General features: G+C 63.0%; 48 protein-coding genes (2 of these 48 only partly in view). 30 read left to right on the forward strand and 18 right to left on the reverse strand.

What is annotated here, in order from left to right; all coding sequences use genetic code 11:
- Positions 1-3,047: the 3' portion of an indolepyruvate ferredoxin oxidoreductase family protein gene (locus LQK84_RS05925; protein WP_230827760.1), read on the forward strand. Its footprint begins 454 nt before the window's first position; the window shows 3,047 of its 3,501 coding nt (coding positions 455-3,501); its start codon lies off the left edge, out of view; its stop codon occupies positions 3,045-3,047.
- Complete coding sequence (locus LQK84_RS05930) at positions 3,040-4,017, forward strand: nucleoside hydrolase (protein WP_230827761.1); 978 nt, start codon at positions 3,040-3,042, stop codon at positions 4,015-4,017. Before LQK84_RS05925 ends, LQK84_RS05930 begins: the two co-directional genes overlap by 8 nt.
- A gap of 81 nt (positions 4,018-4,098) precedes the next feature.
- Here the strand turns inward: LQK84_RS05930 and LQK84_RS05935 are convergent, their stop codons facing one another.
- Together LQK84_RS05935 and LQK84_RS05940 are read right to left on the reverse strand one after the other, a co-directional pair.
- A complete protein-coding gene (locus LQK84_RS05935) occupies positions 4,099-4,920 on the reverse strand; it encodes an enoyl-CoA hydratase/isomerase family protein (protein ID WP_230827762.1) in 822 nt (273 codons plus the stop codon).
- A gap of 36 nt (positions 4,921-4,956) precedes the next feature.
- Positions 4,957-6,075 carry a carbohydrate kinase gene (locus LQK84_RS05940; protein ID WP_230827763.1) on the reverse strand — a complete coding sequence of 373 codons (1,119 nt, stop codon included), beginning with the start codon at positions 6,073-6,075 and terminating at the stop codon, positions 4,957-4,959.
- A 135-nt stretch (positions 6,076-6,210) separates the two neighbouring features.
- On the opposite strand from LQK84_RS05940, the gene LQK84_RS05945 reads away from it, so the two are divergent.
- The 5 genes from LQK84_RS05945 (at position 6,211) to LQK84_RS05965 (ending at position 11,042) form a co-directional block, all read left to right on the forward strand.
- On the forward strand, positions 6,211-7,155 hold the full coding sequence (locus tag LQK84_RS05945; RefSeq protein WP_230827854.1) for an isopenicillin N synthase family dioxygenase: 945 nt from the start codon (positions 6,211-6,213) through the stop codon (positions 7,153-7,155).
- Between the two features lie 57 nt (positions 7,156-7,212).
- Positions 7,213-8,250, forward strand: coding sequence for an ABC transporter substrate-binding protein (locus LQK84_RS05950; RefSeq protein ID WP_230827764.1), 1,038 nt, complete (start codon positions 7,213-7,215; stop codon positions 8,248-8,250).
- A gap of 90 nt (positions 8,251-8,340) precedes the next feature.
- Positions 8,341-9,399 (forward strand): ABC transporter ATP-binding protein, encoded by a 1,059-nt coding sequence (locus LQK84_RS05955; protein ID WP_230827765.1) that lies wholly within the window; start codon positions 8,341-8,343, stop codon positions 9,397-9,399.
- Entirely contained in the window at positions 9,396-10,256 is an 861-nt protein-coding gene (locus LQK84_RS05960) for an ABC transporter permease (RefSeq protein ID WP_230827766.1), read from the forward strand. The genes LQK84_RS05955 and LQK84_RS05960 overlap by 4 nt, the downstream gene beginning before the upstream one ends.
- Positions 10,257-10,259: 3 nt before the next feature.
- Entirely contained in the window at positions 10,260-11,042 is a 783-nt protein-coding gene (locus LQK84_RS05965; RefSeq protein ID WP_230827767.1) for an ABC transporter permease, read from the forward strand.
- Positions 11,043-11,128: 86 nt separating this feature from the next.
- Here LQK84_RS05965 and LQK84_RS05970 read toward each other — a convergent pair whose 3' ends face one another.
- Complete coding sequence (locus LQK84_RS05970; protein ID WP_230827768.1) at positions 11,129-12,463, reverse strand: dicarboxylate/amino acid:cation symporter; 1,335 nt, start codon at positions 12,461-12,463, stop codon at positions 11,129-11,131.
- Positions 12,464-12,702: 239 nt separating this feature from the next.
- Between LQK84_RS05970 and LQK84_RS05975 the strand changes: the two genes are divergently transcribed.
- Both LQK84_RS05975 and LQK84_RS05980 read left to right on the forward strand, forming a co-directional pair.
- Entirely contained in the window at positions 12,703-14,571 is a 1,869-nt protein-coding gene (locus LQK84_RS05975) for a sensor histidine kinase (RefSeq protein WP_230827769.1), read from the forward strand.
- Positions 14,568-15,935: a sigma-54-dependent transcriptional regulator gene (locus tag LQK84_RS05980; RefSeq protein WP_230827770.1), complete on the forward strand. Its 1,368-nt coding sequence runs from the start codon at positions 14,568-14,570 to the stop codon at positions 15,933-15,935. The genes LQK84_RS05975 and LQK84_RS05980 overlap by 4 nt, the downstream gene beginning before the upstream one ends.
- A gap of 102 nt (positions 15,936-16,037) precedes the next feature.
- On the opposite strand, the gene LQK84_RS05985 is transcribed toward LQK84_RS05980, so the two are convergent.
- On the reverse strand, positions 16,038-16,361 hold the full coding sequence (locus LQK84_RS05985) for a hypothetical protein (protein ID WP_230827771.1): 324 nt from the start codon (positions 16,359-16,361) through the stop codon (positions 16,038-16,040).
- A 306-nt stretch (positions 16,362-16,667) separates the two neighbouring features.
- Between LQK84_RS05985 and asnB the strand changes: the two genes are divergently transcribed.
- Genes asnB through nadE form a run of 4 tightly spaced genes read left to right on the forward strand, consistent with a single transcriptional unit; the run spans position 16,668 to position 21,480 of the window.
- Complete coding sequence (gene asnB, locus LQK84_RS05990; RefSeq protein ID WP_230827772.1) at positions 16,668-18,623, forward strand: asparagine synthase (glutamine-hydrolyzing); 1,956 nt, start codon at positions 16,668-16,670, stop codon at positions 18,621-18,623.
- A gap of 20 nt (positions 18,624-18,643) precedes the next feature.
- Positions 18,644-18,910 (forward strand): acyl carrier protein, encoded by a 267-nt coding sequence (locus tag LQK84_RS05995; RefSeq protein ID WP_230827773.1) that lies wholly within the window; start codon positions 18,644-18,646, stop codon positions 18,908-18,910.
- 12 nt (positions 18,911-18,922) lie between these two features.
- Positions 18,923-20,464: a class I adenylate-forming enzyme family protein gene (locus LQK84_RS06000; RefSeq protein ID WP_230827774.1), complete on the forward strand. Its 1,542-nt coding sequence runs from the start codon at positions 18,923-18,925 to the stop codon at positions 20,462-20,464.
- The gene (nadE, locus tag LQK84_RS06005; protein WP_230827775.1) at positions 20,461-21,480 is read left to right on the forward strand and encodes an NAD(+) synthase; all 1,020 of its coding nucleotides are present in this window, start codon (positions 20,461-20,463) and stop codon (positions 21,478-21,480) included. The genes LQK84_RS06000 and nadE overlap by 4 nt, the downstream gene beginning before the upstream one ends.
- Before the next feature lie 132 nt (positions 21,481-21,612).
- Here nadE and LQK84_RS06010 read toward each other — a convergent pair whose 3' ends face one another.
- From LQK84_RS06010 to LQK84_RS06020, 3 genes are all read right to left on the reverse strand, one after another.
- Positions 21,613-22,710, reverse strand: coding sequence for a hypothetical protein (locus LQK84_RS06010; protein WP_230827776.1), 1,098 nt, complete (start codon positions 22,708-22,710; stop codon positions 21,613-21,615).
- Entirely contained in the window at positions 22,707-23,393 is a 687-nt protein-coding gene (locus LQK84_RS06015) for a N5-glutamine methyltransferase family protein (protein WP_230827777.1), read from the reverse strand. The genes LQK84_RS06010 and LQK84_RS06015 overlap by 4 nt, the downstream gene beginning before the upstream one ends.
- A 91-nt stretch (positions 23,394-23,484) precedes the next feature.
- Positions 23,485-24,435 (reverse strand): LysR family transcriptional regulator, encoded by a 951-nt coding sequence (locus LQK84_RS06020; RefSeq protein WP_230827778.1) that lies wholly within the window; start codon positions 24,433-24,435, stop codon positions 23,485-23,487.
- Positions 24,436-24,528: 93 nt separating this feature from the next.
- On the opposite strand from LQK84_RS06020, the gene LQK84_RS06025 reads away from it, so the two are divergent.
- The 3 genes from LQK84_RS06025 to LQK84_RS06035 are packed head-to-tail and all read left to right on the forward strand — an operon-like array spanning position 24,529 to position 27,384.
- Positions 24,529-25,392: a dioxygenase family protein gene (locus LQK84_RS06025; protein ID WP_230827779.1), complete on the forward strand. Its 864-nt coding sequence runs from the start codon at positions 24,529-24,531 to the stop codon at positions 25,390-25,392.
- Complete coding sequence (locus LQK84_RS06030; RefSeq protein ID WP_230827780.1) at positions 25,389-26,450, forward strand: maleylacetate reductase; 1,062 nt, start codon at positions 25,389-25,391, stop codon at positions 26,448-26,450. Before LQK84_RS06025 ends, LQK84_RS06030 begins: the two co-directional genes overlap by 4 nt.
- 52 nt (positions 26,451-26,502) lie before the next feature.
- Entirely contained in the window at positions 26,503-27,384 is an 882-nt protein-coding gene (locus LQK84_RS06035; RefSeq protein WP_230827781.1) for an intradiol ring-cleavage dioxygenase, read from the forward strand.
- A 262-nt stretch (positions 27,385-27,646) separates the two neighbouring features.
- On the opposite strand, the gene nadC is transcribed toward LQK84_RS06035, so the two are convergent.
- The 4 genes from nadC to LQK84_RS06055 form a co-directional block, all read right to left on the reverse strand.
- Positions 27,647-28,495, reverse strand: coding sequence for a carboxylating nicotinate-nucleotide diphosphorylase (gene nadC, locus LQK84_RS06040; RefSeq protein WP_230827782.1), 849 nt, complete (start codon positions 28,493-28,495; stop codon positions 27,647-27,649).
- 11 nt (positions 28,496-28,506) lie between these two features.
- Positions 28,507-30,048, reverse strand: a complete 1,542-nt coding sequence (locus LQK84_RS06045; protein ID WP_230827783.1) for an L-aspartate oxidase — start codon at positions 30,046-30,048, stop codon at positions 28,507-28,509.
- Positions 30,045-31,016, reverse strand: a complete 972-nt coding sequence (gene nadA, locus LQK84_RS06050; RefSeq protein ID WP_230827784.1) for a quinolinate synthase NadA — start codon at positions 31,014-31,016, stop codon at positions 30,045-30,047. The genes LQK84_RS06045 and nadA overlap by 4 nt, the downstream gene beginning before the upstream one ends.
- Positions 31,017-31,082: 66 nt before the next feature.
- Positions 31,083-31,985: an NUDIX hydrolase gene (locus tag LQK84_RS06055; protein ID WP_230827785.1), complete on the reverse strand. Its 903-nt coding sequence runs from the start codon at positions 31,983-31,985 to the stop codon at positions 31,083-31,085.
- Between the two features lie 386 nt (positions 31,986-32,371).
- On the opposite strand from LQK84_RS06055, the gene LQK84_RS06060 reads away from it, so the two are divergent.
- The 6 genes from LQK84_RS06060 to LQK84_RS06085 all read left to right on the forward strand — a co-directional run bounded on the left by LQK84_RS06060 (position 32,372) and on the right by LQK84_RS06085 (position 40,313).
- A complete protein-coding gene (locus LQK84_RS06060) occupies positions 32,372-33,487 on the forward strand; it encodes a substrate-binding domain-containing protein (protein WP_230827786.1) in 1,116 nt (371 codons plus the stop codon).
- 67 nt (positions 33,488-33,554) lie between these two features.
- Positions 33,555-34,559: an ABC transporter permease gene (locus LQK84_RS06065; protein WP_230827787.1), complete on the forward strand. Its 1,005-nt coding sequence runs from the start codon at positions 33,555-33,557 to the stop codon at positions 34,557-34,559.
- Positions 34,560-34,561: 2 nt separating this feature from the next.
- Positions 34,562-37,057 carry an ATP-binding cassette domain-containing protein gene (locus LQK84_RS06070; RefSeq protein WP_230827788.1) on the forward strand — a complete coding sequence of 832 codons (2,496 nt, stop codon included), beginning with the start codon at positions 34,562-34,564 and terminating at the stop codon, positions 37,055-37,057.
- 17 nt (positions 37,058-37,074) lie between these two features.
- Positions 37,075-38,463, forward strand: coding sequence for an amidohydrolase family protein (locus tag LQK84_RS06075; protein WP_230827789.1), 1,389 nt, complete (start codon positions 37,075-37,077; stop codon positions 38,461-38,463).
- A gap of 10 nt (positions 38,464-38,473) precedes the next feature.
- Positions 38,474-39,547, forward strand: a complete 1,074-nt coding sequence (locus LQK84_RS06080) for a CobW family GTP-binding protein (RefSeq protein ID WP_230827790.1) — start codon at positions 38,474-38,476, stop codon at positions 39,545-39,547.
- A gap of 22 nt (positions 39,548-39,569) precedes the next feature.
- On the forward strand, positions 39,570-40,313 hold the full coding sequence (locus tag LQK84_RS06085; protein WP_230827791.1) for an SDR family NAD(P)-dependent oxidoreductase: 744 nt from the start codon (positions 39,570-39,572) through the stop codon (positions 40,311-40,313).
- Positions 40,314-40,431: 118 nt separating this feature from the next.
- Here LQK84_RS06085 and LQK84_RS06090 read toward each other — a convergent pair whose 3' ends face one another.
- Positions 40,432-42,147 (reverse strand): extracellular solute-binding protein, encoded by a 1,716-nt coding sequence (locus LQK84_RS06090; RefSeq protein ID WP_230827792.1) that lies wholly within the window; start codon positions 42,145-42,147, stop codon positions 40,432-40,434.
- A gap of 27 nt (positions 42,148-42,174) precedes the next feature.
- Complete coding sequence (locus LQK84_RS06095) at positions 42,175-43,107, reverse strand: NAD(P)-dependent oxidoreductase (RefSeq protein ID WP_230827793.1); 933 nt, start codon at positions 43,105-43,107, stop codon at positions 42,175-42,177.
- A 182-nt stretch (positions 43,108-43,289) separates the two neighbouring features.
- Between LQK84_RS06095 and LQK84_RS06100 the strand changes: the two genes are divergently transcribed.
- Complete coding sequence (locus LQK84_RS06100; protein ID WP_230827794.1) at positions 43,290-43,577, forward strand: YciI family protein; 288 nt, start codon at positions 43,290-43,292, stop codon at positions 43,575-43,577.
- 63 nt (positions 43,578-43,640) lie between these two features.
- Here the strand turns inward: LQK84_RS06100 and LQK84_RS06105 are convergent, their stop codons facing one another.
- The 3 genes from LQK84_RS06105 to LQK84_RS06115 all read right to left on the reverse strand — a co-directional run bounded on the left by LQK84_RS06105 (position 43,641) and on the right by LQK84_RS06115 (position 47,095).
- Positions 43,641-43,934 carry a DUF2934 domain-containing protein gene (locus LQK84_RS06105; RefSeq protein WP_230827795.1) on the reverse strand — a complete coding sequence of 98 codons (294 nt, stop codon included), beginning with the start codon at positions 43,932-43,934 and terminating at the stop codon, positions 43,641-43,643.
- 262 nt (positions 43,935-44,196) lie between these two features.
- On the reverse strand, positions 44,197-46,260 hold the full coding sequence (gene glgX, locus LQK84_RS06110) for a glycogen debranching protein GlgX (RefSeq protein ID WP_230827796.1): 2,064 nt from the start codon (positions 46,258-46,260) through the stop codon (positions 44,197-44,199).
- A gap of 145 nt (positions 46,261-46,405) precedes the next feature.
- On the reverse strand, positions 46,406-47,095 hold the full coding sequence (locus tag LQK84_RS06115) for a FadR/GntR family transcriptional regulator (protein WP_230827797.1): 690 nt from the start codon (positions 47,093-47,095) through the stop codon (positions 46,406-46,408).
- A gap of 295 nt (positions 47,096-47,390) precedes the next feature.
- On the opposite strand from LQK84_RS06115, the gene LQK84_RS06120 reads away from it, so the two are divergent.
- From LQK84_RS06120 to LQK84_RS06150, 7 genes are all read left to right on the forward strand, one after another.
- The gene (locus tag LQK84_RS06120) at positions 47,391-48,215 is read left to right on the forward strand and encodes an amidohydrolase family protein (RefSeq protein ID WP_230827798.1); all 825 of its coding nucleotides are present in this window, start codon (positions 47,391-47,393) and stop codon (positions 48,213-48,215) included.
- A 34-nt stretch (positions 48,216-48,249) separates the two neighbouring features.
- Entirely contained in the window at positions 48,250-49,392 is a 1,143-nt protein-coding gene (locus tag LQK84_RS06125) for a mannitol dehydrogenase family protein (protein WP_230827799.1), read from the forward strand.
- Positions 49,393-49,402: 10 nt separating this feature from the next.
- Positions 49,403-50,422: a zinc-binding alcohol dehydrogenase family protein gene (locus LQK84_RS06130; protein WP_230827800.1), complete on the forward strand. Its 1,020-nt coding sequence runs from the start codon at positions 49,403-49,405 to the stop codon at positions 50,420-50,422.
- A gap of 185 nt (positions 50,423-50,607) precedes the next feature.
- Positions 50,608-51,561, forward strand: coding sequence for a 1-phosphofructokinase family hexose kinase (locus tag LQK84_RS06135; protein WP_230827801.1), 954 nt, complete (start codon positions 50,608-50,610; stop codon positions 51,559-51,561).
- A gap of 88 nt (positions 51,562-51,649) precedes the next feature.
- Positions 51,650-53,065, forward strand: a complete 1,416-nt coding sequence (locus LQK84_RS06140; RefSeq protein WP_230827802.1) for a pyridoxal phosphate-dependent decarboxylase family protein — start codon at positions 51,650-51,652, stop codon at positions 53,063-53,065.
- A 107-nt stretch (positions 53,066-53,172) separates the two neighbouring features.
- Complete coding sequence (gene hpaI / locus LQK84_RS06145; RefSeq protein ID WP_230827803.1) at positions 53,173-53,979, forward strand: 4-hydroxy-2-oxoheptanedioate aldolase; 807 nt, start codon at positions 53,173-53,175, stop codon at positions 53,977-53,979.
- Between the two features lie 143 nt (positions 53,980-54,122).
- Positions 54,123-55,319 carry an HPP family protein gene (locus LQK84_RS06150; RefSeq protein ID WP_230827804.1) on the forward strand — a complete coding sequence of 399 codons (1,197 nt, stop codon included), beginning with the start codon at positions 54,123-54,125 and terminating at the stop codon, positions 55,317-55,319.
- A gap of 9 nt (positions 55,320-55,328) precedes the next feature.
- Here LQK84_RS06150 and LQK84_RS06155 read toward each other — a convergent pair whose 3' ends face one another.
- Positions 55,329-56,960 (reverse strand): flavin-containing monooxygenase, encoded by a 1,632-nt coding sequence (locus LQK84_RS06155; RefSeq protein WP_230827805.1) that lies wholly within the window; start codon positions 56,958-56,960, stop codon positions 55,329-55,331.
- 439 nt (positions 56,961-57,399) lie between these two features.
- A protein-coding gene (gene paaG, locus LQK84_RS06160) for a 2-(1,2-epoxy-1,2-dihydrophenyl)acetyl-CoA isomerase PaaG (RefSeq protein ID WP_230827806.1) crosses the window boundary here: on the reverse strand, positions 57,400-57,671 show its final stretch. The gene runs 517 nt beyond the window's last position; 272 of the gene's 789 nt are visible here — the last part of the coding sequence; its start codon lies off the right edge, out of view — the gene reads right to left on this strand; its stop codon occupies positions 57,400-57,402.

Genomic DNA, 57,671 nt, shown 5'->3' on the forward strand with positions numbered 1-57,671 from the left:
TGCTTGTTGGCGATGATCACGGCGCGGCGTCTTCGACACTGCCGCATCAGAGCGAACACAATCTGATTTCCGCCATGGTGCCCATGCTCTCGCCGGCGGGCGTCGCGGAATATATCGACTATGGCCTCCTTGGCTGGGCGATGAGCCGCCATTCCGGTGCCTGGATCGGCTTCAAGTGCCAGACGGAAATCGTCGAATGCACGGCCTCGGTCGCAATCGGACCCGACCGGCCGATCATCCGGCTTCCGGATGACGGCGTCGGTGCGGGCGAGTTCGCGCTGCGTTGGCCTGATGGGCCGCATGCCATGGAGCTTCGGCTGGAGCGCAAGCTCGATGCGGTGAAGGCTTTCGCACGGGCAAATGCGCTTGACCGTCGCCTTGGGGCAGGCGGCAAGGGACGGCTCGGCATCGTTGCAAGCGGCAAGGCCTGGCTCGACCTGCTCGGCGCCCTATCTCTTCTGGATCTGGGCGAGCGGGAGCTGGAAAGCCTTGGCATAGGCCTCTACAAGGTCGGGCTTGTCTGGCCGATCGAGCCGGAGGGCATTTCATCTTTTGCTGCGAGCTTTGACGAAATCCTTGTCGTTGAGGAGAAGCGCCCGATCATTGAAGAGCAGTTGAAGTCGCTGCTCTTCAACATGCCTGCAGATCGGCGGCCGCGTGTGTTCGGCAAGGCCGCTGCCGAGGGGCAGGTTCTGCTGCCGGCGTCCGGCGAGATTTCGACGATGAGTGTTGCGCGCGCCATCCTGTCCCGGATCGGCAGCGAGGGGCCGCTTGGTTCTGCCGCCGCCAGGGTCGATGGGCTCGGTCTCACAGCGCCGGAAGAGCCGGTTGCGCTCAAGCGGGATCCTTATTTCTGTTCCGGCTGTCCGCACAGCATCTCGACGCGCATCCCGGATGGCAGCCGGGCCACGACGGGCATTGGCTGCCATATGATGATCGTCGGCGTCGAGGATCGCAACACCACCACCTTCACACAGATGGGTGGCGAAGGTGGGGCCTGGATCGGCCTTTCTCCCTTTACCGATGAGAAGCACATTTTCGTCAACATGGGCGACGGGACGTATTTCCATTCCGGCCTTCTGGCGATCCGCGCTGGGATCGCGGCCAAGGTCAACGCGACCTACAAGATCCTGTTCAACGATGCCGTGGCGATGACCGGCGGCCAGCGCCACGATGGCGAATTGAGCGTGCCGGGCGTGGTCGGGCAGATGCTGGCCGAGGGCGCGGCGAAGGTTGTCGTCGTTGCCGAAGACCCGGATCGCTGGATTGGTCGCCTGCCGACGAATGTTTCCATTCATCCGCGCGACGAACTCGACGCCGTGCAGCGCGGTCTGCGCGAAGTGGAAGGCGTGACCGCGCTGGTCTACGATCAGGTTTGCGCGGCGGAGAAGCGCCGCCGCCGCAAGCGCGGCGCCTTTCCCGTTTCCGACAAGCGCGCCTTCATCAATGAGCTGGTCTGCGAAGGATGCGGTGACTGTTCTGCGGTTTCGAACTGCATCTCGATCGAGCCCAAGGAGACCGAGTTCGGCCGCAAGCGCAAGATCAATCAGTCAAGCTGCAACACGGATCTGTCCTGCATCAAGGGCTTCTGCCCGAGCTTCGTGACGGTGGAAGGCGGCAAGCTGCGCAAGCCCGTGGCGCAGAGCGCCAGTTTTGATGTGTCGACGATCCGGCTTCCCGAGATCCACGGCGATCTTTCCAGGCCCTATAACATCCTTCTTGCCGGGATCGGCGGCACGGGTGTCATCACCGTCAGTGCCATCCTGTCCATGGCGGCACATATCGACGGGCTTGCGGTTCAGACGCTGGACCAGACGGGTCTTGCACAGAAGAATGGCGCAGTGGTCTCGCATTTGCGGATCGCCTCCGATCCGGCCGCGATCAACACGGTGCGGATCGGCCCCGGGGAGAGCGATCTGGTCCTGGGCTTCGATGTCGTGGTGGCCGCCGGCCGGACAGCCTTGCCGACCTTCGGCAAGACACGTACCCGCGCAGTCATCGATGACCATTTCGCGCCAACCGCCTCCTTCGTCCAGAACACGGCGATTGACCTCAAGCAGCAGTCGACATTGCGGTCGCTGAAGAAGGCTGCGGCCGAGAATGCCCTGACCCTTATTCCCGCCACCGATGTCGGCACCGCGCTTCTGGGCGATGCGATTGCGGCGAACATGGTTCTGCTGGGCAGCGCCTGGCAGCAGGGACTGATCCCCATCAGCCTCGACGCCATTGAACGGGCCATTGTCCTCAACGGCACAGGCGTGGCCATGAACCGCTCGGCCTTCCACTGGGGGCGGCGTCTCGCCGTCGAGCCTGAGGCGGTTGCTGCTGCGGCAGGACTGAAACAGAAAGAACCGAAGACGGAAAGTCTTGATGACCTGATCGCGCGACGCGCTGACTTTCTCACCGACTATCAGAACGAAGCCTATGCAAACCGGTATCGCGCTCTCGTGGAGCGCGCGCGCAAGGCGGAGGATGCGATCGGCGGTTCGGGCGGCTTCGCCGAGGCGGTCGCGCGCAATGCCTTCAAGCTGATGGCCTATAAGGACGAATATGAAGTCGCGCGGCTCCATCGCGATCCGTCGTTTGCAAAGGCGATCGCGGCGCAATTCGAGGGCGACTACACGATCCGCCACCATCTGGCCCCGCCTTTCCTGTCGCGGAAGATCGATGCCCGCACCGGACGCCCCGCCAAGACCGCGTTCGGCCCCTGGATGGGCCCGGCGCTCGGCCTGCTGGCACGGTTGAAGGGTCTGCGCGGCACGCGCTTTGACATTTTCGGCATGACCGAGGAGCGGCGCCTGGAACGCCGCCTCATCGAGGACTATGCCGCGATGGTTGACGCGCTTTGCAAGGGTCTGACGCCCGAAACGCTGGAGCTTGCCTGCGAAATTGCCGGTCTTCCCGACATGGTTCGTGGCTACGGGCCGGTCAAGCTGGAGGCTGCCGCCAAGTTCGAAGCGAAGAAAACTGCCCTGTTGGCGAGGTGGCGACAAGGTGCGCTTGGTCCCACGCCTGCCGACGTTTCTGGAGTGCGCGCCAATGGTTGAAAAGATCATCATCGACACCGATCCCGGCCAGGACGATGCATTTGCCATCCTGCTTGCGCTGGCAAGCCCGGAAATCGAGTTGTTGGGCGTGACGACCGTGGCCGGAAATGTCCCGCTGAACCTGACGCAGCGCAATGCGCGCCAGGTTCTGGAATTTGCCGGACGAACGGATCTTCCCGTCTATGCCGGCTGCGCGAAGCCGATGGCGGGGCCTCTCGTGACGGCGGAGCATGTCCATGGGGCAACGGGCCTGGATGGGGCGGAACTGCCCGAGCCCTCCATGCCTCTGCAGGATACGCATGCTGTTGATTTCATCATCGAGACTCTGAGACGCCAGCCGGCAGGCAGCGTCACGCTCTGCCCTCTGGGGCCGCTGACGAATATCGGCACGGCGCTATCCAAGGCGCCGGAAATTGCCAGCCGCATCCGCCGCATCGTCCTGATGGGCGGCGGTCTTTTCGAGGGTGGCAACATCACGCCTGCGGCGGAGTTCAACATTTTCGTCGATCCGCAGGCCGCAACCGTGGTCTTCGCATCCGGCGTGCGCATTGTGATGATGCCGCTCGATGTCACGCACAAGGTCCGCACGACGCGGGCGCGTGTGGCGCGCATCCGCGCGCTAGGCGGCAGCTTCGGCGCGGTCGCAGCCGGCTGGCTCGACTATTTCGAGCGCTTCGACGAGGCAAAATACGGGCTTGAGGGCGGGCCGCTGCACGACCCGAATGTGATTGCCTATCTCATCCGCCCCGACATTTACGGCGGGCGGGAATGCAATGTGGAAATCGAGACCGAATCCGAGCTGACCAAGGGCATGACCGTGGTCGACTGGTGGGGTGTGAGCGGCAGGCCTCATAACGCGCTCTTCATTCGCGATGTCGATGACGAGGCCTTTTTCGATCTGCTGACGGAGCGTCTGGCAAGATTGGCCGGGGCCTCTGCGATCACGAGCCCGAAGACGGCCAGAGGCTGACGGGCTGGAGGGGCGGCTGCGATGCGATCCACTGCCGCTCCTCTGAAAGCACGGCCCCCGCAATGGCGGAGGCCGATTGCGTCAGTCGAGACCCTTGAAGGGCGCGTCGCGCACTTCGAGATATTCCTTCAGCGACATCTTGGCGAGATTGCCCATCCATTCGCGTCCGCGGCGGCTGACATGGAGGGCTGCGATCGCATGGACGTTGTAATCCATCGAGGTCATCAGTCCGGCCGCGATCTGCTGGTTGTTGATCGAGGCCTTGGCATATTTGATCGCGGGAACCGGCATGCGGGCGAGCTTGCGGGCGAGTTTGTCCGTGGCTTCGCGAAGCTCGGATGCGGGAACAACCTTGTTGACGAGGCGCATCGCCAGGGCTTCCTGCGCATCCACCAGATCGCCCGTATACATCAGCCAGCGAACGTCGCGCGATGCAATCACCCAGGGCATGAAGAGCGAGGGCGGGCCGGAATTGTGCCGCACTTCGGGTTCGCCGAACTTCGCATTGTCGGCTGCAATCGCCAGATCGCAGGCCATCATGAGTTCGAGCGCGCCGGCCAGTGCATAACCGTTGATCGATGCAATGACGGGGATAGGGGCCTTCCAGATATTGAGAAGGGCCTGCGTGTTCTCGCCCATATCGGCGTGCCAGTCCTCGATGTCGACGTCGTAGTCGGCGCCCTGAAGATCATAGCCCGCCGAAAAGGCGCGGCCGGCACCGGTGATCACCAGCGCGTTCACATCCGGATCGGCGACGGCAAGCGCAACTGCCGCGTCGATTTCGCGGATGGCCGTCTTGTTCATCGCATTCAGCTTGTCCGGGCGGTTCAGCGTGATGGTGCCGAATTTGTCGGTCGCGTCCTTCTCGTAAAGGATCGTCTCGAAGACAGGCGTGGAAGTCATGTTGGTATTCCTTTCGTAAGATATCTTGCCCCGGAACTAGGCTTTCATCCGGACCATGTTGGCTTCAAGAAATGCGGCAGACAGGGCAGGGTGAATGGTGGTCGGGCATTCCGTGGTCAGGGCACCTGCGAGAATGCCGTGGCGGGCAGCCTCCATCGTGCCGTCGCCCCGAATGAGGCGGTGGAGGGTCGCGGCAACCATGGCGTCGCCGGCGCCGGTCAGGTCGACCGGGTTGGCCTTGGCGGCGGGATAGGTCGCGTGACCGTCGAGCGCGGAAACGGCCGTCCCCTTGGCGCCCAGGCTTACGATGGCTTCAGCCGCGCCGGCCGATTGCAGCATCCGCGCGGCATTGCGCGCATCGTCAAGCGTGGCGGAGCCTGCATCCCGGTCCTCGCCGAGAAATGCGAATGCTTCGGCCATGTTCATGAAGATGAGATCGACGCCCGTGAGGTCCTTTGGCAGTCTCGCGACCTTCGTCATCGAGACGGCGTCGATCGCCAGCCTGGCGCGCGAACCCTGCTTGCGCCGCAGGAGAGCGGAAAGGGTGTCGGCTGGAAGATTGCAGTCGGCGAAGATAAAGGTCGCCGATCCGATATGCGACCATGCCCTGTCCACGACGGCGGGCGTAAACTCGTCAAAGATCGCCATGTCCGACAGGCCATGCCGCAAGGCCCCGGAACTTTCGAGGATTGCGATATATTCGGCAGTCCGCTGCGTTTCGCTGATCACCGACTGGCTGGTATCAACCCCGCAGTCGCGCAAATGGGCAAGCAGAAAGCGCCCGGCCTCATCATTTCCCAGAACCGAGAGAAAGCTGACCTCCGAGCCAAGGCGGGCCAGATTTTCAGCGACATTGCGGCCGACACCACCGCTGGACACCGAGCCGTGAACGAGATTGGACGTGTCCTCGACCAGCGGGCCGAGGGAGCGGTACTGGCGGTCGAGCACGGCTCCGCCAAGGCAGACGATCCTGTTGCTCGCCGGCAGGACATATCCTCTTCCCAGAATATAGCCCTTCTGCATCAGCTGGACGATATGCGCGGCCACCGTGGAGCGGGCCAGCCCCATCATGCCGGCAATCTCCTGCTGGCCCGCAAAGGGGTTGGCTTTGACCAGTTCCAGGACTGCGCGCTCTTGCTCGCCGAGATCTTCCATGGGCGCCTGAGGATCCTTAAAGACAAATCTATTTCAACAGATGTTGACAACAACAACTCTTGTTGTCAACATCTGTTGTGAAAGCCGGAAATTTCCAGGAGCTGTCGTTCTCCACGAAAGGAATTGCGTGCCGTGATGTCTCATCAAAGCATTCCCGTTATCGATGTCGCGCCGTTCATCGCCGGCGGGGCAGGGGCGGCTGCCGTTGTGGCCGACATGGAGAAAGCCGCGCGAGACATGGGCTTCTTCCTGGTGACGGGGCACGGGGTGTCGGTCGAGGCGACGTCGCGCATCTATAATCTCGCCCGTGCCTTCTTCGATGAGCCGGACGATTGGAAAGTGGTCCAGGGCCGCAGCACGGATGTCGAAGGTGGCGTTGCCTTCTCGCCCATCGCGGAAGAGGCGCTGGCCGGTACGTTGGGCATGAAGACGCCCGGCGACTACAAGGAAAGCCTGAACTTCGGGCCGCGTCTCAAGGGTGGCGCATGGCCGACCAGGCCAGAGGGGCTGAAGGCGGCGTTCGACGCCTATTTCGGCGAAATGGAACGGCTGGCCTATCATTTGCGCCGTGTCTTCTGCGCGGCAATCGGCCTTCCGGAAACCTATTTCGAGCCGGCCTTCGAAGGGCATCTGTCTGCGCTTCGGGTGATCAACTATCCCGAACAGCAGGAGACTCCGTTGCCCGGGCAGCTGCGTGCCGGCGTCCACACGGATTATGGCTTCATGACCATTCTGCGTTCCGAAGCTTCGTCTGGCGGGCTTCAGGTGCAGACGCGCCAGGGCGAATGGCTGGATGCGCCCAATATAGATGGCGCCTATGTCGTCAATATCGGCGACGCCTTCATGCGCTGGACCAATGACGAATGGGTTTCGACCCCGCACCGCGTGGCCAATCCGCCGAGCGGGGGCAAGGGAAGTGCGCGTCGCCAGTCGATCCCGTTCTTCCTCAATCCCAATGCCGAGGCGATGATTTCCTGCCTCGAGCCTTTTACGCGCGGCGGCAAGACCGCGAAATACGAGCCCATCAGCTTTGGCGACTACATCGCCTTGAAGACCAAGCAGGCGTTTTCCACGAAGTAAGCCGCAAAGGCCTCGCATCACGCATGCCCGAACAAGATTCAAAAAAGGGGAACTGACATGATGAACTTGAATAGACGACAGGCCCTTGGGGCCATGGCGGGCTTTTCTGCCGCGGCCATGTTTGGCAGCAATGTCCGCGCTGCCGGAAAGACGCTCATCGTTCCGACGCTGGGCGGTGTCTGGGAGCAATTCTGGCGAACGACGCTTGCGCCGGCCTTTTCGGCCAAGACCGGCGCCAGTGTCACGCTGGACGCCGGCAATGGTCGCGCCTGGAGCGCCAATCTGCGCGCCGCAGGCGTCGACAAGCCACCCTATTCCTTCGTCATGACCAACGAAGCCTTTGCCAATAGCCTGCGCAAGGAAGGCTTCTTCGAGAAGCTCGATCTGTCGAAGGTGCCGAACTACGCCGACCTTTATCCGCTGGCCAAGAAGACCGACGGCTGGGGTGCGGTTGCCATGGTTTCGCCCATCGGTCTTGCCTATCGCACCGACCTCGTTAAGACGCCGCCCAAGGCCTGGAAAGACCTATGGAACAACCCGGAATTCAAGGGCCGCATCGGTCTCTATAACTTTGCCAACACGGCCGGCAAGATGGAGCTGATGCTCTTCTCGACCCTTTTCGGCAAGGATCAATATGACGTCGATGCCGGCTTCAAGGCGCTGGAAAAGCTCGGGCCGGTGATCCAGGCCGACTTCAACCTGTCGACCGGGATTGCTGCCGGCGAATTCATCGCCGCCCCGTTTGACTTCGGCGAAGTTGCCCGCCTGAAGAAGCAGGGCCTGCCGATTGACGTCATCGTGCCGGAAGAGGGCATGTTGATGTTCGATCAGACGCTCAACGTTCTTGCGCACGGCCCCGAGAAGGATCTGGCCTATCAATATGTGAACTGGCTGCTCGAGCCGGAGACGCAGGCGCTCCTGATGCGCCAGTTCTTCGTCTCTCCGACCAATGCCAAGGTTGTCGTTCCCGATGATCTGAAGGCCGATGTGCCGATTTCCGGCGCGCAGATGGACAAGATCCTGACCTGGGACTGGGACTTCATGAACAGCAAGCAGGGTGCGCTTGCCGAGGTGTGGGCCAAGACCGTCAAATAGGTCGGGTCTCGCACGCTGAAGCCGATGGCGCGGCCAGTTTCCCGACTGGCCGGCCCCCACATTTCATGAAGAAACAGGGAAGTACCGATCATGACAGAGGTTAGCATCGAAAGGCTGACCATGGACTATGGCGTTCACCGCGCCGTGGATGGCATCTCGCTTCGGATCAGGAACGGCGAATTCATATCGCTTCTCGGTCCCTCGGGTTGCGGCAAGACGACGACGCTGAAGGTGATTGCCGGTTTTGAACATGCCTCCAGCGGCGCAATCCGCTTCGACGGCAATGATGTGATGCAGGTTCCCGCCGAAAAGCGGGATATCGGCATGGTCTTCCAGAACTACGCACTCTTCCCGCACATGACTGTCGCCGGAAATCTCGCCTTCGGACTGGAGATGCGGAAACTGCCGAAAGCCGAGATGCAGTCGCGGATCGCCAAGGTCCTTGAGATGGTGCAGCTCTCATCCCATGCCGATCGCTATCCCAATCAGCTTTCGGGTGGCCAGCAGCAGCGCGTCGCGCTCGCCCGCGCCCTCGTGATCGAACCCAAGATCCTCCTTCTCGATGAGCCGCTGGCCAATCTCGACGCCAAGCTGCGCGAAGAAATGCGGGTCTTCATCCGGGAAATTCAGCGCCGTGTCGGCATCACCACGGTCTATGTCACCCATGACCAGGCCGAGGCGATGACCATGTCCGACCGCGTCGTCGTGATGTTTGGTGGCAAGATCGCCCAGATGGGCACGCCTGCCGAAATCTACGACCAGCCCGCGAGCGTCGAGGTCGCCAAATTCGTCGGTCAGGTCAATCTTCTGCGCATGAAGGTCGAGGCCATCACCGGGGATGGCGGAATGGACGTGTCGGGTCCCTTCGGCGTGATCAAGGTGAAGTCCATCGAGGGCGCCGCTCCCGGTCGGGCGGTGACAGTCGCGGTGCGGCCCGAAGCCATCGATCTTGTGTCCCCTTCTGAGGGACAGGCTGCCACCATTGCCTCGAGCTATTATTCGGGCAGCCTCATGGACTACCGGGCGCGGCTTGCCGACGGAACCTTGATCGATGTTCAGACCTTTCCGAGGCAGCGCTTCGCCGATGGGGAGGCCGTGGGCCTGAGCATCCCCGCCGATCGCTGGTGGCCGCTGGAGGTTACCGCATGAACCCGCTTGCCTCAAAGAAGCGGGCATCGCTGCTTTTGATTGCGCCGGCGGCTTTGCTGATCTTCTTCTTCCTCGTCCTGCCCTATCTGACCATCGTCGTCATGAGCTTCCGCGTGCCGGGCGATGGAACGCCCTATGCGCCTGGTTTCACGACGGGCAATTACCTGCACTTCTTCTCGGACAGTTTCTTTCTCCAGCAGACCTTCAACACGTTGATGATCGGCGCGATCTGCACCTTGGTCTGCCTTGTGCTCGGCTTTCCCGTTGCCTGGCAGCTGGCGCGCGGCAATTCTCGCCTGCGGGGGATTGCCTATGGAATCGTGCTCTCGCCGCTGCTCGTCGGCATCGTGATCCGCAGCTACGGCTGGACGATCATTCTCGGCAACAACGGCATGATCAACCGGACGCTCATCTCGATGGGGCTGGTCGATCGTCCGGTCGGGCTCATGTACAATACGCTTGGTATCGTCATCGCGCTTTCCCATGTCTTTCTGCCCTTCATGATCCTGCCCGTCATGGCCGCGATCCAGGGCATTGATCCGTCGCTCGAATCCGCGGCCCGCTCGCTTGGGGCCTCCCGCGCGACCATTTTCCGCCGCATCATCCTTCCGCTGTCCATGCCGGGGATCCAGGCGGGATGTATCCTGACCTTCGTCCTGTCTCTCTCCGCATACGTGACGCCGGCGCTCATCGGAGGGTCCAAAGTCAAGACGATGGCGGTCACAGTCGTCGACACGCTGGTGGACACGTTCCAGTGGCCCTTTGGATCGGCGCTCGCCCTGATGCTCGCCGTCACCGGCGCTGTGATTGTTGTGATCTTCGCCCGAATGACCCGCATGAAATGGAAGGCTGCCTGAGACATGTCGAAAACATTCTTCACGATCTTCTGTCTTCTCATCTACGCCTTCCTGCTCGCCCCCATCGTCGTGGTGGTGCTGGCCTCCTTCAATTCGGGCGCATTTCTCACCTTTCCGCCGCAAGGCCTGTCACTGCGGTGGTATGTCGTGTTCTTTCACAACGAGGTCTTCTGGCGGGCAATCAAGACTTCGCTGTGGATTGCAGCGGTCACCACGGTCATTTCATCCATTATCGGCACCATGGCCGCGATCTATCATGTGCAATTTGCCGGCAAGCTCAAGGAGACGGTGCGTGTTGCGATGATGGCGCCTCTGCTTCTGCCTGAAGTACTGACCGCAATCGCCCTGCTTTTCTTTGTCTACACGATCGGGATCGGCACGCAGACGGTTCTGCCGCTGATCATCGGACACGTCCTGATCACGCTGCCATTCGTCTTCATCAACGTGTCCGCATCGCTCGAAAGCTATGATGTCTCCTGGACAATGGCGGCCCGCAGTCTTGGAGCCGGGCCGTTCACGCGCTTCTGGCGCATCATGTTGCCGCTGATCAAGCCGGGCGTCATCGGCGGTGCGCTTTTCGCCTTCATCATATCGTTCGATGTCTTCACCATCTCCTTCATGCTGAAGAGCGTTGGCATGTCGACGCTGCCGATCCAGCTCTATGACTATTTGAGAACGAATTTCACACCCGAAGCGGCTGCCGTTTCATCGCTCTCGGTGTTCCTGACACTTCTGGTCGTCGTGGTGACCGAGAAGTTCTTGGGCCTGAAGATCCATCGTTTCTGATCGCATCTCTTTGCTGCTGAAAATGAAGAGACCCGCGCGTTGGGACGCGCGGGTCTTTTGTCTTTGAAGGCGTGAGGCCGAACGCTTTATTCGGCGGCGACAGCGGCCGGAGCAAGGCGAGGCTCTTCCGCGACAGGCATGCCGGCAAAGGCTGCAGCCATCTTTTCCGTGTCGAGTTCGCCTTCCCAACGGGCGACAACGACGGTTGCAACCGCGTTGCCGATGAAGTTGGTGATGGCGCGGCATTCCGACATGAAGCGGTCGATGCCGAGGATCAGCGCCATGCCGGCGACCGGAACGGCCGGGACGACGGAGAGCGTGGCAGCGAGCGTGATGAAGCCTGCACCGGTGATGCCGGCAGCGCCCTTGGAGCTGAGCATGGCGACCAGAAGCAGCAGCACTTCGTCACCGAGCGACAGATGCGTGTTGGTTGCCTGTGCGATGAAGAGGGCGGCGAGCGTCATGTAGATGTTCGTGCCGTCGAGATTGAACGAGTAGCCGGTCGGAATGACCAGACCGACGACCGGACGGGCGCAGCCTGCGCGTTCCATCTTGGACATCAGGCCCGGCAGCGCGGCTTCCGAAGACGACGTGCCGAGAACGAGAAGCAGTTCTTCCTTCAGGTAGCGGATCAGCGAGACGATCGAGAAGCCGTTATACCAGGCAACTGCGCCGAGAACGACGAAGATGAAGAGGAAGGACGTCAGGTAGAACGTGCCGATCAGCATCGCAAGGTTGGCGACGGCGCCAATGCCGTATTTGCCGATGGTGAAGGCCATGGCGCCGAACGCACCGATCGGGGCTGCCTTCATCAGGATGGCGACGAGGCGGAAGATCGGGGTGGTCAGGGCCTGCAGGAAGTCGAGAACGGGCTTGCCCTTCTCGCCGACCATGCCGAGCGCAATGCCGAACAGAACCGAGAAGAACAGGACCTGGAGGATGTCGCCCTGCGCGAATGCGCCGACGATCGTATCCGGGATGATGTTCATCAGGAAGCCGGTGATGGTGGCGTCATGCGCCTTGGCCGTATAGGTCGCGACAGCCTTGGTGTCGAGCGTTGCCGGATCGATGTTCATGCCGGAGCCCGGATGAATGACATTGGCGACGATCAGGCCGACGATGAGGGCCAGCGTCGAGAAGGTCAGGAAGTAGATCATCGACTTGCCGGCGACGCGGCCGACCTTCTTGAGATCCGCCATGCCGGCAATGCCGGTGGCAACCGTCAGGAAGATCACGGGAGCGATGATCATCTTCACCAGCTTGATGAAGGCGTCGCCGAGCGGCTTCAGGCTTTCGCCGACGCCCGGATAGAAGTGACCGAGAAGCACGCCGGCGAGAATGGCCGTCAGCACCTGGACATAAAGCTGCCGATAGAGCGGCGTCCTGCCGCGCGGTTCGGCGACCGCGTTCGAAATCTGCATATGAGCCTCCACTTAGCCCCGCCCGGACGAATGCGCCTCCCGAGGCGTAACGTTGATCGCACGGCATCTTTCCCTGCCGTCGAAGCTAAGTTTGCAAACGATGTGCCAGTTTCAGGTCGTCGATTAAGTGGCTGTAAACAAATGTGAAAATTTGTGTCAGGTTGACGTTTGGTTCTATTTGTGCGGAATTTCACACAGATGGACTTGCCTGTTGTGTGGAAAAATGCGCAAAATGTTCCATGATCAAGACGGCAACGACCGAGGAGAATGGTGCTGTGTCTCCGCATGTGGCGGGGCTGAAGCGGCGTGTCCGCAGGGCGTGGCTCATCTTTGCTGCGGTGTTTGTCGTGGGCGCCGTCCTCGTCGCGCTCGCGGCGAACCGCTACGGCCGCGATGCCGCAGTGGCCGATCTGCTGGCGCAGGGCCGCACCGAGATCAACCTCAAGTCAGCACTTCTCCGGTCCGTGCTGGAACGGCCCCGCGCCCTGCCGCTCGTGCTGTCGCAGGACCGGGATGTGTCCGATGCGCTTCTCACGCGGTCCGCGAGCGATGTCGATCGCCTGAACCGCAAGCTCGAAGCGCTTGTGACCGGCACGAAGGCGGCCGTCATCTATGTGACCAACGACAGGGGCGTGGCGATTGCCTCGAGCAACTGGCAGGAAAAGACCAGCTTCGTCGGCAGCGACTATTCGTTCCGCGCCTATTTCAGGGACGCCATGGCCAACGGCGCGGGCGAGCAGTTTGCCCTTGGCAGCGTCAGCAACCGGCCCGGTCTCTACATTTCCAATCGCGTGCTTTCCGACGGCAGGATGCTGGGCGTCGTCGTTGTCAAGATGGAGTTCGAACAGCTGGAAAATGACTGGCGCGACAGCGGCAGGCCGGCGTTCATTACCGGTTCGGAGAAGGTGGTTCTCGTGACCAACCTGCCGAGCTGGCGTTTCATGACGGTGGGGCAGCTAGATCCGGGGGCGGCGTCCGCCATCCGGGAAAGCCTTCAGTTCGGCGGCGCGCCCCTGCAGCCGCTGCCGCTTCGCCAGGCCGCGCCGCTTCCGGACGGTATCACAACGGTTCGGGCAGTCCTTCCGGGTGGCGGCGAGGCCTCGTTCATCGAACTTCAGACAGAGGTCGCGACCACAAGCTGGGTGCTGCACTATCTTGTGCCGCTTCAGCCGGCGCTCGGCGATGCTGTCTGGCAGACGATGTTCCTGGCCTTTGCGGTCTTCCTCGGCCTGTCCGTCCTGACGGCGATCGTCATGTGGCGAAGGCAGGCAAACCTTTTTGGCCAGGCGCGTGCGGCGCTTGCCCGCGCGGAGCTGGAGCGCCGGGTGCGCGAGCGCACGAGGGACCTGAGCCGTGCGCGCGATCTTCTGCAGGCGGAAGTCTCCGAGCATCGCAATACCGAGCAGCGGCTGAAAGGCGTGCAGCAGGAGCTCGTGGCGGCGAACCGTCTGGCGATCCTGGGGCAGGTGGCCGCGGGCGTTGCCCATGAGATCAACCAGCCGCTCGCCACCATCCGGGCCTATGCCGAAAATGCCCAGACCTTTCTGGAGCGCCAGAAGATCGACACCGCACGCGAGAATGTCGGCCTGATCGTCGACCTGACGCAGCGGATCGCCACGATCACCGACGAACTGCGCGCGTTTGCCCGCAAGGGGCGGGGTGCACCGGAACCGGTGCCGCTGCGCAATGTGCTCGAAGGCGCTGTCGTTCTGCTGAAGACGCGCTTTGCCGGCCGGATCGAGGCGATCGTCATCGACTTGCCGGCCGAGGATTTCAATGTTCTCGGCAATCGCATCCGGCTGGAACAGGTCTTCATCAACCTCTTCCAGAATGCGCTCGAAGCGTTGCAGGACAGGGCGGATGCTCGGGTCGAGGTGACGGTGGAAAAGACAATGACAGGCGTGACGGTTCATGTCGCCGACAACGGGCCGGGCATTCCGCCGGAGATCCGCGATGTGCTCTTCACGCCGTTCAACACATCCAAGGAACAGGGATTGGGGCTTGGACTGGTCATTTCCAAGGAAATTCTGGCCGACTACGGCGGCGCGATTTCCGTCGAAAGCGATGAGACCGGCACGCGCTTCGCGGTCGGGCTGAAGGGAGCATGAGTTTGCAGACGGGCGGTTCAGTCTATCTCGTTGACGATGACAGGGACTTGCGGCGGGCGACCGCGCAGACGCTGGAGCTTGCCGGCTTCGAGGTGCAGGCCTTTGCCCGGGCGCGCGAAGCGCTGGCTGCGCTGCCGGCCGATTTTGCGGGTGTCATCGTCAGCGATATCCGCATGCCGGAAATGGACGGCCTGCAGTTCTTCGCGGAAATCACGGCGCGCGATCCGGATTTGCCGGTGATCCTGATTACCGGCCACGGCGACATTCCGATGGCGGTGCAGGCGATCCAGAACGGCGTCTATGATTTCATTCCCAAGCCGTTTCCAGCAGACTATCTGTCGCGCAGCATTGCACGCGCCCAGGAGAAACGGGCGCTGGTGCTGGAAAATCGTCGGCTCCGGCGGCTGGCGGAGACCGTCGATGACGACATGCCGATGCTCGGCAATACGCCCGCCATCACGCGCCTGCGCCAGACGCTCCGGCAGATCGCCGACACGGATGTCGATGTGCTGGTGACCGGCGAGACCGGGACCGGCAAGGAAGTCGTTGCCAATCTCCTGCATCAATGGAGCCACCGCAAGCGCGGCAACTTCGTTGCGCTCAATTGCGGGGCGCTGCCGGAATCGGTCATCGAAAGCGAACTCTTCGGCCATGAGGCCGGCGCGTTTACCGGCGCGCAGAAGAAGCGCATCGGGCGCATCGAACATGCCGATCACGGCACGCTCTTTCTCGACGAAATCGAGAGCATCCCGCTCTCCACACAGGTCAAACTGTTGCGCGTTCTCGAAGGTCGCGTCGTGACGCCGCTCGGTACCAACGAGGTGCGGCCGGTCGATTTCCGTGTCGTCGCGGCCGCCAAGGAAGACCTTGCCACCTCGTCGCGCGAGGGCAAGTTCCGGGAAGATCTGTTCTACCGGCTCAATGTCGTCAGCATCTCGATCCCTCCGCTTCGCGAGCGTCGGGACGATATTCCGCTGCTGTTCACCTATTTCGCCGGGCGCGCGGCTCAGCGTTTCCGCAAGGACGTGCCGGATATCCCGCAGGCCTACATGCTCGCGCTTCAGGCACGCGGCTGGCCGGGGAATGTGCGCGAGCTCTCGCACGTTGCGGAGCGCTTTGTTCTCGGACTGGACGAGGACGCTGAAAGGGCGGAGAGCGCATTGCCGCAATTGGCGCAGGAAACGCTCGGAACCCGGATGGACCGGCTGGAGGCCGACATCATTCGCCAGACATTGCAGCTCTGCAATGGCGACGTGCGCGCGACCATTGAAAACCTCGGCATCGCGCGAAAGACGTTCTACGATAAGCTAAGCCGGCACGGGATCAGCCGCGCCGACTATGTTCGGGAAGATGCAGGTCCGTGAGGATGACAGTCTCTTCGCAAGTTGCCGGAAACAAACACTCCCACCATCGAGATAAACTCGCGGCGCAATGCGGGTCGCTGGCAACCTTGCGAACGGTGTCGCTCAGGTCCCGGACTTCTTGAAGCGGGTCGCCGCGAAGGCAGACTTGACGGCAGCCGGGTCGCGGTTCTGAACCGGCGGGAACGAGAAGAGTTCCGCAGCGACGTCGATGAGAAGGTTCTTCTCATGCAGCCACATGATGTCGGAGACGAGACGGTCGATGCGCTCGCGTGCTTCTGCAAGCACCATTGCGCGTTCCTTCTCTTCTTCCAGCGCCTTCTTCTTCTCGAGCGCGAGCTGAAGCTCGGTGATCTGGCGCTCAAGTTCCGCGTCGGACTTAGACATCAGTTCGGGCCGAAGCTTGTCGATGTCCTGAATGCTTGTCATGATGTTTCCCCTGTTGGACCTGACAGAACCGCGAATCTCAGATCGCTAACGCCGCCTGATACAAACCACTGAGTCGCTGATTCTACTGGTCAAATTATTACGTAAGGGTCCCGGGCGCTGACAAGAAGGAAAACTCCTGAGCGAGAGTTACGAACGATTTTGTTGTGAACGGTCTTGAACCTGCAAGACCGCTGAAATACCGCATTTACGCTCTTTTCACCGAAAAACATAATTGCAATGCGGCGTTAAGCTCTTTCGAGCGCTTGCCGCCTATAGTCGTGTCCGGTCTTGAACTCGGATACGTGCATGTGTGGATTGGCGGGATATATCGGCAATGTTGCTGAGCCGGAGCGGCTTCTGGCCGCGATGGGTGATGCTATTGCCCATCGCGGGCCGGATGGTCGCGGCCTGAAAGTCATTGCGCCGAGCGGTTCCGCGCCGGGTGCGGGCCTTTCGCATGTCCGTCTTTCGATCGTCGGTCTCGCCGACAGCGCGCAGCCGATGCTGTCCGAGGATGGCGCTTTGGCCATCGCCTTCAACGGCGAGATCTTCAACTATGTCGAGCTCCGCGAGGAGCTTGTCGCGCGCGGCCATCGCTTCCGCACCAGCGGTGACACGGAAGTTCTGCTGAAGCTCTACGAGATTTACGGCGCGGAGTGCCTCTCCCGCCTCAACGGCGATTTCGCCTTCGCCATCTGGGATGGGCGCACCAAGCGCATGATGCTGGCGCGTGACCGGATGGGCGTTCGCCCGCTTTTCTACACCGAGAAGGCCGGAACGCTCTATTTCGCCTCCGAAGTGAAGGCGCTGCTTGCCATTCCCGGTTTCCACGCCACGCTCGATCCGTTTGCGCTCGATCAGGTCTTCACGCTCTGGTCGCCGATTGCGCCGCGCACGGCCTTTGAAGGCGTGTTCGAGCTTGAGGCCGGCAATTACATGATCGCCGATGCCTCCGGCCGGCGGATTTCCACCTATTGGTCGCTCGATTTCCCCGATGCCGGGGACGTGCGCCTGGACATGGACGAGAACGAGAAGGCGGCGCAGCTGCGCCATCTGCTGGAGGACGCGACCCGCATCAGGCTGCGTGCCGATGTGCCCGTCGGCTCCTGCCTGTCCGGCGGTCTCGATTCCTCGATCGTTGCGGCATTGGCCGCCGACATGGCCCCGCGCGGGCTCGACACATTCGCCATCACCTTCGACAGCGCCGAGCATGACGAGAGCAGCTTCCAGACGCTGATGGCCCGCCATCTCGGCGTCAAGCATCATGAGATCAACTGCTCGGAAGCCGATATTGCAGCAGCCTTCCCGGATGTCGTGCGTCTGGCTGAAAAGCCGCTGATCCGTACGGCCCCGGCGCCGATGTATCGCCTTTCCTCGCTCATCCGTGAAACGGGGATGACGGTCGTGCTGACGGGCGAGGGGGCCGATGAGGTCTTTGCTGGCTACGATCTCTTCAAGGAAGCAAAGGTGCGTCGCTTCTGCGCGCGCCAGCCGGGCTCGAAAATCCGCCCGCATCTCTTCCGCAAGCTCTATCCCTATCTGCCAGGTCTGCAAAAGCAGTCGGCGGAATATCTCGCCGCCTTCTTCGGCGCGGATGCCGCACCGCTTTCCGATCCGCTCTTCTCGCATCGTCCGCGCCTGCGGGGTACTGCTGCAGCCAAGCTCTTCTTCTCCGGTGACCTGAAGAGCAAGCTTGCCGGCTATGATGCGGCCGATGACATGATCGCGCAGCTGCCTGAGCGCTTCGGCCGCTGGCATCCGCTGCATCAGGCGCAATATCTCGAAACGCGCTTCCTCATGCCGGGCTATATCCTCTCCAGCCAGGGCGACCGCATGGCGATGGGCAATGGCGTCGAGGGGCGTTTCCCCTTCCTCGATCATCGTCTGGTCGAGTTCGCCGCAACGCTTTCGCCGTCGATGAAGCTGAAGGGGCTGAAGGAGAAATATCTCCTGCGCAAATCCATGGCCGACAAGCTGCCGGCCGAAATCGCCTATCGCGTCAAGCAGCCCTATCGCGCGCCGGACAGCCGCGCCTTTTCGGGTGCCGTCGCGCAGGAGCAGGTTCATGCCGTGCTCGACCAGCGCCGCGTCGCTGGCGACGGGTTTTTCAATGCCGCAGCGGTCGACAAGCTGGTGCAGAAATGCGCCGGACAGACCGCACCAAGTTTCAGAGACGACACCGCCTTCATCGGCGTTCTTTCGACGCAGATGTGGCTCGATATTTTCAAGGGAACCAACAGGCGCGCCAGCGAAGCCGCCTGAATAATTAAAGGAGAAGAACCATGAGTGCAGCCATCAAGGAAACCATCCGGTCCTTCATCGTCGAGAACTTCCTGTTCGGCGACGAAGCCGGCCTGCCGGGCGATGCGGAATCGCTGATTGCCGGCGGCATCATCGATTCCACCGGCGTTCTCGAACTCGTCGCCTTCATCGAGGAGCAGTTCGGCTTCACGGTGGCCGATAGCGACATCGTGCCGGCCAATCTCGACACGATCGAGGCCATTGCCGGCTATGTCGGCCGCAATGCATCCGCAGCCGTGGCGGCCTGAGGAGACAAGCCCATGCGGGTCGAGCGCTTCCTGACTGACAGCGGCCAAGCCTTTCCGGACAAGACGGCACTGATCACCGCCGACCGGCGGCTGACCTATGCCGAGCTCAACCGACTGACCGATGCCCTGGCCGCCTCGCTTGCCGCCCAGGGCGTCAAGCGCTCCGACCGCGTGCTGGTGTTCATGGACAATGCTTGGGAAGCGGCCGTCTCGATCTTTGCGATCCTGAAGGCGGGCGGAACATTCAGCCCGATCAATTCCTCCACCAAGGCCAACAAGCTCGCCTATATCATCGGCAATTGCGAACCGGCGGCGATCCTGACGCAGGGCCGGCTGATGTCGGTGGTGCGCGAGGCGCTGGCCGAACACCCCGAGCGGCAGATTGCCGTTCTGTCGACCGAAGGCCGCAATGGCGTTCCGGATGGGGCGGGCTCGTTTGCGGCAGCGCTGGAGGGCGAGGCGGCTCCGCCCGCCCATGGCAGCGTCGAAACCGATCTCGCCATGCTCATCTACACGTCCGGCTCGACCGGCCAGCCCAAGGGCGTGATGATGACGCATGACAATATCGAGGCGGCCTCGCGCTCGATCATCACGTATCTGCAGGGCCGCAGCGACGATATCGTTCTGAATGTCCTGCCGCTGGCTTTCGATTACGGTCTCTACCAGCTGCTGATGACCTTCCGCCTTGGCGCGACGCTCGTTCTGGAAAAATCCTTCGCCTTCCCGCAGGCGATCTTCGATCTCATGCGCCGCGAGCACGTGACCGGCTTCCCGCTTGTGCCGACCATGGCGGCGATGATCCTGCGGATGAACGAGCTTCAGCCGGGCTTCCTGCCGGAGGTTCGTTACCTGACCAATACGGCGGCAGCACTGCCCGCCGAGCATATCGCCCAGCTGCGCGGGCTCTTCCCCGGCGCGCGGCTCTATTCCATGTATGGTCTGACGGAGTGCAAGCGCTGCACCTATCTGCCGCCGGAAGAGCTGGATCGCCGTCCGGGCTCGGTCGGCATTGCCATTCCCGGCACGGAAGCCTTTGTCGTCGACGATGCCGGCGTGCGCGTGCCGCCGGGTGTCGAGGGAGAACTGGTCATTCGCGGCCCGCATGTCATGAGAGGGTATTGGCGCAACGAGCAGGCGACGAATGCCATGCTGAAGCCCGGCCCTGACGGGGTTGTCCAGATGCATACGGGCGATCTCTTCCGCACCGATGCGGAAGGTTTCCTCTATTTCGTTGGCCGCAAGGACGACATCATCAAGACGCGCGGCGAGAAGGTCGCGCCGAAAGAGGTCGAGGCCGTGCTGCACGCGCTACCGGGCGTGGCCGAAGCTGTTGTCGCCGGTATTCCCGACCCGATCCTGGGGCAGGCGGTCACGGCCATGGTCGTGCTCAGCAACCCGGCGCTGACGGAGCGCGAGGTTCTCGCCCATTGCGCCCGCAATCTCGAAGATTTCATGGTGCCGAAGCGGATCGTCTTCAAGGACGCACTGCCGCGCACTGATACAGGCAAGGTCAGCCGTCGTCTGGCGGCCGGAGAACTGGAGCAAGCCGCATGAGCAAGTCCGCAACCGCCCTGAAACAGGCCGCTGCCTTCGGTCCTGAAACGCTGGTGATCGACGCTGAGGCGGAGGTCGAGAAGATCGTTGCGTCGCTGCGCAGCCAGCTTCGCGCCATGCGCAAACGCGGTCTCGTGCTCGGCCTTTCCGGCGGCATCGATTCAAGTGTGTCGGCAGCACTGGCCGTTCGGGCAGTGGGTGCGAAGAACGTCTTCACCCTCTTCATGCCGGAGCATGATTCCGATCCGGAAAGCCTTCGCCTTGGCCGACTGGTGGCCGAGACCTATGGCATTGAAAGCGTGGTCGAAGATATCGGCCCGACGCTTGCCGCCATGGGCTGCTATGCCCGCCGCGACGCATTCATCCGCACGCTGGTGCCCGAATACGGTCCCGGCTGGGCCTCCAAGGTTGCCATCTCCAATTCGGCGGAAGGCGGCGGGTTCAACATTTCCTATCTCGTCGTTGCCGATCCCGAAGGCAAGCAGAGCCGTCATCGCATGCCGCTGAACGCCTATCTCGGCATTGTCGCGGCCACGAACATGAAGCAGCGCACGCGCAAGCAGCTCGAATATTACCATGCCGACCGGCTGAACTTTGCCGTTCTCGGCACGCCGAACCGTCTCGAATATGACCAGGGCTTCTTCGTGAAGAACGGTGATGGTGCGGCTGACGTGAAGCCGATCGCGCATCTCTACAAGAGTCAGGTCTATCAGCTCGCCGCCCATCTCGGCGTGCCGGCCGAAATCCGCGTCCGCCCACCCACCACCGACACCTATTCGCTCGCCCAGACGCAGGAAGAATTCTACTTCTCGCTACCCTGGGACAAGATGGATCTCTGCCTCTATGGCCTGAACCATGGTCTCGACGCGGGTGAGGTGGCCACTGCTGCCGGCCTCAAGCGCGAGGCGGTCGAATACGTCTATGCCGACATCGCCGCCAAGCGTTCGGCAACACGCTATCTGCATGCCGGGCCGTTGCTGGTGGAAAAGGTCGAGGAACTCGACAGGCTGGAATAGTGGAAAGGCCGCGAAAGCGGCCTTTTGCATTTGTTGATGCAATTATCTCAAGCGGTTGACGCGTCGAGATATTTTGTCATGTCTTGAAGGTTCGGATGAGGTCCGCCCTTGTCGCTCCGACAGTCCGGTGAATTACTCGAAATCGCCACCAAAGAAGCGGTTCCAGCGTTCGCCAGCAAGGCCGGTCAGCATGCAGTTCCCGGACAGGAACGGTTCGGTCAGCGCAGGGTCTTTCGCGTGGATGACGGTCGAAGAGATCGTCGCCATGATCATGTAGCGGCCTGTCGCCGCCTCGATCAGGTCCGGGCTTGAACGCCCGCGCAGGCCAGCTGCGCCATGTTCCAGCGCATGGGCAAACATCAGGTCAAGAACCGGCCCAAGCCGCCCCGGTATCGCCATGACCTGCAGCACGCGGCCAATTCCATCCCACTTCAGATGATAGAGAAACGCGCCGATGGGCTCGCCGCTCTTTGTCTTGACCAGTCCCATATGCGCCTGCCCATAGGCCGGCTTGATCACGGCATTGGCGAGCACATGGTCGAGATAGCCGTTTTCCCAGTCAGGCCGCGCCTGTTTGTCTGCGCTAAGCTTCCGCACCGCGTCCGCAAAGCTCGCGAAATCGGCGTCGTCAACCGTGAGCGCGGCAGGGGCGGTTGCCGGTGAAAAACGGCCAAGGCTCGGCCTGCCGGAGAGCTTGCCGTCAATGAACCGGGTGATTGGGGCGAGATGTCTGGCAAGGGCTGCCTTTTCTCCGGCCAGTGCCGCAGCAAAGCCGGCGGGTCGGAATACGCGAAACCACTCGAAACTGTAGCCGGGAATGGTCCGTCCCCGTAGCTTCGTCCACATGGTTTCTGAAATCACATTGGCGGTCTCGCTGAGCGAGATGTCCTGCGGGCCGCTCACAAAGGCTTTCAGCAAGCGTGCGCCGGCAAGCGGATCGCTCTCATGATCTTCCGACATCAGCGCGCCGCAAAAGGCGGCACGGAGGCGTCGTTCGCCGAGAAGATAGGGTACGGAATGGATGCCGACGAACCCGTTGACATGACCGTTGTCGGCAACATGCACCAGCGCCGGGATATCCGGATCGCGATAGGGTCCATCGAGATAGAAGGCACGGAAATAGGCGCTGAGTGCAGCCGGCGGCGGCGCCTTGCTGTGACGGAGAATCCGGTAGTAGAGCGCGGTAACCGCTCCGACATCGTCTGCGGAGAGAGGCCGCACCTCGCTCATGGCGCGGTGTCCTTGAGACGCGCGACAGCGACCCGGGGCCGACCTTCCTCGTCGATGGGGCAGTCCAGGCATTCGAAGACGCGGGAGCGCGTGAGCAGCGATTGCGCCTGCCGTTCCTGACCGACGCCGAATTCGAAGAGGAGCAGTCCGCCCGGTTTCAGGAAGGCGGGGGCCTCGCGCACCAGGCGTTGCTGGATGGAGATGCCGTAGGGTCCGCCATCGAAGGCCTCGCGCGGCTCGCTTTCGAGCAGATGCGCGCTCTCGCCTTCCAGACGTCCGGTCGAGATATAGGGCGGGTTGCACACGATCATCGTCGCCTTGCCCTCAGCACCCTGACCCTCCAACGCGCCGAAAAGGTCGCCGCGGCAGATGGTTGCGCGGTCGGAAAGACCGAGAAGGGCGACATTGGCTTTTGCGGTGGCGACCGTGTCTTCCGTCAGGTCTGCGGACAGCAGGGTGGCCGAGGGGACGGCATGGGCAACTGCCAGTCCGACATTGCCGGAGCCGCAGCACATGTCGATGACGAGCGGCGCGACTTCGCCGGTCTCCCGCAGCATGGCGATCGCGTGACTTGCCAGAAGCTCTGTTTCCGCGCGGGGCGCGAGAACGGAACCTTGCAAAATCAGATCGAGCCCAAGAAACCGATAATGACGCTGTTCGGCTGCCGTGTTATCCGCCTGCATATGTTGTCCCGCGTGCCGGAAGAAATGTTAAATTCCAATCGATTTATAAGGGTCAATGCTTAAGTCTTCATAACTTGCTTCTGGTCAACTGTCAGCCGCCCCAGACCACCGACTGTTCGTGGCGCTTGATGAGGTGCCGCAACTCTTCGAAGCGCCGGGCAATATGCCGGGCAAAGTTCTCCACCGCCGGCATGGACGAGGCCTCCCTCTGCCGCAGCAGAACCAGCGCCCGCTCCGGATGCGGGATCTGCAGGGGCAATGCGGTGATCGACCGGTCGTTGCGCATCGAAAAGACCGTCGAATGCGGCAGGATGGTCAGCGCATCCGAGCCCTTCAGATAGTTCACGACGTTCATGAGCGAGCCGCCGGAATAGCGGATCTTCGCCTCCGTCACCCCCAGCGAAAGAAGAAGGCTGTGGAGGTCGGCCAGCAGCGGGCTGGTCGGCGGTGGTGCGACCCAGGGGTAGTCGAGAAGTGCGGCCGGCTTGAGTTTGCGTGCCAGCAGCAGGGGATGCGTGACCCGGCAGGCGATCACGTTCCGACCGGGCAGGATTTCCTGCGCAACCAGCCCCGACCCCTCGTCAAGCAGATCGATGGGGCAGATGGCAAGGTCGATCTGGCCCGAAACCAGTCCCGCCTTGAGCTCGGAAATGTAGCCGTAGCTCTGCTCGATGCGGACGTCGGCATGGATCGACAGGAAATCGGCGGCCATGCCGGCAATCAACCCGTCCATGAAAAACGGTGTGCCGCCGACGCGGACCACGCCGCTGCGCCCCAGCCTGAAGCTTTCGATCGTTTCGCTCGCCTTGCGCGACGCGGTCATGACGACCATGCCATGCTGCGCCAGTTCCCGCCCGAGTGGCGTCGGCTGCAGGGGGCGCCGGCCCTTGACGAACAGCGGCTCGCCGACCCGCTTTTCCAGAATGGCGAGCGTCCGCGACACGGCCGGCTGGGTGAGCCCCAGCAGGGCGGCGCCCTCCACGACGCCTCCGGCCTGCACGACGGCAGCCAGCTGCAGGAGATGTTTCTCGTCAATCTTCATAGCGGAAGCTTATATAAATCGCCGAAGAAATCATCAAATTTGTTTTGAGGGCTGCTAGGTTTGCGATATCGAGGTATGCGTTGGAGGAGTTGCATGACGATGACTATCGATGCGGCGAGCGGTCGCGCGATCTCATCGCTGGATCGTCTGGACAGCCGGTTTGGCGACCGCGCTGGTGAGGCGCTGCCGTCAACCCTGATCGCATTCGCTGCCCATCTCCATGCGCTGGTGCGCGAGCTTCAGCCCTCGCGCGAAGAGTGGCGAGGTTTCATCGCTCTTCTCAAGGATATCGGCGAATATAGCCACGACCGCCGCGATGAATGGATGCTGATCTCGGATCTTCTGGGCATTTCGGCGCTGGTGGAAGAAATGAACGCCTGTCGCCCGGCGGGCGCGACGCCCAACACGCCGCGCGGTCCCTTCTTCCGCGCCGATGCGCCCATGCTGCCGCTCGGAAGCGACATCTGCCTGGACGGCAAGGGGGAACCGCTTACGGTTCGCGGGCGCGTGCTCGATCTACACGGGAAGCCTGTTGCGGGTGCGGAGATCATCACCTGGCAGGCCAATGCGCAGGGTTTTTACGAGAACCAGCAGCCCGACGATCAGCCGGAATTCAATCTGCGCGGACGTTTTGTCACCGACGAGGCCGGGCATTTCCAGTATCGGACGATCATGCCCTCGGGCTATCCGGTGCCGCTCGATGGACCCGCCGGCGAGCTGATGAAGCGCGCTGGCTTGCCATCACGGCGACCGGCCCATCTGCAGTTTCATGTCTCTGCCGACGGTTTCGAGACGATCACCACCCATATCTTCGATGCCGACGATCCGCATCTTGCCAATGACCCGCTGTTTGCCGTCAAACCCGAACTTGTGAAATCCTTCACGCATGGCGAGGGGCAGTGCGAGCTGGACTGCACGTTCGTCATGGTGAGGACGCTTGAGGAGATATCCCGATGAGCCGAGACTTCGTCTATCAGTCCAACCCCGCCACCGTTGTTTTCGGTGCGGGCAGGCGCACGGAGGCGGGCGCCTGGGTCGAAAAGCTTGGCCGGTCGCGCGCGCTGGTTCTGTCCACCCCGCATCAGGCGGGCGACGCGGAGGCCTTGTCGCAGACGCTTGGTGCACTCTCTGCCGGCTGCTTCAGCGGGGCAGTCATGCATACGCCCGTCGATGTGACGGAGACAGCGGTCAAGGCGCTGGAAGCGGCAAAGGCCGACTGCGTCATCTCCTTTGGCGGCGGCTCGACCACCGGGCTCGGAAAGGCGATTGCGCTGAGAACAGGCGTGCCGCAGATCACCATCCCGACGACCTATGCGGGTTCGGAAGTGACGCCGATCCTCGGGCAGACGGAAAATGGTCGCAAGACCACGATCCGCGACATGAAGGTCCTGCCGGATGTCGTCATCTACGATCCCGAGCTGACGCTCGGTCTGCCCATCCCGATGACCGTGGCCAGTGCGCTCAATGCCATGGCCCATTCGATGGAGGGGCTTTATGCGCGGGATCGCAATCCGATCTCGACGATGATGGCGGTCGAATCCTTCCGCAGCTTCAAGGCATCCCTGCCGGGCCTGATTGCGGAGCCCCGCAATCTCGATCTGCGCGCGGAAGCGCAATATGCCTGCTGGCTCGCCGGCACGGTGCTCGGCACGGTCGGCATGGCGCTGCATCACAAGATCTGCCACACGCTGGGCGGCAGTTTCGATACGCCGCATGCCGAAACGCATGCGATCATGCTGCCTTATACGACAGCCTACAATAATGTCGCGGTGCCGGAGTTGCTGGCGCCGATCGGCGAGATATTCGGGGCAAGCGCGGGTGCGGCGCTTTACGATTTCGCGAAGAGCCTCGGCTCGCCGCTGTCGCTGAAGGAGATCGGGCTTAGCGAAGCCGATCTCGAAAAGGCGGCGGATATCGCGGCGGAAAACCCCTACTGGAACCCGCGACCGATCGACCGAGCGTCGATCCGCCAGCTCCTGCAGGACGCCTGGGAGGGCAACCGGCCGGCGAACTGAGTGACGCTGCCGGGATCAGACAAGAATTTGGAACACAGGGAAGGGAAGAGACATGGAAGCGCATGAGAAAGGCTTCTTCACGGAGGAGAATTCCGTCGAGGTGGTGACGGGGCGCAATGCCAATGCGGAAAATCCGCGCCTCAGGCAGGTGATGGACGTCATTACCCGCAAGCTGCATGAGGCGGTCAAGGAGCTTGAGCCGACGCAGGACGAGTGGTTCGAAGCCATCATGTTCCTGACCAAGACCGGCCAGATCTGCAATGAATGGCGGCAGGAATATATCCTGTTCTCCGACATTCTCGGCGTTTCGATGCTGGTCGACGCGATCAACAACCGCAAACCCTCCGGCGCCTCGGAATCGACCGTGCTCGGGCCGTTCCATGTCGAGGGCGCACCGCTTCTCGAAATGGGCGCCAATATCTGCCTCGACCAGAAGGGCGAGGACATGTTCATCGAGGGGCGCATCCTCGACACGAAGGGCAAGCCGATCGAGGGCGCCGTCATCGACGTCTGGCAGGCCAATGACGAAGGCTTCTATGATGTCCAGCAGAAGGGCCTGCAGCCGGACTTCAACCTGCGCGGCGTCTTCAAGACGGGTCCGGATGGTCGCTACTGGTTCCGCGCGGTGAAGCCGAAATTCTATCCTATCCCGGATGACGGCCCGGTCGGGCAGCTGCTGCGCGCGCTCGGCCGCCATCCCTATCGGCCGGCGCATCTGCACTACATCATCAAGGCCGATGGCTTTGAAACCCTCACGACGCATATTTTCGATCCGGATGATCCGTATATCAATTCGGACGCGGTGTTCGGCGTGAAGGAAAGCCTGCTGGCGAAATTCGACCGGACGACAGACGCTGACCGGGCGCAAGCCTATGGATTCGAAGGCGAATTCTGGGATGTGAAGCACGATTTCGTGCTTGCCGAAAAGCGCTGATGCAAGGCCGGCCCTTTGAATTCAGGGCCGGTTTGCGCTCCAGCATTGGATGCATCTGCATGCAGTGCAGCAGGCGCATAGCTGCATTGCACAATAATTAGATTGCGTTTGTCCAAAAATCAGGCATTATGCCTGCAGTTGATGCGTTCGCGGCCTCCTCCCAGTGCCGTTGCATCAGCTGTTCCCCTCTGGAGGTTTAATTTACCTTCACACCTAATGGGCCGCGGTTTCCGCTGGCCCACTTTTTTTGCCCAGATTTCAGTTAGAGCGAATCGAGCCCGATATCGAGGCAGGGCGCGCTATGCGTGATCCAGCCGATCGACAGGAGATCGACGCCGCTTGCGGCAATGGCGGCCGCCGTGTCCGGCGTGATGCCGCCCGAGGCTTCGGTGATGGCCCGGCCGGCGACGAATTCGACCGCCTGCTTCAAGAGGGCCGGCGACATGTTGTCGAGGAGGACGGCGTCAACGCCGATCTCCATTGCCTCGCGCAGCTGGTCGAGCGTATCCACCTCGACCTCGATCTTCACCATGTGGCCGACATTGGCTTTCGCGCGGGAAATGGCCTCGGCAACGCTTCCCGCAATCGCGATGTGATTGTCCTTGATCAGCACGGCATCGTAGAGCGCAAAGCGGTGGTTCATGCCGCCGCCGGCGCGCACGGCGTATTTTTCGAACGCGCGGAGCCCCGGCGTTGTCTTGCGCGTGCAGACGACAGCCGCCTTCGTGCCGGCGACCGCATCGACAATGCCGGCGGTAACCGTCGCAATGCCCGACAGATGGCCGAGGAAGTTCAGCGCCGTGCGCTCGCCGGTGAGCAGCCCCCGCGAGGGGCCCTCGATCGTGGCAATGATATCGCCGGGTGCGACGCGTGCGCCATCGGCGATATGTGCTGTCGTCGTGATGGCGGGATCGACCAGTTCGAAGGCCAGCCTTGCGATATCGAGCCCCGCGATCACGCCCGGCTTGCGGGCGGCCATGACGAAACGCGAGCGGTGATCTGCCGGAATGACGGCGGTTGATGTGATGTCGCCGGCAAGGCCCAGATCTTCGAGAAGCGTGGCGCGCACGACGGGTTCGACGATGACGCGCGGCAGGGGAGACAGAAACATGAAGGGGCTCCTTATGCGCTTTGCGCCAGCATGGGTGTGTTCAGCCGGTGTGCGGCGTCCATGATCGCGGCAAGCGTCATGGTGCGGCGTTCGGCCTTTGCATGTGTTTCGGGGAAATCGCTGCGGGCATGCGCGCCGCGCGATTCGTCTCTGAGGCGGGCGAAAACGGCGATCGAAAGCGCAACAAGTGCCGGATCGGACGAGGGACCCGCACTTGCCGCCATCGGCAGAAGGCCGGCGATGGCACGGTCGAGCCCGGTCCGGTCGCGAACGACCGAGAGATCGCGGGAGGCAATGCTGCGAACCTGGCGGAGGTCGGGCGAGGCGACAGACTTGACGTCGGGCGCGGTTCTGACGGCTGGCTCGGGACGGCCGGCGATATCCTGGGCGGCGCGAAGTCCCATCACCGTGCCTTCCAGCAGCGAGTTGCTCGCCAACCGGTTGGCGCCGTGCAGGCCCGTGCAGGCCGCTTCGCCAACGACCCATAGTCCCTCGATCGTGCTGCGCCCGGCAATATCCGTCACCACGCCGCCCATGTGGTAATGCGCGGCCGGGCGGACGGGAATGAGTTCACGCGCCGGGTCGATGCCGGCTTCGGCGCAAAGCTGATGGATCAGCGGGAAACGTTCGGCGAAACGGGCGCCGAGCGCCTGCCGCGCATCCAGATAGACCTTGCCGCCACGGGCGATTTCGCGTCCGATGGCGCGCGCCACAACATCGCGGGGCGCAAGCTCCGCGCCGGGCGTTCCGGCCAGAAAACGTTCGCCGCGTTCGTTGAGCAGGATCGCGCCTTCGCCGCGTACCGCCTCGCTGACCAGCGCCAGCGGACGTCGATCGGTTGCCAGCGCCGTCGGGTGGAACTGCACGAATTCCATGTCGCGCAGTTCGGCGCCCGCGCGGGCGGCCAGCATGACGCCCTGGCCGAAATTGCCGGCCGGATTGGTGCTTGCGTCGTAAAGCCCGCCAAGCCCGCCGGTCGCCAGTACGGCCCGCGTTGTCGGCAGCACGAAGGTGCCATTGGGGCCGGCGCAGATGAGGCCGGAGATCGCACCCTCGGTCGTCAGCAGGCGGCGAACTTCAATGCCGGCGAGAACGGTGATTGACGGGCAGGCGCGAACGGCGGTGCTGAGCGCGCGGATGATGGCGGCACCCGTGCCGTCGCCATTGGCGTGGATGATCCGGTGTCGCGAATGGGCGGCTTCGAGGCCGAATTGCAGCGCGCCATCGGCCAGCCGATCGAACCGGACGCCGAAACGTTCCAGCGCGTCGATGGCGGATGCCGTATCGGAAAGGATGGCGCGCGCTGCGGCTTCGTCGCAGAGGCGGTCGCCGGCGGCCAGCGTGTCGGCAAGATGCAGGTCGGTGCTGTCACCGGCGGCAAGTGCGGCCGCAATCCCGCCCTGCGCCCAGCCGCTGGAGCTTTCGCCGCCAAGACCTGCGCGCGTCAGAAGCACGACGGGTTGCGGGGCAAGGCTCAGCGCCGTCACCAGTCCGGCAATGCCGCTGCCAACGACAGCGACGCGTCCGGCGAGCCTGTCGAGAAGGGCGGTCATACGGCGAGCATCCTCTCAACGGCGAGGCGGGCCGGGGCGACGATGTCCGGGTCGACGGTGACCTCGTGAAGGTTTTCCTCCAGCGCCTTGCGGATATTGCCGAGCGTGATGCGCTTCATGTGCGGGCAGAGATTGCAGGGGCGGACGAAGTCGACATCCGGGTGGTCGACGGCGACATTGTCGCTCATCGAGCATTCCGTCAAAAGCACGACGCGGGCGGGCTTGTTGATGCCGACATAGTCGGACATGACGGCGGTCGAGCCGGCGAAATCGGCCTCGGCGACCACGTCCGGCGGGCACTCCGGATGGGCGAGCACGACGACCCCCGGATGGGCCTCGCGCAGGTCGCGGATATCCTGGGCGGTAAAGAGTTCATGTACCTCGCAATGGCCGTGCCAGGCGATGATCTCGACATCGGTCTCGCGAGCAACATTCTGCGCGAGATACTCGTCCGGGATCATGATGACGCGCGGCACGCCGAGCGATTCGACCACCTTTTTCGCGTTCCCCGAAGTGCAGCAGATATCGGAGGCCGCTTTGACGGCGGCGGACGTGTTCACATAGGTGATGATCGGCACGCCCGGATGGGCCTGGCGCAGCAGGGCGACATCTTCCGGCGTGATCGAGTCCGCCAGCGAGCAGCCCGCGCCCATGTCGGGGATCAGTACTGTCTTGGATGGGTTAAGCAGCTTCGCCGTCTCGGCCATGAAATGCACGCCGGCAAGCACGATGACATCCGCATCGACCTCTGCCGCCTTGCGGGCCAGTGCCAGACTGTCGCCGACAATGTCGGCGACGCCGTGGAAGATTTCCGGTGTCTGATAGTTATGCGCCAGAATGACGGCGTTGCGTTTCTTCTTGAGCTCGAGGATCGCGGCGACGTCCTCCTCATGCGAAAGCCATTCGGCCTTCGGCATCACGCGGGCGACGCGCTCGTAAAGCGCGGACATGGAGGGCATCGTATTCATGGCGCATCCCTTTTACTCAGTTTGAGTATATGTTGAACGCAGGGATATACTCGTTTTGAGTATATGTCAATTGCGCGACAGTGGCAGTCTTGTGCTGGAAAGGGCGTGCTCTTCGAGGATGGCGCGGCGATAGCGGTAGAGCTTGGCCGGACGGCCACCGGTTTCGCTGGAGACCTCGCCGGTTTCCTCGATCAGTTCCTGCTGGTCGATAAGCCGGCGGAAGTTCGGCTTGTGGAGTGCGAGCCCCGCCAGGGCCTCGACCGTGTGCTGCAAGTGGGAGAGGGTGAAGTTGGCAGGCATCAGCTCGAAGACCACCGGGCGGTATTTGATCTTGGCGCGCAGCCGCGTGATCGCTGTTGCCAGGATCCGGCGATGGTCGGCAAACATCGATCGGCCGGCGTCAGCTCCGGGCTCCGCGCCGGCTTCGGCAACCAGCCCCGCCTCGAACATCAGTTCGTAGCGCTGCAGGGCGAGTTCTTCGTTCCAGGGCGCGCCGTTCAGCCCGAGGCAGAGGTCGATGCGCTTCTGGCGGTTGTCGCGGCGGGTCGGATCGGCGGCGGCCCAGGCATTGAGCGCTTCGGATATCCCCGCCAGCGCATCCGGTCGCCCCTCGCGATGATCCTCCCAGGGAAAGTACTCATACCAGCCGTGCCAGCCGGGCGCGCCGGCGCCGGGGGCGGCCTGTTCGCGGACGAGGCCGAGATAGCTGATCGAAATGGTACGCTGCGCCTTGTCCTTGGGCGAGCGGTCGCGGTCGGCAAAGGTATAGAGCTGTTCCAGATAGCCGAGCGGATGACCGGTCTGCTCGTTCACCCATTCGCGAAGGCCCGCCTGCAGGCTGCGATGCTCGACCTCAAAGGGGCCGGATGGCAGCGCCTCGCCCTTGCTCACCGTCATCACGCGCGGTTCGTCATTGGTGACGGCGGTCAGCACGGCGATCAGTTCGGCTTGGGCGAGCGCATCCTTCAAGGGCAACCAATCCTTCGGCAAATTTCGTGTGTTGAGCAATCTGCCAGTGAGTAGCAGAGAATCCCGGCGGAGAAACGGAAATTCTTGCGCCGCCGGCGACGCAGGGCCGATGCCGAGGGTGGTGTTCCAGCCCTTCGCTTCGCGGCTGTATATTAGCGGCAAGCCCATCCAACATATCCATAATGGATAAACCTCATATGGAATCCGCGGGTCCCGTGGGCCAAGAATTTCTCATGGCGGAGGAGGTGCTGCCGAATGTGGGGAGAAACTGCCGGTCTGACGGCAGACTTGGATTGATCCGAGACAGACACATCCGGCGCCTTTGCATCTTGAACGTCGTGAAGGGTTCGGTGGCCGTCCGGGACGGTCGTGGAGGAGAGAAGACAATGAATTTCAAGTTTCTGCGCGATGCGCGCATGATGCTGGCACTGGCAGCATCCGTTTCCATGTTTTCGATGAATGCCGGTGCGGTCGAGCTTGCCAAGGACAAGGTCGGCAAGCCGGCGGACTTGCAGGACATGTCCAAGTTCTGCGGCACCAAGAAGATCAAGGTGGCGCTGGCTGACGGCTATGGCGCGAATTCCTGGCGCAAGATCACCCGCGCCGAATTCGAGGCCGAGGCCAAGAAGTGCCCGAACATCACCGAAGTGCGCTACACGGATGCGCAGGGCAATGTGCAGAAGGCGATTTCCGACATCCAGGGCCTCGTCGCGCAGAAGTTCGACGTCATCCTCGTGTTCCCCGATGGCGGTGAAGCGGTTGTCCGCGCCATGCGCAAGGCCACGGCTGCCGGCGCGATCGTCATCCCCTACATGGTCGGTGCCAACTTCCCCGGTGAACGTGGCAAGGACTTCGAAATGGTCGCCACCGAAAGCGTCGACGCCAATGGTCGCGTCAAGGCGCAGTGGATTGCCGACCACCTGAAGGGCAAGGGCAATGTCATCGTTCTCGGCGGCACGCCCGGCAACCCGACATCGGCTGCCGAAGCTGTCGGCTGGAAGGAAGTCTTCGCCAAGTACCCCGACATCAAGGTGCTCGAAGGTCCGGTGACGACCAACTGGGATCCGGCCGAAACGCAGCGCGTCATGTCCGGCCTGCTGGCAAAGTATCCGCAGATCGACGCCGTCTATTCGGACTACGGTCTCGGCTCGATGGGCGCGCTGCGCGCCTTTGTCGCTGCCGGCCGCAAGGTGCCGCTCTGGGCGGCGCAGGACGCCAACGAACTCGGCTGCTTCTGGCAGGAACACAAGGCAGACAACCCGAACTTCCAGATGGGCAACATTTCGGGCCGCAACTGGATCGTCCGCCTGGCGCTGCGCAAGGGCGTCGCGGCGGCTGAAGGCATCGACAACACGGAACCGTCGATCATCGAACTGCCGCTGGTCGAAGACAGCTTCTCGTCCGATCCCAAGCTGCAGCCGGCCTGCGACAAGTCACTGCCGTCCGATGCGCTGCTCTCCTCCGGCCTGACGGTCGAGGAACTGAAGGCGCTCTTCAAGTGAGCTGAACCATGCGGGCCGCTCCGGCGGCCCGCACCACACGTCGCCGAACAACGGATCGGGAGGGGTCATGAACAGTCTGGATGGACGCGCGCAAGCCGGCGGGCTCTCCGCATCGCCGCTTTCGGCCATCACGCGCTGGCTCGCCAGCGGCGATGGCCTTGCGCTTGGCGCCGTTGTCGTGCTGATCCTGGTCTCGGCCGTGCTCGCGCCGAGTTCGCTGTCCTATCCAGCGCTCTATGCCATGCTGCCCTTCGCCGCGATCCTGGGCGTGGCTGCCATTGGCCAGCAGCTGGTCATCCAGCAGAAGGGGCTCGACCTTTCGGCGGGCGGCATCATTTCGCTGGTCTGCGTGCTGGCGACCTATCAATTGCCCGATGCCGCGCCGCTCGGAACCGTTCTCGGGCGCTGCCTGCTCGCCATTGTGACGGCTGCAGCGGCAGGGGCGATCAACGGTCTCCTGATCGTTCGCCTGCGGATCGCCCCGCTGGTCACCACGATCGGCATGAATGCGGTTCTGATGGGCTTCGTTCTCTGGCTGTCGAACGGCATTCCGGGCAATGCGCCGGGTCTTCTCGACACCTTTGCGCTCGGGAGAACCTTCGGGCTTCCGAACACGGTTCTGGCGCTCATCCTCGTGACAGCCGTCGTCGCCATCGTCCTCAACCGCACGATCGTCGGGCGCCGTTTCGTCCTCTCGGGCACCAACAGTGCAGCCGCGCGCGCCGCCGGCATCCGCACGGAACGCTACGAGATCGGCTCCTATGTGCTTGCCGCCGTGCTTTACGCGCTGGCCGGCATCCTGCTCGCCGGGCTTCTGAAAGTGCCCAACCTCAATGTCGGGCAGACCTATCTGCTGGCAACCGTTGCGGCGGTGGTCATCGGCGGCAGTTCGCTGCTGGGCGGGCGGGCAAGCCCCGTCGCCACGGTCATCGGCGCGATCTTCATGACACAGCTCGGCCAGATGCTGATCGCCGCCGGCCTCGAGCGCTCCGCTCAATATATCCTGCAGGGCGTCATCGTCATCGTCGGCGCCAGTGTCCACGCAATCCTGCCCCGGTGGATGGGAAGATGAACATGATGTCCAACCCCCGCGATGCGGAAGCAGCGCTCCGTCCCGTCATGGAATTGCGCAATGTGACCAAGACCTATGGTGCGGTCACGGCGCTGAAGGATGTGAGCCTGTCGCTCATCCCCGGCCAGATCCATGCCATCGTCGGCGAAAACGGTGCCGGCAAGTCGACGCTCATCAACGTGGCCTCCGGCGTCGTGCGCGCCAATGAAGGCGAAATCGTCTTCGAGGGGCGCACTGTTGCCGACGCATCGCCGGCGGCCATGCGCCGCCTCGGTGTCGCCGTCGTCCATCAGCACCCGGCGCTGGCACCGGATCTGACGGTGCGCGAAAACATTGCTCTTGGCCTTGATGCTGGCCTGCCGGCCGCTGAAGAGGTGGCTGCGGCCTTGGCCGAGATCGCCGCTGGCGGCATGTCGATCCATCCCGATGACCGGCTCTCGGAACTGACGATCGCGCAATGGCATGTGGTGGAAATCGCCAAGGCGCTGCTCTTGAAGCCGCGCGCGCTGATCCTCGATGAGCCGACTGAGCCCTTCGGCAAGGGCGAGGTGGAGCGGCTGTTTGCGCTTCTGCGCAGCTGTGCCGCCCGCGGCGTCGCCATCGTCTATATCTCCCACCGGCTGCGCGAAGTGCTTGACCTTGCCGACATCGTGACCGTGATCCGCGATGGCCGGCATATCGGCACCATGCCGCGCGCCGAGGTCCGCGAGGACACGATTGTCGCGATGATCGCCGGGCGCACGATGAACCGGCTGTTCCCGGAAAAGACACCGCATGACGGTCCCGTCATGCTGACAGTCGACCGCCTGAGCGGCGACGGTTTCGATGACATTTCGATGCAGCTTCCTGCGGGTCGGATTGTCGGGCTTGCCGGCATCGAGGGGCAGGGGCAGCGCGCCTTCCTGCGCGCGCTTGCAGGCCTCCAGTCCGTCTCTTCGGGGACGGTGCATTGCGAGGGCGAGAAGATCGAAAGCGGCGACCGCGCGCGGGCCGTGGCGAGCCGCATCGGCTTCATCACCGACGACCGTCACGCCGAAGGCCTGTTCAAGACGCTTCCCCTGTCGGAAAACCTGACGGTGCCGATCCTGCCGCAGATCCTGCGCAACTGGCTGATTTCGCCGGCACGCGAAGCTGCCGTTGCGGGCGAGATGATGGAGCGTTTCGCGGTGAAGGCCTCCGGCATCAGCGCGACGCCGGCCCAGCTTTCCGGCGGCAACCAGCAGAAACTTCTGCTGTCGCGCGAACTCGCGGCCAATCCGCGCGTGCTCCTCGTCGACGAGCCGACCAAGGGCGTCGATGTCGGTGCGCGCTTCGAAATCTACCAGGCGCTGCGCAAGCTCGCCGCCGAGGGCACGGCCGTGCTGGTCCTCTGTTCCGATGCGCTGGAGCTGCAGGGACTGTGCGACCGGGTTCATGTGTTCTCGGGCGGACGCATTGCCGCGACGCTCGACGGCGATGACGTTGCCGAAACCCGCATTGCCGCCGCGATGATTTCCGGTGGCGGCAGCGGTTCCGATGCGACGGTCAGGGCGCAGTCGACCAGATTGTCGCGCTTCCTGAAGGGCGATCTCGCGCCGATCGTTCCGGTCGGGCTCGTCACGTTCGCCATCATGGCGGCCGCAACCGTCATCAATCCCTATTATCTGACCGAGCAGAACCTGTCGGGTCTGGCGAGCCTTCTCGCCATCCTGGCCTTCATCGCAATCGGTCAGGCGGCGGTCTTCTCGATTGGCGGGATCGATCTTTCCTCCGGGCCGCTTGCCGGCCTGATGGTCGTGCTCGCCTCCTTTCTCATCACCAATGACGGCGGCAATCTGGCGCTCAGCATCGCCGCGTGTCTGGCGATTGCGCTCTTCGTTGGCCTCTTCCACGCCGCAACGATCCTCGCGCTCGGCCTGCCGCCGATTGTCGTGACGCTCGCAACCTATGTCGCGATCGGCGGTATATCGCTGCTGCTGCGGCCGGAGCCTGCCGGCAATATCAGCTTCGACTACATGGATGCCGTTGCAGCACCGGTCTTCGGCGTACCGCTCGGTCTTCTCCTCGCCCTCGTCGCGGCGATTGCGATCGGCGTCCTGCTTCGCACCTCGCGCCTCGGCCGCAGCATGCGGGCCTGGGGCTCGGATGCGGCTGTCGCGCGTCGCCTGGGCATCCGGACCGGTCGGGTGACCTTCGTTGCCTATGGGCTCAGTGCCCTGTTCTCGGGCGCAGCCGGTCTGCTGCTTGCTGCGCAGATCGGCACGGGCTCGGCCAGCACCGGCACGGAGTATACATTGATGGGGATCACGGCCTTCGTCATCAGCGGCGCGAGTATTGCCGGCGGACGATTGTCTGTAGCGTCGATCCTGATGGCGTGCCTGCTCGTGCAGGTGACGCTGAACGTGACAACCTTTCTCAACATCGATACCGCCTGGCAGCAATGGCTGATCGGCGCCGCGATCATCGCGGGTGCGGCGGTATTCTCGCAACTTCGCGGCCAGAGCCGCAACCACGGATAATAGGTGAGGAGCATTCCATGTCGACCATATTGATCAAAGGCGCAAACATTCTCAGCATGGACCCGGCAGTCGGCGAACTGCATCGCGGCGACATCCTGATCAAGGATGACAAGATCGCCGATATCGGCCCGAGCATCGAGGCAACGGCAGACGAAACGATTGACGCCTCCGCGATGATCGCGACCCCCGGTTTCGTTGATACGCACCGCCACACCTGGCAGTCGCTGCTGCGCTCGACGGGTGCGGACTGGACGCTGGCGCAATATTTCGCGGGCGTTCGCGGCGTGATGGGCGATCTCTACACGCCGGACGACATGTATGTCGCCAACCTTTTGGGTTCGCTGGAAGCGCTCGATGCCGGTATCACGACGCTCTACGACTGGTCGCACAACAACAATTCGCCGGATCACTCGGACGCTGCCGTTCGCGGCCTGAAGGATGCCGGCATGCGTGCCGTGTTCGGCTATGGCAATTCGAACCGCGAATGGGTTCCCGTCAGCAGCCTGCCGTCCGATTTTGCAGATGTGAAGCGCGTCCGCGACACGCATTTTGCTTCTGACGATGGTCTGGTGACCATGGCTTTCGCCGCCCGTGGCCCGCAGTTTGCCACGCTCGATGTCACCGAAGAGGACTTCCGCAAGGCGCGCGAACTTGGGCTGCGCATCACCGTTCATGTGGGCGATGGGCTCTGGGGCATGAACAAGCCGCTCGTGCAGCTGAATGACCGTGGCCTTCTGGCCGACGACACGACCTATGTCCATTGCACGACGCTGCATGACGAGGACTTCAAGCTGATGGCCGATACGGGCGGCACGGCCTCGATCTCGCCGGACCTTGAGCTCAACATGGGCCATGGCTTCCCGGCAACGCTGAAGCTCCTGCAGTTCGGTGTTCGCCCGTCGATCTCCATCGACATCGTGACGACGGTGGCCGGCGACATGTTCAACGCCATGCGCGCGCTGCTTTCGGGCACGCGCTCGGTGGTCAACGATATTGCGCTCCGCGAAAAGCGCACGGTCGATCCGCTGCCGCTGATGACGCGTGATGTGCTGGAATTTGCGACCCTGCGCGGTGCGATTGCCTGCGGCCTTGGCCACAAGACCGGCTCGCTCACCAAGGGCAAGCAGGCCGACCTGTTGCTGATCAACACCAACAGCCTGAACATGTTCCCGATCAACCATGCGCCTGGCGCGGTCGTCGAAGCCGCCCATGTCGGCAATATCGACTCGGTCTTCGTGGCCGGCAAGGCGCGCAAGCGGCACGGCAAGCTGCTCGACGTCGATGTGCTGTCGCTGCGCAAGCGGGTTGATGCGGCGCGTGACGCGCTCTTCGAACGCGCTGGCGTGCCGACCGACGGCTCCTGGCTGCCGCGGCCCTTCGAGGCTGCGGAAGAGTCGGAATTCTGAGGGTCTGGCTTTGCTGAAACCTCCCGTTCAGCAGGCGGATCTGGGTGCGGCGGCGGTTAACCCCGCCGCCCGCGTCCCCGTGTTCATCGTCACGGGCTATCTCGGCAGCGGCAAGACGACGCTGATTGCCGAGCTGCTGGGTGATCCGGCCATGGCGGGGACCGCCGTCATCGTCAACGAGCTGGCCGAAGCCGGCATTGACCAGACGGTGCTTGCCGACGCGCAAGGGGACGATGTCGTTCTTCTCTCCAACGGTTGCCTTTGCTGCGGCCGCGGCACCGATCTCGCCAACGCAATCCGGCAATTGCTGCAGCGGGCCCGCGCCGGCGAGACGCAGATCGCGCGCATTCTGATCGAAACGAGCGGGGCCGCCGATCCCGGGCCGATTGCCCGTCAGGTCTGCTTCGATCCGCAATTGCGCGCAAGCCTGCGTTATGGCGGCGTGCTCTGTCTTTTCGACACCATGTTCGGCGAGGGGCTTCTTGCCCGCGACGCAGTGGGCTACCGGCAGATTGCGCTTGCCGACACGGTGCTGCTCACCAAGACCGATCTGGCCGGCGATGCGGCGGCAGATCAGGCGGCAGCGAAGGTTCTGTCGTTGAACGCAACGGCCGAAGTTTCGGCGGATCGCGCGGTGGCACGGATTTTCCTCTCGGCCCGCGAAAGCCTGGCCGAACGGGCGAGCAGCATCCGCTGGTTTTCATCCGCGATCGCCACACCGCCCTGGGCGCATGAGGCGACCGTGGGGACCTGGACGATCCGCTTGGACGGCGCGCTCGACTGGCCGCGCGCCGAAATGCTTATGCGCGCGATCTATGATCGCTATGGCGAGGCGATCCTGAGGACCAAAGGTGTGATCAATACCTTGGATGATCCCCGCCCGCTCGTCATTCACGGCATCAACCGGCACTTCCACAGACCGATACGGCTCAGGAACTGGGACGGCGAGGCCGAGACCCGCCTCGTGCTGATCGGGTTGGCCGGCACTGAAAATGCGGCCCGCGAGATCGAGGAGGCGCTTTCGCGCTGTCGCGTGCCGAATGAACCCCGGCTGGACCGGGAAGACGCACGAATTTTTGCCTGAAAGGCACATTGGGGAGGAAACCATGGCAGGACAATTATCATCGAAAGTGGCGCTGGTGACGGGTGGCGCGCGCGGCGTCGGGCGCGAAGTGGTGCGCCGGCTGGCGCGCGAGGGTGCCGATATCGCCTTCGTCTACGGGACATCTGCCGCGCGTGCGGATGAAACGGTGAAAGAACTGGAGGCGCTCGGCGTCCGCGCCAAGGGCTATCACGCCAATCTGGAAAACCCGGCGGAGCTTCCCGAAGTCGCTGCCGCCGTGCTGGCCGATTTCGGAAAGATCGACATCCTGGTGAACTGCGCCGGCGTGTTTCCGAACGGGATGGTCGGCGAGATGACCTTTGCCGATTACGAGCGCGGCATGCGGATCAATCTCGATTCGGTCTACTACCTGACGAGCGCCGTTGCCGCCTCGATGCAGAAGGGTGGCCGCATCATCAACATCTCCAGCACGCTGGCCGACCGCGCCGGCGGTGCGGCAATCTCGGTCTACAATGCCACGAAGGCGGGCGTCAGCAGCTTCGCGCGCAGCTGGGCGCATGATCTGGCGCCACGCGGCATTCTCGTCAATTCCATCCAGCCGGGCCATATCAACACCGACATGAACCCGGACACGACGGATTATCACCACGAGATGATCAAGCGCATTCCGCTCGCCCGCTATGCCGAGCCGAGCGAGATCGCCGGCGTCGTGGCGTTTCTGGCGGGGCCGGATGCATCCTACATCACCGGCACGACGATCGACGTTGATGGCGGTCTGAACGCCTGAGGCGTTCAGGCTCTTTGCTTTTGCAATTCCGGTCGCAAAACCGCTTCGCGCTTTTGCTGGAATTGCTGATGCCCCCGGCCCGACCTCCTTTCGGGCCGGGGGCATGTCTTGTCAGAGATCAGGCCGCGTTGTCGCGAATGTAGCGATAGATCTGCGTCTCGGCGTCGACGAGCGCCTTGCGCGCCGGCTTGCCCTCGAAGACGGCCTCGAAGACTTCATTTCCCAGAACCCTTTCGATCTCGACATATTCCGGTACGGGCGGACGCGACCAGGTGTTGAGTTCGTGTCGGCGCGCCATGCGGTCGACGAAGCTGACGATCGGCGAGGAGGCCATGGCTTCCGGATCGGCGCAGACCGAGAAGCGGGGGGCTACGGGGAAGCCGTTGCGCACATGCGCCTTCATGGCTTCCGGCGAGGCCATCCAGGCAATCGCGTTCAGGATCTCCTGCTTGCGCTCGGGCGGCACATTGGCCGGGATTGTCAGCAGGAAACCGCCGACGGGTGCTGTCGGCTGGCGACCCTTGAGATAGGGCGGCGGAAGATAGGCGACGCGTCGCTTCACCTTCGAGCTCAGTTCATGTTCGAGCCGCGCGGCGCGCATCGTCCACGAAAAGCTCATCGCCGCATGGCCGGCCATGAAGCATTGCAGGTTGCGGTCGGAATCGAAGGTCGAGACATCCGGGGGCGAGACGTCCCGCAGCTGTTTCATGAAGTCGATTGCCGCCAGACCCTCGTCAGAATTGATGCGGAGCCGCAAGTTGCTGGTGTCGAAACTGTCCTTCCAGTTTTCGTGCTTGCGCGGAATGTCGACGATCGAGCCTTGGGCCGAGGCGACGAAGAGCATGAAATCATGGGCGATCGTCATGCCGCGCGCCGCACTCCAGGAGACGCCGTAAATCCCCTGCGCCGGGTCATGCAGCTCGTGTGCGGCGTCGATCAGATCCTCGAAGGTTCGCGGATAGGCAATCTGCGCGGCCTCGAACAGGTCCTTGCGGGCGGTCAGGATTTCGATCGTGCAATAGATCGGGATGCCGAATTGCTGGTTGTTCCAGCGCCCGGTGCTCCAGACGGTCGGGTGGAAGTCCAGCGGATTGATCGCCGCTTCCGGCAGCACGTCGTCGAGGCTGGCGATCAGGCCGGAGGCTGCGAACCGGCCGAGCCAGGGCACGTTCAGCGCCACGACGTCATAGCTGGTCTTGGGTGAGGTCAGCGCCTCCTGTGCCTTCTGGTAAAGCGTGGGCAGGGAGACGAGATCGAAACTGCTCTTGCGGCCGATATCGTTGCGGAAGTCGGACCACATGTTGCGCATGCTGGCGAAATAGTTGTCGTCATGCAGCAGGAAGCGAAGGTTTCGGAGCGCCGAGGAATTGATGTCATGGCCCTGCAGCGGCGAGATGATGTGGGCGGCGAAATAGGAGCCGCCGAAATAGTATTCCTCGGTCTCGCTGCCCGAGCGCAGGCCGAAGGTCTTGGCCAGATGCGCCTTCACATGCATCGCATAGGTGATGAAGGCATCGAGCATGTCGGCGCTGGGCGCAAGAAAAGCGGTCTTGTGCTTCGGCCCGCGCGGCACCTTGATGATCTGGCCGTCCTCGATCATCTTGGCAATCATCCGGTTACCGGTGCCATAGGTCGCGCCCGACAGCTCGATGAGCGATGTCATGTCGAGCGGCCGCTGCTGGATGTGGCTGTCGACCAGTTCGAGCGCGATATTCCAGTAGGGGTCTGGCTTCACCCCGGGGATGGTCGCGTCGAAAGGTCCCCTGAGTTGCCGCAGGAACCCGATCACGCGTGAGAGCTCGTGATCGGAGAGTTTGTTTTCCTGTCTTGCCATTGTCCCGCCCGTGGTCCTCCCCGTGGGCTAGTCCTTCTGGTCCAGCCCACCACCTTCGCGCATCCAGTCGAAGAGCGCGAAGAAATCCTGTTCGGCATAGCCGACATTCGAGGCGGCAATATATTGCTGAAGGATCGTATTGGCCACGACCATCGGCACCTGATTGGAACGACCGGCGTCAGTGATCAGCATGAAGTCCTTGATCATCTGCGAGATCGAGAATGCGGGTGTGAAATCGAGGTTCGACACCATCTCCTTCTTGTATTTGACCAGCGGGGAGGCGACAGCGCTCTCGCTGATGACGTCCATCATCTGCCGCGGGGCAAGCCCGCCCTTGGCGCCGAGAACCAGCGCTTCGCCGAGGATGGAGGAGGTGGCGCCCACCAGCGTGTTCAGCACCAGCTTCATGTAGCGGGCTTCTTCGGCAGCACCCAGATAGAACTTGCGGGTCGAGAGACGATCGAGCAGCGCCTCGGTCTCCTGCCATGCCGTCTCGTCGCCGGAGGCCAGCACCGTCAGCTCGCCGTTGCGCGCAAGCGCCGTGCTGCCTGAGACAGGGCATCTGAGATAGCGGATGCCATGCAGTTTCAGCTCCGTGGCAATCCGTTCGGAAAGGGTCGGCGAGACGGTGCTCATTTCGACGAAGATAGTGCCGGCGCGTGCCTGAGCGAGAAGCCCCTGACCGTTTGTGCCGTCGCCATAGATGATCGCCGACAGGGCGGCATCGTTCGGAATGGTCGAGAAAATGATGTCGCATCGGCTTGCGAGATCGGCCAGCGTGCTGGCGACGACAGCGCCGCGCGCCACCAGGCTCGCCCTGTTCTCGGCGACCGGGTCCGAGATCAGGACTTCATATCCCGCCTCGATCATTCGCGTGGCCATCGGATTGCCCATCTTTCCGACGCCGATCCATCCCAATACCTTGGCCGGTACTGACGTGGTATGTCCTTTGCCCGTCACCGCGCAAGCCTCCCATGTTTCTCCATTGCCCGACAATAAACGCAAGCACGCGTCGCGATTTCAGCGAATTCATCCAGTCTGGATACAATGGCCAGGGCGACGTGATCCCGCTTTGGTAATTTGGGAGAAAGCGGCGGCGTCCTTTGCGGTCCGCCAGCGATTCTGCATGCGAGGAGGACATCGTGCACTACGTCATTCATTGTCTCGACAAACCGAATTCGGTCGAAAAGCGACTGGCGCATTATGATGCGCACAAGGCCTATATCTCGAATGCGCCGCTCAAGATGGTCATTTCCGGTCCGCTGCTTGCAGACGACGAAGAAACCATGATCGGCAGCTGCTTCCTGCTCGAGGCGAAGAGCCTGCAGGAGGTTGAGGCATTCAACCGTGAAGATCCGTTCTACAAGGCGGATCTGTGGGCGCAGATTTCCATCCGGCCGTTCAACAAGCGGGTCGATAACCGCGCCTGATCGAACAAGGCAACGCGCGCCCGGGATCGTCCCGCGGCGCGCGTCATTCAAAAGGGTCGCTGGTCAGGCGCTCTTGCGGATTTTCGATACGTCGACGAGCGGCTCGGACTGGCGCGACTGGTCGCTCGGTGGCGCTCCGTCGAGATCCGCTACCTTGGCGGCCAGTTCTTCCGAGCCATTGCTGGCACCCTGGTCTGACGAGGCTAAGCCGCCCTTGTGGTAGGCGGCTTCTGCCGTGCCCCACTCATCGGCAGCCTGCTGCCAGTGGCGATCGTGGTGACCGTCGGGGCGGCCTTCCTTCTCCCAGATCTGATAGGCGCGCTCGCGGATGTAATCGTCCCTGCTTCTCTCTTGCATCGTGTTCTCCCGGATGTGTTGAAAAGCGCGCTCGGCGCTCGGTCTCTAAACGAACGAGCCCGCAGAATGTTCTCTGTCGCGCCGACAAAATTAGCGCAGGAGGCTCTGGGTGCAACCGACATGGATCTGCGAACCTGCGACGTGGAGGCTTTGTCTGACGCAAGAAAGGTGATCATGCTGGCGACTTCGGAGGACTTGCTCGACCTCCCGCCAATGCCGGCTCCCCGAACACGGGGAGACCGGCCTTTTTCCGGGCCTCGTGCTAGTGCTGGCGCGCAAAGACGAGAACGCTCTGGCCGGGGCTTTCTGTCTCGCCGGTCTCGCTGATCTCCATCTGTTCGGCGGATGCGAAGGCGACCGTCCAGCCGCCGCCTTCCGGCAGGCGGATGGGCGTCGCGTCGCCGGCGTTCAGCACGAGAAGAAGTTCTTCCGCAGCGCCGTCGTCGCGCGGCGCGTCCTTCAGGTCCATCATGAGAACGCGCAGGTCGCCGTCATTCCAGGCGCCTTCGTCCATCGCCGAGCCATCCGGCTTCAGCCAGGCCACGAAGGGCGCCGGCGGCTCACCGGGTTCGCCCTTCAGGAAGCGCTCCTGCCGCAGAAGCGGCTGCGACTTGCGAAACGCGATTGCCGCGCGGCAGAATTCGAGAAACGCGTCTTCGCGTCCATCCCAGGAAATCCAGCCGATCTCGTTGTCCTGGCAGTAGGAATTGTTGTTGCCGCCCTGGCTGTTGCCGAGTTCATCGCCGCCGAGCAGCATGGGAACGCCCTGGCTGACGAGGAGCGTGGTGATCATGGCGCGACGCCTACGGGCGCGGGCGGTCATGATGTCCGCGTTGTCGGTCTCGCCCTCCACGCCCATGTTGTCGGACTGGTTGCCGTCGTGGCCGTCGCGATTGTCCTCGCCGTTGGCCTCGTTGTGCTTGTCGTTGAACGCGGTGACGTCGGCGAGCACGAAGCCGTCATGCGCGCTCAGCAGGTTGACGGACGTGGTGGCGCCGCGGCCCGAATGCTCGAACTGGACGGGCGAACCCGTCAGACGCTCGGCAAGCGGCGCGACGAGACCGCCATCCTTGCGCCAGAAACGACGCACGTCGTCGCGGAACTTGTCGTTCCATTCGCGGAAGGGCGAGGGGAAACCGCCGACCTGATAGCCATCCGCTCCGACATCCCAGGGTTCGGCAATCAGCTTCACGCCGGCAAGGATCGGGTCCTGACGGATAGCGTCGAAGAAGCCGCCTTCGCGATCGAAACGCAGACCTTCGCGGCCGAGCGTCGAGGCGAGGTCGAAGCGGAAGCCGTCGACATGCATGACGCCAACCCAGTAGCGCAGGCTGTCCAGCACCATGCGCATGACCATCGGATGGGCAACATTCAGCGTATTGCCCGTGCCGGTCGTGTCGAAGGTGTGGCGCAGTTCGTCGGGCGACTGGATGTAATAGCTGAGATTGTCGATGCCGCGGAAGCTCAGGGTCGGTCCGCGCTCGGAACCTTCCGCGGTGTGGTTATAGACGACATCCATGATCACCTCGATGCCGACGCTGTGGAACGCCTTCACCATGGTCTTGAATTCGGCGATCTTGTCGCCGGAGAGATAGCGCGACTGCGGCGCGAAGAAGCCGAGCGACTGGTAACCCCAGAAATTGCGCAGGCCCTTTTCGACGAGATAGCGGTCGTCGAGGAAATACTGCACCGGCAGCAGTTCGATGGCGCTGATCCCAAGCTTCGTCAGGTGGTCGAGGATCGGTTCGCTGCACATGCCGAGAAACGTGCCGCGCAGTTCGTCCGGAACGTCCGGGTGCTGCATGGTCAGCCCGCGCACATGCGCCTCGTAGACGATCGTCTCGGTCCACGGCCGACGGATCGCCTCGTCGCCATTCCAGTCGAAATCCGGGTTCTGCACGACGCCCTTCGGCATGAAGGCGGCGCTGTCGCGATCGTCGAAGGAGAGATCGGCGTCGTCTGCCCCGATCCTGTAGCCATAGAGGCTGTCATCCCAGGTGAGGTCGCCGGTCACCTGCTTGGCATAGGGGTCGAGCAGCAGCTTGTTGGGATTGAAGCGATGACCGTTTGCGGGATCGTAGGGACCGTGCACGCGGTAGCCGTAGATCGTGCCCGGCTGAAGCCCTGCCACGTAGCCGGACCAGATGTCACCTTCCCGCTTCGGAAGCGAGAGGCGCTGGGTCTCCTCCTTGCCGTCGGGCGAAAAGAGGCACAGTTCGACGGCTTCGGCATGGGCTGAAAAGAGCGCGAAATGCGTTCCTTCGCCAATGAATTCTGCGCCCAGTTCTGGCTTCAGGAAGTCGAGTTCGGAAAACGAATAGCTCATGAAAATGCCTCGGTGGGAAAGGGAGTGGCCGCGCGTGCAACGCGGCAGACTGCCAATGGTTCCGGGGCGGTGCCGTGCAATTCGTTTCTGATCGTCCTGGCGGTTTAGACAAAAGCGGGTCCGATGCGGTCTGACACTGTGGGCATCAGCCCTGCACGTCGAGCCAGCGCCTCCGCGAGGCCTCAAGGTGCCGGCACATCGCGGCCTGCGCCTGCAAGGGGTCGCGCTGGCTCAGCGCTTCGAGGATCGACTGGTGCTCCTCCAGCGCCTGCGACCATGTGCCGGGCGTGCCGAAGCGATCCTGCAGCCGCGCGGCGAGCGGGCTGTAGCGCTCCTCGAAGAGGTCCGCCACGATCTTGGTGATCACCGAGTTGCCGGTCTGGCGGGCAATGAGCAGGTGGAAGGCCTTGTCTTCGCCGAGCGGATCGCGCCCGGCTTCCACCGACCGAGCCATGTCGTCGAGCACCTGCTTCAGGGCCGAAAGCGCCTCATCGGTCATCCGACCGGCGGCGAGGATGATTGCGCTTCCCTCGACGATCGAGCGCGCCTGCATGAGTTCGGACGGGCTCTCGCCAAGTGCGGGCCCCGTGTCGGCGCTTCGCGGCTCCTCCATGGCCAGATAGATGCCCGAGCCGCCCCTGATCTCGACGGTGCCCTCGATTTCCAGCGCGATCAGGGCCTCGCGCAGCGACGGCCGCGAGACGCCGAGTTCCTGGGCCAGATCGCGCTCGCTGGGCAGGCGCGCGCCCTTCTTCAGGCCCTTCGCCTGCACGGAGGCACGGATCTGATCGGCGACCTGCTGGTAAAGTCGCCTCGGTTCGTCACTCTTGCCCATCGGTCTGTCTCGGTGGTTGCGGTGTTGATTGGTCGGGCCAATTCAGGTGTCGGAACAGTCTGGCGCGATAAAATCATCGCGTGTGTTCGATTTATTGCAGCGATCCGCGGTGATATCAACCTGTTTTGGGGCGGGAGACGGCATCTTCTCATGAATTGGCTTGACCAATTTTGGCGCTATGCATAATTCTTTGATGGAGGGCGCCAGAGTCTGGCGGAGACAGCAAGGGGGAGAGCATGGGTCGGAAGACGAAACGCGATGCGGGGCGCGCGAACTTGCGGGTCGAGGGGTAAGGATGCGCATCGATTCGCACCAGCACTTCTGGCTCATGGAGCGCCGGGTGGGCCAGTGGCCGCCGCCCGAGCTTGCCGCGATCCGTCACGACTTCCTGCCGGGTGATATCAAGGCGCATCTCAGTCGCGCCGGCATTGGCGGAACGGTTGTCGTGCAGTCGCTGCCCGAGCTGGACGACACGCTCTTTCTGCTCGACCTCGCCGGGCGCAACGATTTCATTCTCGGCGTCGTCGGCTGGGTGGACATGAAGGATGCGCGCGCGCCCGACATGATCGCGACCCTGGCGGCCCATCCGAAATTCAAGGCCATCCGGCCGATGCTGCAGGGCATCCCGGACACCGACTGGATCGACGATCCGGTTCTGGCCCCTGCCGTCGCCGCCATGATCCAGCACGATCTCGCCTTTGACGGGCTGGTCCTGCCGCGCCACATGGCACCGTTGAGGCGCTTTGCCGAGCGCTATCCGGACCTGCGGGTGGTGATCGACCACGGCGCCAAGCCGCTGATCGCCGAGGGGCGGTTTGTCGAATGGCGCCAGCGGCTCGCAGCCCTTGCGGACCTGCCGAATGTCTCCTGCAAGCTTTCGGGCCTGCTCGTGGAGGCCGGAAACCAGCGCCCCGAAGCGGTGCGGCCCTATGCGGAAACGATCGTTGAGCTCTTTGGAGGACGCCGCGTGATCTGGGGCAGCGACTGGCCGGTCGTCAATCTGGTGAGCGACTACCAGACATGGCTCGACCAGTGCCTCGATATCGTACCTGCCGAACACCATGATGCGGTCTTTGGCGGCAATGCCATCGATTTCTACCGCCTCAAGCCCAGCCGCTGAAACGTGCCGCGAGGCCGGGAACGGAAACGAAGACATGCTGTCCAACCCTCAAGACGCCGGCGAAAACCCGATCCTGCAGTTCGGCACGAGCCGGTTTCTGCTCGCCCATGCCGATCTCTTCATCTCGCAGGCACTGGCCGACGGCGAGGCGCTGGGCAAGGTGACGCTCGTGCAGACGACCGGCAGCGCCGAAAGTGCAAAGCGCATCGCAGCGCTTGCTTCGGGCGGGTCCTATCCGGTCCGGGTGCGTGGTCTTGCCGCTGGCAAGGTCGTGGACGAAGAGCTGCAGGGCCGCGCCATCGGCAAGGCGCTTTTTGCCGGAGACGACTGGCCGGCGGTGCGCCATGCCGCGCTGGCCGCCCGCGTCATCATCTCCAATACGGGCGATCGCGGCTTTGCGCTCGACCCGCTCGACAACCGCGAGAGCATTGCCGATCGGGCTGTTGCGCCGCGGAGCTTCCCGGCCAAGATTGCCGCGCTTCTGCTGGAGCGTTCGGAGGCATCCGCACCCCAGCCACTTTCGCTTTTTCCCTGCGAGCTGATCGAAAGGAACGGGACGCGGCTGCGCGAGCTGGTGATTGGCCGTGCCCGCGACTGGGGCTTTCCTGAGAGCTTCTTTGCCTATCTCGACACGCAGTGCCGCTTTGCCAACAGCCTGGTGGATCGCATCGTCTCCGAGCCGATCGAGCCCGTGGGTGCCGTTGCCGAGCCCTATGCGCTCTGGGCGATCGGCGAGCAGGAAGGGCTGGTTCTGCCCTGTCGTCATCCGGCCATCGTCGTGACCTCCGATCTCCAGCGCTTCGAAACGCTGAAACTCCACATCCTCAATCTCGGCCACACCTATCTGGCGGACCGGTGGCGGAGCGGCGGCCGGCCGGCAACGGAAACCGTTCGCGAAATCCTCAGTGACGCGGCGATCCGCACCGACCTGGAAGCGGTCTGGCGAGAGGAGGTCCTGCCGGTGATGGCGGCGCGGGGGCTGGGAGACGCGGCCGTGGCCTATAGCACCGAGGTGCTGGATCGGTTCCTCAATCCCTTCCTCGTGCACAGGCTGTCGGACATTGCCAACAACCATCCCGAAAAGATCAACCGCCGCATAAGGCCCATGGTCGAGGCGGGCCGGTTGCTCGGCCTCAACCAGCCGCATCTGGCGGCCATGCTGGAAGCAACAGCGTAAGGAGCTGACAATGAGAAAAGCGCTGACAATCGAGGCCGAGAACACGGCCCGTTTCCGGATGGTCGAAACCCAGCCGCTGGGTGCCGGCGAAGTGCGCGTTGGTGTCCGTCATGTCGGACTCTGCGGCAGCGATCTGAACACCTATCGCGGACTGAACCCGCTTGTCGCCATGCCGCGCATTCCGGGTCACGAGATCGGCGGCGAGATCCTGGAGGTGGGGGAGGGTGTTGGCCCGACGCTGAAGATCGGCGCCCGCGTCATCGTCATGCCCTATACCAATTGCGGAACCTGCAGCTCCTGCCGCAAGGGCCGGCTCAACGCCTGCCGCTATAATCGGACGCTCGGCGTCCAGCAGGATGGCGGGCTGGCCGATGACATCGTGCTGCCGGCGGAAAAGCTGATCCTCAACGACACGCTCGCGCCGCATCGGCTGGCGCTGGTCGAACCGCTGTCGGTTGGCTTTCATGCTGTCGCGCGTGGGCGCATCGAAAAGGGCGACAAGGTTGCCGTCATCGGCTGCGGCATGATCGGCATGGGCGCGCTGATCGGCGCGGTGGCCAAGGGCGCGGAGGTGCTCGCCATCGACATGAGCGAGAAGAAGCTGGAGATTGCGCGGCAGTTTGGCGCGAGCCTCACCGTCAACGGTCGCGCCGAGGACGTTGCCGCACGCGTGGCGGAATGGACGAATGGCGATGGCGTCGATGTGGCGGTCGAGGCCGTCGGCCTGCCGGAAACCTTCGTCCAGGCGATCGATCTCGCCTGCTTTGCCGGCCGCGTCGTCTATATCGGCTATTCGAAGGCGCCGGTGACCTATGACACCAAGTTCTTCAACCTCAAGGAACTCGACATCATGGGATCGCGCAACGCCACCATGGACGATTTCAGGGCGGTGATTGCGCATCTGGAAAAGATTGGCGAGACCGCCGATCTCCTGATCTCGAAAGTCTTCCCCTTCGATGAGGCCGAGGCGGCTTTTCCCTATTGGCGCGAAAGCCCGGATGCGCTGAAGATCGTCATCGAGCGGGCGTAAGCGTCCACCCCACCGATGCGCCTCGGTGGCAGGCTGCCCGGATGCTCGCCTCAATCGTCGCATATTTGCCGGCTTCTGCCGCGACAAGGGTGCGCTTGCGGCGATCTTCCGGGTTGACGCAAGTCAAGGCCGGGGGAGGGTCCGGTTTCTAAGTTTGCGATCGATCCGGTCCTTGGAGGGAAAAGATGACGATACTTGCCGTGGCGCTCAATCCGTCTGTCGATGTGTCCAGCGACGCGGCGCGCGTCCTGCCGACCCGAAAGGTGCGCACGCACAACCAGCGCCGGCATGCCGGCGGCGGCGGGGTGAATGTCGCGCGCGTCATCGCCATGCTGGGCGGGCGGCCCGAGCTTCTGATGATGTGCGGCGGCGAGACGGGCGCGCTTCTGCTCGACGCGCTTGCCGGCGCATCCATCGATGTGGTGACCGTCAAGACCGCCGAGCCGACGCGGCTGGCCTTCATGGTCTATGAGGAAGAAACCGGACTGGAATATCGCTTCGTTCCCGACGGGCCGGCGGTGACCTCGGAAGAGATCGAAGCGGCCATGGACGTGGTGCGCGCTTTCAAGGGCGAGTTTCTGGTGCTCAGCGGCTCGCTGCCGCGCGAGGCACCGGACTACACCTATGCCCGGATGGCGGCGGTCGCGGCGTCTGCCGGCGTGAAGGTCGTGCTCGACACCTCCGGCAAGCCGCTTCTGACGACGCTGAAACAGGCGAAGGTCTTTCTCGTCAAGCCGAGCCTCAGCGAGCTCGAAACGATCGCCGGCAAGAAGCTCGACGAGCGCGGCATTGCCGAAACCGCCCGCCATATCGTTGACGAGGGGTGGTCTGACTATGTGACGGTGACGCTCGGCCGCTCCGGCGCGCTGCTGGTCGGTCGCGACATCAGTCTCCGTCTGCCGGCCATCCATGTGCCGGTGCGGTCGGCGGTCGGGGCGGGCGACAGTTTCCTCGCCGGTCTGGTCTGGAAGCTTATGGAGGGCGCGCCGATCGAGGAGGCGTTCCGCTTCGGCCTTGCGGCAGGGGCGGCGGCGGCCGTGACGCCTGGAACAGAACTTTGCCATCGCGAGGATGTGTTCGCGATCTATGAAGGCCGGCTTGGCGAGCCGGAAAAGGAGCCTGAGGCGCTGGAGTCCTGAAGGGGCAGGCGCCAGCGAACGAAATTGATCTCGCCAAGTGTCTCCTGCGCCTTTACGAAGAGGCGACGCAGGACAGCGGGAGGATAGATTGCAGAAGAACGAGTTTGCCGAATGGTCGCGCAAGGCGGCGGACTGGGGCGTCGACTATCGCGCCGCCCTGAACGACCAGCCCGTCCGCGCCCGCACCGCCCCCGGCGATATCGCCCGCCAGATTGCGAGCGAGCCGCCGCTCGCCGGCGAGAGCATGGAAGCGATCTTTGCGGACTTCGAAAAGATCATCGTGCCCGGCATGACGCATTGGCAGCATCCGCGCTTCTTTGCCTATTTCCCCGCCAATGCCGCACCCGTTTCGGTGGTTGCCGAATATCTCGTGACGGCCATGGCGGCGCAATGCATGCTCTGGCAGACCTCGCCCGCAGCGACCGAACTGGAGACGAAGGTTCTCGACTGGCTGCGGCAGGCAATCGGCCTGCCGGAGGGCTTTTCCGGCGTCATCCAGGATTCTGCCTCCTCGGCGACGCTGGCCGCCGTGCTCACCATGCGCGAGCGGGCGCTGGGCTGGAACGGCAACAAGGCAGGTCTTGCTGCCAATCCGGCCGTGCGGGTCTATGCGTCGAACCAGGTCCACACTTCCATCGATCGCGCCATCTGGGTCTCCGGCATCGGCGAACAGAACCTCGTCCGCATCCCGTCTTCCGGTCCGCTGAAGGCGATGGATGTGGCCGCGCTTGACGCTGCCATTGTCGCGGACAAGGAGGCCGGCCTGCTCCCGGCCGGCGTGATCGCCTGCACGGGTGGCACCAGCACGGGCGCCTGCGACAATATCGCCGACGTGGTGGGCGTGGCCCACAGGCACGGCCTCTACGTCCATGTCGATGCGGCCTGGGCAGGCTCGGCGATGATCTGCGAGGAATTCCGCCCGCTCTGGGCCGGTGTCGAAGAGGCCGATTCCATCGTCTTCAATCCGCACAAGTGGCTTGGCGCGCAGTTCGACTGCTCGGCGCATTTCATCCGCAATCCGGACGATCTGGTGAAGACGCTCGCCATCCAGCCGGAATATCTGAAGACCCACGGCCGCGATGGCATCATCAACTATTCGGAATGGTCCGTGCCGCTCGGTCGCCGCTTCCGGGCGCTGAAACTCTGGTTCCTGCTGCGCTATCATGGTCTCGAAGGTCTGCGCACCGTCATCCGCAACCATGTGCGGTGGTCGCAGTCGCTGGCCGAGCGGCTGCGCAAGGAGCCCGGTTTCGATATCGTGACGGAGCCAGTCCTGTCGCTCTTCTCGTTCCGCCACACAGGCGCAGGCGATCTCGACGCGCACAATATCGCGCTGATCAACGCCATCAACGAGGACGGCCGCATCTATCTGACACAGACCCGCGTCGATGGCGCGATTGCCATCCGCTTCCAGGCCGGCTCGTTCGAGATGACGGAAGGCGATATCGACATTGCGTTCGATGCCATCACGGAAATTGCCGGGAGACTGTCGAAGCCGGAGTAATACGGCTTGCGCGGGAGCTTCGTGGAGGCCTAGAAGGCGATCAAGGTGCGGCGTCTGACCCGCCGCCCTTGCACCATGTCCTGCTTCGACCCAGAAGGAATCTGCCCATGCCCGCTCCCAAAAACACCTTCAAGCAGGCGCTCAGGGAAGGGCGGACACAGATCGGCTTCTGGCAGGCGCTGACCTCGCCGACGGCGGTCGAGATTTCCTCGAAGGTCGGCTACGACTGGCTGCTGCTGGATAGCGAGCATGCGCCGAACGACCTGCCGCTCCTCATCGCCCAGCTGCGCGCCATGGCGGGTTCGTCCTCGCATCCGATCATCCGCCCGCCTGTCGGCGAAATCTGGATCATCAAGCAATTGCTCGACATCGGCGCGCAGACGCTGCTCATTCCGATGTGCGACAGCCGCGAAATGGCGGAAGCCATGGTCAAGGCGATGCGCTATCCGCCGGAAGGCGTGCGCGGCGTCGGCTCGATCCTGGCGCGCGCGTCCGGCTACAACAGCATTCCGGACTATCTGCAGACCGCCAATGACGAGGTCTGCCTTCTCTTGCAGGTGGAAAACCGGGCGGGCATCGCTGCGCTCGACGAGATCGCGGCGACGGAGGGCGTCGACGGCGTCTTCATCGGCCCCGCCGATCTGGCCGCAGACATGGGTCATATTGGCCAGCCGGGACATCCCGAGGTGCAGGCGGTCATCGAGGATGCGATTGCGCTCATCCAGCGCCACGGCAAGGCGGCCGGCATCCTGATCGGCGATCTTGCGCTGACGAAGCGCTATGTCGAGCTCGGCGCCACCTTCGTCGCCATCGGCAATGACGTGACGCTCTTTGCCAATGCCGCCCGGAAGCTGCTGGACGATTACCACAAGACGGAGCCTGCCAAGCCGACGGGCGACGTGCGGGTTTACTGAGGCGGGCCTCACTGTTCTGCATCGTTTTTCGGCAGATGCGAATTTTTTCGCCAATTCGTCCCTTTTGGGGATGTTCCGGCCTCACTCTGCCACCTGAAAGCTGATAGTCCAAAGCGTCATTCACGTCGCGCAGGCTATCCCTCATGTCGATCTTTCAGCGGCTCAATCCCTCGCTTGCCCCGACCAGCCTGCGGGAACGCGGCCGCGCTGCGGGTGGCGCGCTGCTCGGCATTGCGCTGACGGGGCTCGTCAGCACGCTCGTGCTCGGCAACAACAGTCTCGCCGCGCCGCTCCTCGTTGCGCCGATGGGTGCATCCGCCGTGCTGCTTTTCGCTGCGCCGGCAAGCCCGCTTGCCCAGCCCTGGTCGGTCCTCGGCGGCAATGTCGTGGCGGCGCTGATCGGCGTGACCTGCGCGCTGTTCATCCCGCAGCCGCTTCTGGCCGCGGCACTCGCCGTCGGGCTCGCCATTGCGGCCATGCTGGTGCTCAACTGCCTGCATCCGCCAAGCGGTGCTGTCGCGCTGACGGCCGTGCTCGGCGGCCAAGCGGTCCATGCCAGCGGCTACTGGTTCGTGCTGACGCCCGTTGCGCTCAACTCCGTTCTGCTGCTGCTGTTGGCACTCGCCTATAACAACCTGACCGGCCACCGCTATCCGCACCTGCCGCTGAAGGCGCCGGCCGTTGGCGGTGGGGCGGAAAAGGCAGACCCGATCGAGGCCGATATCGAGGAGGCGCTGGAGGATTTCGGCGAGGTTGTCGATGTCAGCCCCGACACGATGGCGACACTGTTTCGAAAGACGCAGCTTGCGGCCCGCGAGCGCCACCATCATGGTCCGCTGACCGGCGACATAATGTCCCGCAATGTGCTGACCGTGCGGGCCGATGATCGCCTGCGCGCCGCGTGGCGGCTCTTTTCGATCCACCACGTCAAGGCGCTGCCGGTCGTTGATGTCGATGGCAAGCTCGTCGGCATGATCTCGCAGGCTGACTTTTTGGCAAACTCGGTCCTCTCCGACGATGGCAACCTGCATCTCGGCTTCCGCCGGCGGGTGCTGGCATCGTTGAGCCGGCAGCCGGTGCCGCGGTTCGTCGGGGATATCATGGATCGCCGCATTCAGCCGACGCGGCCGGAAACGTCTGCCTTCGCTCTCGTCATGCGCATGGTGGACGAGGGGCTGCATACGATCCCGGTGGTCGATCAGGAGGAGCGGCTGGTCGGCGTCGTCAGCCAGGGCGACCTGCTTGCGGCTCTCTTCCGCACCGATCTCGATCTGGCGGCCGAAGGCTCCGGAAACGAAAACGAGCCGGCGTTTCCACCGGCTCGTCCTCCTCGTCTCTGAGGGTGCGGCTCAGGCCGCTGCAGACTTGTCGCGCTTCGCGAAACTGAAGTTTGCATAACCGTTCTGCGTCGCGGCGGCGCAGAACTCGCGATATTTGTGGAAGCCGCCGGTGAAGAGCGTCAGGCCCTGCGGCTTGTCCTTCACGTTGGCGCCGAGATACCAGGTCTTCGCCTTGGTGAGCAGCGAGCGCTGGCCGAGCGAGGCAACGATTGCCATCCAGTCGTCCTCGGCCTTCTTCGTTGGCTCCATGGCCGAAAGGCCCTGCTTGTCCATGTGGGTGATGGCGTCGGCGATCCAGTTCACGTCATTCTCGCTGATCGCCACAATATTGGCGAGTGCGGCCGGTCCGTTCGGGCCGGTCGTCATGAAGAGGTTCGGGAAGCCTTCCATCATCAGGCCGAGATAGGAACGCGAGCCCTCGCGCCACTTGTCGTTGACCTTCTGTCCGTTGCGGCCGACGACGTCGAAGGCGAGGAGGGCGCCGGTCAGGCCATCATAACCCGTTGCGAAGATCAGCATGTCGAGCTCAATCTCGCGGCCTTCGGTGCGCACGCCCTTTTCGGTGATCTCGACGATCGGCTCTTCGAGGCAGTCGACCAGATGCACGGTCGGCAGGTTATAGGTCTCGTAATAGCTGGTATCGAGGCAGGGGCGGCGGGCGAAGATCGGATAGCCCTTGGGCTTCAGCTTTTCGGCCGTCACCGGATCCTTCACCATTTCGCCGATCTTGCCGCGCACGAATTCGGCGACATGTTCGTTGGCTTCGGGATTATAGAGCAGGTCCGAGAAGGTGCCGAGCATGGCAAGTCCGCCCTGCTTCCACGAATCCTCCAGCAGTGCCTGCCGCTGGCTCGGCGTGACGGAGAAGAAGGCGCGGGTTGACTGCGGGCGCAGGCCACCGACGGCGCTGTTGCGGGCAGCTTCGCGCAGGCCAGCATAGTTGCGCTTCACTTCGGCCACGTATTCCGGCTCGAGCTTCTGGTTGCGCATCGGCATGGTGAAGCTCGGCGTGCGCTGGAAGACGAAGAGTTCGCCGGCCTTCGGGCCGACTTCCTGCACGATCTGGATGCCGGTCGAGCCGGTACCGATGACGCCGACGCGCTTGCCGGCGAAGCTCACCTCTTCATGCGGCCAGCGGGCGGCGTGATAGGTCTCACCCTTGAAGGTCTTGTAGCCCTCAATGTCCGGCTCCTTCGGCACGGAGAGCGGGCCGGTCGCCATGACGCAATAGGTCGCCTCATAGGTCTCGCCCTTGTTGGTCTTGACCACCCAGAGCTGGCGCAGCTCGTCCCACACGGCGCTCACGACGCGGGTGTTGAACTGGAAATGCTTGTTCAGATCGAGCCGTTCGGCGACGAAGTTGATGTAGCGCAGGAGTTCCGGCTGGGCAGCAAACTGCTCCGACCATGTCCATTCCTGCTGCACTTCTTCCGAGAAGGAGAAGCAGTAGTCGATGCTGGGCAGATCGACGCGCGCGCCGGGGTAACGGTTCCAGTACCACACGCCGCCAAGCCCGCCGCCAGCCTCGAAGGCCTGGATGTTCAGGCCCATCTCGCGGAACTTGTAGACCGCATACATGCCGCCGAAGCCACCGCCGACGACAACCAGGTCCAGCCGCTTTACAGGGTTTGAATTGCTCATCTTCTTCCTCCTCGATCAAGCCGTACGGGATGTCGGCGATCCGCGTTCGGGATCCTTCAATGGTCCCGGCGACGCGCCCGCGAATACGGCTCATGCTCCTCTTGAAAAGATTAGACGCTCACAACCGGCGGCTTTCAAGCGGGCACAGAGGCGTGAAGGCAAGTTTCATATCTGTGAAGTGATCGACATGGACTGGTGGCTGACAAGTGTCAATTCGGGGCGTGGAATCCGGCTCGGGCAACCGCGCGTCGGGCAAGAATTCTTTGGGAAATATGTTTTTATAACAAATGTTTATCGGATCCGGCGAATGTGTGCCAGCAGCGCAGGGCGCAGTCTGGCGAGATCGACGACAGACTGCTGGCGCAAAGCGGAATTTCTTCGCGAGCGAGGCGCGAAACGATGCTGGGTTTGTGACCTATCCGGCAACCGCAGGACGGTCTCAGCGACCTCTGAACACCGGCTTGGTTCCGGCGCGGAAGGCCTCGACGCCGGTGCGGAAATCCTCGGTGCGGCCGGCCTCACGCTGCAGGTCGGCCTCCAGCGCCAGTTGTGCTTCCAGAGAATTTTCCGGCGCGGCGAGAAAGGCCTGTTTCATCAGCGCGAAGCTGCGGGTAGGGCGGGTGGCGAGATCGCGCGCCATGGCCTCGACGGTCGGTATCAGCTCGGCGTCTTCGACCGTCTTCCAGATCATGCCCCATTCGGCCGCCTGTT

It is taken from the genome of Rhizobium sp. C4, assembly GCF_021026315.1.
Taxonomy (GTDB): domain Bacteria; phylum Pseudomonadota; class Alphaproteobacteria; order Rhizobiales; family Rhizobiaceae; genus Ensifer_A.

What these genes read in the sequence shown, in the direction of transcription:
- LQK84_RS05970 (WP_230827768.1), bottom strand. Translation starts at nt 12,463, where the DNA reads ATGCAGATTTCGAACGCGGTCGCCGAACCGCGCGGCAGGACGCCGCTC.
- LQK84_RS05960 (WP_230827766.1), top strand. Translation starts at nt 9,396, where the DNA reads ATGAACCCGCTTGCCTCAAAGAAGCGGGCATCGCTGCTTTTGATTGCG.
- LQK84_RS06015 (WP_230827777.1), bottom strand. Translation starts at nt 23,393, where the DNA reads ATGCAGGCGGATAACACGGCAGCCGAACAGCGTCATTATCGGTTTCTT.
- LQK84_RS05945 (WP_230827854.1), top strand. Translation starts at nt 6,211, where the DNA reads ATGTCTCATCAAAGCATTCCCGTTATCGATGTCGCGCCGTTCATCGCC.
- LQK84_RS05965 (WP_230827767.1), top strand. Translation starts at nt 10,260, where the DNA reads ATGTCGAAAACATTCTTCACGATCTTCTGTCTTCTCATCTACGCCTTC.
- LQK84_RS06030 (WP_230827780.1), top strand. Translation starts at nt 25,389, where the DNA reads ATGAGCCGAGACTTCGTCTATCAGTCCAACCCCGCCACCGTTGTTTTC.
- LQK84_RS06060 (WP_230827786.1), top strand. Translation starts at nt 32,372, where the DNA reads ATGAATTTCAAGTTTCTGCGCGATGCGCGCATGATGCTGGCACTGGCA.
- LQK84_RS06020 (WP_230827778.1), bottom strand. Translation starts at nt 24,435, where the DNA reads ATGAAGATTGACGAGAAACATCTCCTGCAGCTGGCTGCCGTCGTGCAG.
- LQK84_RS06150 (WP_230827804.1), top strand. Translation starts at nt 54,123, where the DNA reads ATGTCGATCTTTCAGCGGCTCAATCCCTCGCTTGCCCCGACCAGCCTG.
- LQK84_RS06085 (WP_230827791.1), top strand. Translation starts at nt 39,570, where the DNA reads ATGGCAGGACAATTATCATCGAAAGTGGCGCTGGTGACGGGTGGCGCG.
- LQK84_RS06025 (WP_230827779.1), top strand. Translation starts at nt 24,529, where the DNA reads ATGACGATGACTATCGATGCGGCGAGCGGTCGCGCGATCTCATCGCTG.
- LQK84_RS05985 (WP_230827771.1), bottom strand. Translation starts at nt 16,361, where the DNA reads ATGACAAGCATTCAGGACATCGACAAGCTTCGGCCCGAACTGATGTCT.
- hpaI (WP_230827803.1), top strand. Translation starts at nt 53,173, where the DNA reads ATGCCCGCTCCCAAAAACACCTTCAAGCAGGCGCTCAGGGAAGGGCGG.
- LQK84_RS06065 (WP_230827787.1), top strand. Translation starts at nt 33,555, where the DNA reads ATGAACAGTCTGGATGGACGCGCGCAAGCCGGCGGGCTCTCCGCATCG.
- LQK84_RS05950 (WP_230827764.1), top strand. Translation starts at nt 7,213, where the DNA reads ATGATGAACTTGAATAGACGACAGGCCCTTGGGGCCATGGCGGGCTTT.
- LQK84_RS05935 (WP_230827762.1), bottom strand. Translation starts at nt 4,920, where the DNA reads ATGACTTCCACGCCTGTCTTCGAGACGATCCTTTACGAGAAGGACGCG.
- glgX (WP_230827796.1), bottom strand. Translation starts at nt 46,260, where the DNA reads ATGAGCTATTCGTTTTCCGAACTCGACTTCCTGAAGCCAGAACTGGGC.
- nadC (WP_230827782.1), bottom strand. Translation starts at nt 28,495, where the DNA reads ATGTTTCTGTCTCCCCTGCCGCGCGTCATCGTCGAACCCGTCGTGCGC.
- LQK84_RS05955 (WP_230827765.1), top strand. Translation starts at nt 8,341, where the DNA reads ATGACAGAGGTTAGCATCGAAAGGCTGACCATGGACTATGGCGTTCAC.
- LQK84_RS06105 (WP_230827795.1), bottom strand. Translation starts at nt 43,934, where the DNA reads ATGCAAGAGAGAAGCAGGGACGATTACATCCGCGAGCGCGCCTATCAG.
- LQK84_RS06035 (WP_230827781.1), top strand. Translation starts at nt 26,503, where the DNA reads ATGGAAGCGCATGAGAAAGGCTTCTTCACGGAGGAGAATTCCGTCGAG.
- LQK84_RS06135 (WP_230827801.1), top strand. Translation starts at nt 50,608, where the DNA reads ATGACGATACTTGCCGTGGCGCTCAATCCGTCTGTCGATGTGTCCAGC.
- LQK84_RS05940 (WP_230827763.1), bottom strand. Translation starts at nt 6,075, where the DNA reads ATGGAAGATCTCGGCGAGCAAGAGCGCGCAGTCCTGGAACTGGTCAAA.
- LQK84_RS05975 (WP_230827769.1), top strand. Translation starts at nt 12,703, where the DNA reads ATGATCAAGACGGCAACGACCGAGGAGAATGGTGCTGTGTCTCCGCAT.
- LQK84_RS06125 (WP_230827799.1), top strand. Translation starts at nt 48,250, where the DNA reads ATGCTGTCCAACCCTCAAGACGCCGGCGAAAACCCGATCCTGCAGTTC.
- asnB (WP_230827772.1), top strand. Translation starts at nt 16,668, where the DNA reads ATGTGTGGATTGGCGGGATATATCGGCAATGTTGCTGAGCCGGAGCGG.
- nadE (WP_230827775.1), top strand. Translation starts at nt 20,461, where the DNA reads ATGAGCAAGTCCGCAACCGCCCTGAAACAGGCCGCTGCCTTCGGTCCT.
- LQK84_RS06155 (WP_230827805.1), bottom strand. Translation starts at nt 56,960, where the DNA reads ATGAGCAATTCAAACCCTGTAAAGCGGCTGGACCTGGTTGTCGTCGGC.
- LQK84_RS06070 (WP_230827788.1), top strand. Translation starts at nt 34,562, where the DNA reads ATGATGTCCAACCCCCGCGATGCGGAAGCAGCGCTCCGTCCCGTCATG.
- LQK84_RS06000 (WP_230827774.1), top strand. Translation starts at nt 18,923, where the DNA reads ATGCGGGTCGAGCGCTTCCTGACTGACAGCGGCCAAGCCTTTCCGGAC.
- LQK84_RS06075 (WP_230827789.1), top strand. Translation starts at nt 37,075, where the DNA reads ATGTCGACCATATTGATCAAAGGCGCAAACATTCTCAGCATGGACCCG.
- LQK84_RS06115 (WP_230827797.1), bottom strand. Translation starts at nt 47,095, where the DNA reads ATGGGCAAGAGTGACGAACCGAGGCGACTTTACCAGCAGGTCGCCGAT.
- nadA (WP_230827784.1), bottom strand. Translation starts at nt 31,016, where the DNA reads ATGAATACGATGCCCTCCATGTCCGCGCTTTACGAGCGCGTCGCCCGC.
- LQK84_RS05930 (WP_230827761.1), top strand. Translation starts at nt 3,040, where the DNA reads ATGGTTGAAAAGATCATCATCGACACCGATCCCGGCCAGGACGATGCA.
- LQK84_RS06010 (WP_230827776.1), bottom strand. Translation starts at nt 22,710, where the DNA reads ATGAGCGAGGTGCGGCCTCTCTCCGCAGACGATGTCGGAGCGGTTACC.
- LQK84_RS06090 (WP_230827792.1), bottom strand. Translation starts at nt 42,147, where the DNA reads ATGGCAAGACAGGAAAACAAACTCTCCGATCACGAGCTCTCACGCGTG.
- LQK84_RS06045 (WP_230827783.1), bottom strand. Translation starts at nt 30,048, where the DNA reads ATGACCGCCCTTCTCGACAGGCTCGCCGGACGCGTCGCTGTCGTTGGC.
- LQK84_RS05980 (WP_230827770.1), top strand. Translation starts at nt 14,568, where the DNA reads ATGAGTTTGCAGACGGGCGGTTCAGTCTATCTCGTTGACGATGACAGG.
- LQK84_RS05995 (WP_230827773.1), top strand. Translation starts at nt 18,644, where the DNA reads ATGAGTGCAGCCATCAAGGAAACCATCCGGTCCTTCATCGTCGAGAAC.
- LQK84_RS06120 (WP_230827798.1), top strand. Translation starts at nt 47,391, where the DNA reads ATGCGCATCGATTCGCACCAGCACTTCTGGCTCATGGAGCGCCGGGTG.
- LQK84_RS06130 (WP_230827800.1), top strand. Translation starts at nt 49,403, where the DNA reads ATGAGAAAAGCGCTGACAATCGAGGCCGAGAACACGGCCCGTTTCCGG.